We start from the raw sequence: 57,671 nt of genomic DNA, 5'->3' as shown, positions 1-57,671 counted from the left end.
TGATGGGTCAGTATAACGACGGCAGTAACTCACTGTCTGGCCGTATTTTAACCGGACAAATGAGCCAAGATCAGTCACTGGTGACCTCGGGCTACGGTTATCAACTGCCAACGGATGCTGTTGACGCCAAAGTCGATCTGCTGGGCATGAACCTCAAAGTGGTGAGCAAAGTCAGCAACTCGCTTCGCTTGAGTGGTAGTTACGATTATTACGACCGTGACAACAATACCCCAATCGAAGAGTGGACGCAGATCAGCATCAACAATGTCAGCGGTAAGGTGGCCTATAACACCCCTTACGATAACCGCACACAACGCTTTAAAGTGGCGGCGGATTATCGCATTACCCATGGCATTAAGCTCGATGGTGGTTATGACTTCAAACGTGACGAACGTGAGTATCAAGACCGTGAAAGCACGGATGAGAACACCGTTTGGGCCCGTTTGCGCGTCAATAGCTTCGACATGTGGGACATGTGGGTAAAAGGCAGTTACGGCAACCGTGACGGCTCACAATACCAAGCGTCTGAATGGACCTCTTCTGAAACCAACAGCCTGTTACGTAAGTACAATCTGGCTGACCGTGACAGAACCCAAATCGAAGCGCGCATCACCCATACGCCGCTCGACAGCCTGACCATAGACTTCGGTGCCCGTTATGCGCTGGATGATTATACCGATACTGTGATTGGCTTAACTGAGTCAAAAGACACCAGTTATGACGCCAATATCAGCTATATGATCACCGCTGACTTACTGGCAACGGCCTTCTACAACCACCAAACCATTGAGTCAGAACAAGCGGGTAGCAGCAATTACAGCACCCCAACCTGGACTGGCTTTATTGAAGACAAAGTAGATGTGGTGGGCGCAGGCATCAGCTACAACAATCTGCTGGAGAATAAGTTACGCCTAGGTCTGGATTACACTTACTCAGACTCCGACAGTAACACTCAAGTCAGACAAGGTATCACCGGCGACTATGGCGACTATTTCGCCAAAGTCCATAACATTAACTTATATGCTCAATATCAAGCGACTGAGAAACTCGCGCTACGCTTCGATTACAAAATTGAGAACTATAAGGACAATGACGCCGCCAACGATATCGCCGTTGATGGCATTTGGAACGTCGTAGGCTTTGGCAGCAATAGCCATGACTACACCGCACAAATGCTGATGCTGAGCATGAGTTACAAGCTCTAAACTGCGTTTATTGATAGTCAAAAGCCCGCATTTCTGCGGGCTTTTTTATTGGTTATGAAAACAAAAACTCATCGCGCTTTAGAAACAGGCTCTTGCTATTCCAGAAGCCAAAATCTTGAATAAGATCAGACTCTGAGGCAAAACTTGCGCCGAAAATAAGGTATTCCTTGAGTTTACTGGCACTTTAGCGGATGTTAATTCAGTGAGTTAACTATCAGTGGATCTTAGATGTCGTCCTTCACTTGCTCTTTTTGGCGTTTATCGCCTCTGCCCACCTCGATAGGCTTAAGTTTGTTCACCACCCCAGCTATGGCATTCGATTCTAGTGGTGGTACGGCGAGCTTATTTATCATCGTCGGACTGGGTGGATTTACCCTGATCAACGCATTGATGCAGGGGCTGTTCTTTTTTGCGGGTCAGTATCGTAATCCCATTTTTGCTAAACGCCATGTGCTGATCGCACTGATAGCACCACTGCTCGCCTTTGCCTTAACCCTTTATGCTCACCGTGCCTGGAGTGACTTTGCACTCAACCTCGGCATGATCATTGTCGGCGTTGGACTGATTTTATTACCGTTGCAATTACGCCAACTCAATCAGCCCAGCAACCAATATGCGAACTGGCTGCTGAGTCTTGGCGCTTTATTCGTGTTAGGCATCAGTTATCTACTACCACCCTGCGCCCTGTTTGCCATTATCTTGGGCCATATTGCTTTAGCCTCTCATGCTAAGGCTCCCACTAAAGCCTTGGGCAGCAAGTTATTGAGTTATGGTGTATTAGTAGCGTCCTATGCGCTCTTTGGCTATTGGCTCTACCATCTATTGAGCAAACTTGGGGCTTGATGATGACAGATATGTCGCGCCCAGCTAGCGAGCCAAACTGCTCAGCCGAGCTAAGTGAACTGCTCAAACAAATCCGTGCTTGCCAACTGTGTCAGGCCGAATTGCCCCTGCCAGCGAAGCCCATCTTGCAAGCCAGTAGCCAAGCACGGATCTTAATTGCTGGCCAAGCCCCCGGCGTAAAAACCCACCATAAGGGCATTCCCTTCGACGATGCCAGTGGCGAGCGGCTGCGCGCTTGGCTTAATGTCACTCGGGAACAATTTTATGACCCCGCATTGTTTGCCATAGTACCGATGGGATTTTGTTTTCCGGGAACCATTGAACGCAATGGTAAAAAGCAGGGTGATAAGCCACCCTGCCCCGAGTGCGCCGCAACTTGGCATGCGAAGTTATTGGCCTTGATGCCACAGATAGAGTTAGTGCTAGTCCTTGGCCAATATGCCATTGATTACCACCTGTCGCGCGCGCAAGCCATAGCGACAGACGGCGCGTTATACTCCCAAGCGATAGCGGTAACCACCCCACAAGCGAACAAGAAGATCACAGTGACCCAAGCCATTGAGCAATGGGTGTTATATTGGCCAAAGCTGATGGTCATGCCCCACCCAAGCCCACGCAACAATCTTTGGCTAAAACAGCATCCCGAGTTTGAGCGCGAACTGCTCCCCACTCTTCAAGCAAGGATCGCAGACTTGCTGGCAAGCACTCCCGAACCGAAATAAAACCCAGTAAACTCCCAATAAAAAGCCCCATTAAGGGGCTTCGAAATTAGAACTTGAAAACTGGAGCTTAGAAACGGTTTTAGGCTTGCAGCTTAATTGCCATCAAGGCGCTGCACTCATAACCAGATTACTGACAGCTAACCCCTACCGCTAAAAATGCCGCAGCCACATCCGCCACTGGATAACCAGAACCTTTGGCACTTGCCGCCTGCTGAACCCCACAGGCCGCTTTGTTAAAGGTCGAGGTCGGTGTCCAATAAAGCTGGTTCGCTAACACAAACACATCGAACGCCTTGCGGGTATCCCAACCATTCTTGGTCGCCAGCGTGTAAAAGGCTTTGTTAAACACCCCTGAGGAGTAATGCACATCCATGGAGCTCGTGTAGTTGGCGGCATTGTCGATTGAGCGGCCATCCTTAGGCGGATTATCCATATAACGCAGTGCACCATTACCTTTGACTATGTCGTAGCCCACTTTCCAGTCGTTACTGCCACGCATGTAGAACTCGGCCGCTTCACCAGCAATATCCGAAAACGCCTCATTGATACCGCCTGACTGGCCACTGTAATTTAAGCCTGAGTTTTGCTCGGTAAAACCGTGGCTCACTTCATGGGCGGAAACATCCAAACTTACTAGGGGATAGAAGTAACTGGCACCGTCACCGAAGGACATGGCAGAGCCATCCCAGAAGGCATTTTCATAGTTACGGCCATAATGCACCCGCATCTCTAACTGAAAGGTTAACGGCGCAGTGTTGTACCAATCCTTATACATATTAAAAATAACGCCACCGAAATAGTGCGCATCATTTAAAGGCGAATAAGCGCCATTGACCGTCTGATAAGTGTTCTCCGGACAAGTAAAAGTGAACACCGAGCCACGGCGGGTCGAGTTCGCCATGTTCACGGTTTTCACATTGGCATTGGTCATAGTGCATGTACCATTAGACTCACTCACCTTAAGAAAACCGTAATCACTGCCGTAATAGTAATCCCCGATTTTGACATTGCCGCCAGGGCCCGTTGCATCAAAGGGAGTGCTACTGCCACCTGAACCACCTCCACCACTACCGGGTTTACCCGCGTTATTCTTGGCAGTCATGATTTCATTCCAATGCTCAAGCACCTCACCGGTTTGCGCATCGACAAAGCCCGTTGGCCGAGACAGTGCATCGGTTTGGTCGCTTAAATAGGACACCCGATACACTAACCTCGGGGTATCGTCCTGCATCAGGATCACTAGCTCAACATCCTTTTTCCCTGTTGCCGCTGAACCTGGATATAACCGATTCAAAGCCGCAATCGCCTGTCCTTGAGAAATCCCTACCTCTACCGAAAAATCATCCGCAATTTGTGCCACATCCCCAATCGCACTCTGCTCGCTATCATCGTTACTCACCACCAGATGATGCCCATATACGAGTACGCCATTAAAATATTGCAACGCTTTTGTTTTGGTTTGACCTTTATTAAGCGTTACCGTTTTGACCGCTTTAAAGCTGTGTTGTTGGCTTAACCCAGCCGCTGCCGAGAGGGGTTGCCCGTGATTAACTTTGATTTCGACTGCTTGCGCCTGAAGACTCGCCGCAATACAGATCGCCACTGCTGAAGGTAAGAGATAAACTTTCATCGCGATATCCTTTGCCATAGGTCACAGAGGAACCAAGACACTTAAGGGAACAAAATTTGGCTTCAATCTGCACCCTTCTCACTTGTTAAAACAAAGTTAACGAGAGTTAGGTTCAATTCTCAGTATAGAAGATTAAAAAACACCTGCCCTTTTCTCTTATTTGCCATTACCCTAACCAGATTGCCACTTGCGCCAATCCCTTTCTCAATCGTTTGAAAACTAAGGTGAGTTATGTACGTTTTGGATCAACACATTGCCAAACAAATTGTGAGTCGCACCATGAAAATCATTGGGCACAATATCAATGTGATGAATGGTCAGGGCGTGATCTTAGGTTCGGGCGATCCCAAACGTATTGGCTCGACCCACGAGGGCGCGCTGCTTGCCATCGCCCAAAACCGCAATGTGGAACTGAGTGAAGAAGTGGCCTCAGGCTTACATGGCGTCAAACCCGGCATCAACTTACCCTTACATTATCAAGGGCAAATTATTGGGGTGATTGGTATTACTGGCGATCCGGCCGAGTTAACCCACTACGGCGAGCTGCTCAAAATGACCGCCGAGATGATTGTCGAGCAAGCCAACCAGCAGGATCAACTGCAGTGGGAAAATCGCCAGCGTGAAGAATTTATTCTGCAGTTGATTAAGGTGCAAACCGATGACGATGAACAATTACATCGCTGGGCCAAGCAACTCGACATCGATATCAGTCTGCCGCGAGTGGCCGCCATTATTGAGGTCAGTGAAAAGCAATCCGCGCCAACCCAGCACAAATCCGCTGCGTTTTCGTCATTAGTTCAGAGCGAGCAAAACGCAGACGAGCGTAATCCCAGAGTCAGCGAAATCCTCAAGCAAGTGCTGCATTTGCTGCAAAACCCCGATCGCGGTAACTTGATTGCGATGACCTCCATGTCGCAATTGGTGATCTTAAAACCGGCGTTTCTGGATGGTAAACAATGGGATCCCGGGCTTGAAAACCAGCGTATCGATAAACTGCTGCAGCGGTTACCGGCGCAGATGGATTTACATTTTAAAATCGCCCTTGGGCATTTTTTCCCTGAAAAAGGCGGCATTGCCCGCTCCTACCAAACCGCGCAGGAAACCTTAAACTTAGGCAAACAGCTCCATCCCGAGGGCACAAAATACCTGTTTGAAGACTACTCCTTGCAAGTGCTGCTATCGGGACTCAAGCATGATTGGCGTGGTCAGGCGCTGGCCAGCCCCTACCAACAGTTAGCCAAGGCCGATAAAAATGGCCAGCTACGTAAGACTTTAGCCGCCTATATCACTCACTTTGGTGATGCGCAGCAATGTGCTAATGCATTGTTTATTCATCGAAATACCCTAAGATATCGGTTAGATAAAATTCAGCAACTCACCAAGAGTGACATCCATTCCCTCCACGGACTGTTAAGTCTTTATCTTGGGCAGTTGATAGATACCTCGAATTACCGACTCGAGTAGAGCCCCATATCACCGCTAGAGTAAAACTCAGCATCAGCAAGCGTTAACTTATTGAATTGAAATTAGCGAGTAATTATCACTCACACAAACTCAGGCTTAATCCAGCAGGCGTTGCTTAATTTTGCTGCCCTCTGGTCAGATATTCACAAAATAAGTGAAAGATAATTTCGCCTCGTCCTTTCCTATAAATGCACAAGACACCCATACGGTTAAATTGCTTAAGGAAGGAAACCCCATGCAGCCATATCATGCCAAACTCAGCTCACTCGCCACTGCTTGCCTAATGGTCGGCTCAATGTTTGTCGCCCCACTTGCCAGCGCGGCGGAGCGTACCATTCCCGAATTAGTGGATGCAGTGAACGGTACGCCTGATGCGGCGAGTCGCGAGGCGGGTAAAAAAGTGAAACTGCGTAATCATACAAAAGGGTTTTGTACCTCGGGCTACTTTGCCCCAAATCCCCAATTGCACGATTCACTCAACATTCCCTTTTTTAATCAAAATCCCATTAAAGTGACCGCCCGTTTTTCCCTCGGCGGCACCAATCCTAAGCTGTCCGATAAAACCCCTGGACGCTTTATGTCATTGAAAATCGATGGAGAGCGGGAAAATCTCAACTTTGTCACCACCAATGTGCCAGTCTTCTTTGCCAGTAACCTTGAGGATTTTTACCTGTTCCAAACTAAAACCAAACAAGGCGCCGAAGGTAAGCAATGGCTTATCGATAATAAGCCCGACGCCAAAGCCTTTTTCGATTATCTAAAACAATTGCCGCCAAGTCCGAGTTTTGCCAATAGCCAGTACTTTGGGGTGAACAGTTTTCTGTTTACCGATAAGCAAAATAACAGCATTGCGGGTAAATGGATTTTTGAACCCGTAGCGGGCACGCAAGCACTCACTCCGCAAGCATTGGCACAGCTCGATGATGACTTTCTCAAGCCTGAGTTACTCAAGCGAATTCAGTCTCAACCCGCCAAGTGGGATCTGTATATTCAGTTAGCGGAGCAAGGCGATGAGATCAATAACCCGACAGTGCTCTGGCCCGAAAATCGTCAGCGCATTCTCGTCGGCCAAGTGGTGATTGATGGTAAGCGCGACAGCGATCCTCAAGTACAACAATGCGATAGAAGCATCTTTAACCCTCTGCTCCTGCCCAAAGGCATAGCAGCGTCGGATGACCCAATTCTCAATGCCCGCACCGCGGCATATGTGGAGTCCTTTATCCGTCGTCAATAAGCACGGCTCGCGGTGCAGTTCGCGTTAGCAAAACAAGATTCTTTACATTACATTCGAATTCACGGCCCTTATTTTGTGCGCACGCACAAAATAAGGGCCAATTCCGCCCGTAATTCCGTCGATTTACCCAAAGCTATTCAGTTTACAGTGTTCAATAATAGGCTGACCTTAAAGCAACCTTTATTTGACTTGGGGTTAAATAAAGACTGCGCCCTACAAAAACAGCCAAAACCACTTAAGAACTTCAGCCAAGACTGAACGGGACAACCTATGAACTTAGTGCTCATCCTCATCGGCGTGATTGCATTTATTGTTATCGCGACCTCAAAATTTAAGCTCCATCCGTTTTTAACCTTAATTCTGGCCGCCTTTATCGCCGCCTTCGCCTACGGTTTACCGAGTGGCGATATTGCCAAAACCATCACCACAGGCTTTGGTAATATCCTCGGTTATATCGGTCTGGTGATCGTATTAGGGACTATTATCGGTATCATCCTCGAAAAGAGCGGCGCCGCCATTACCATGGCGGACGTGGTGATCAAAGTGTTGGGCAAACGTTTCCCCACACTCACTATGTCCATCATCGGTTATTTAGTGTCGATTCCGGTGTTTTGTGACTCGGGTTTCGTGATCTTAAACTCGCTTAAACAATCCATGGCCAACCGCATGAAGGTCTCGAGCGTGTCCATGAGCGTAGCGTTAGCCACTGGTCTTTATGCCACTCACACCTTTGTGCCGCCCACGCCAGGCCCTATCGCCGCGGCGGGTAACTTAGGGTTAGAGTCCAACTTAGGCTTAGTGATTGGTGTCGGTTTATTGGTTGCAGCCGTTGCCGCGCTCGCGGGGATGTTCTGGGCGAACCGTTTTGCCAGTGTTGAACCCGATGGCGAAGGCGCGGAAGAACTCAAAGCCCAAGCCGCTGATTTTGAAGCCTTAAAACAAAGCTATGGCACTCTCCCTAGCCCATTAAAGGCATTTGCACCGATTTTTGTGCCTATCCTATTAATTTGCTTAGGCTCTATCGCCAACTTCCCATCGGCACCACTGGGCAAAGAAGGCCTATTCAGCCTGTTAGTCTTCCTCGGCCAACCCGTTAACGCCCTGCTTATCGGTCTGTTCCTGTCACTACTGTTACTGAAAAGCGATAACAAGATTGCCGAGTTTAGCGAGCGCATCAGCCAAGGTTTAGTTGCAGCAGCACCGATTATTTTGATCACTGGTGCCGGTGGTGCCTTCGGCGCGGTGTTAAAAGCCACACCAATTGGCGACTACCTCGGTAGCTCACTGTCGGCGCTCGGGGTGGGTATCTTTATGCCCTTTATCGTCGCCGCCGCGCTGAAATCGGCTCAAGGTTCATCCACCGTCGCCCTAGTGGCCACTTCGGCTCTAGTCGCACCTATGCTGGGCGATATTGGTCTTGGTAGCGATATGGGACGCGTGCTAACCGTGATGGCCATTGGTGCCGGCGCCATGACAGTCTCCCACGCCAACGACAGCTTCTTCTGGGTGGTCACTCAATTTAGCCGCATGAGCGTTAAACAAGCCTATAAAGCACAAACCATGGCGACCCTTATCCAAGGCGTCACCGCAATGCTGACCGTGTATGTACTAAGCTTAGTGCTGCTCTAAGCCGCACTTTTCTCATCCTTGGGCGCACCCCTGCGCCCAAAAAGCTGTAGGATTTTGAATGAAGATAGTTATCGCCCCCGATTCCTTTAAAGAAAGCTTAAGCGCACTCGATGTGGCTAATGCGATCGAACAAGGCTTAACACAAGTGATCCCAGACTGTGAGATTGTCAAAATTCCCGTCGCCGATGGCGGCGAAGGGACGGTGCAATCTATGGTCGATGCCACTGGCGGCAGCATTGTCAATTTAGAGGTCATGGGGCCACTGGGCCATAAAGTCAAAGCCCATTACGGCATTTTAGGCCAGCAAGCCAAAGGCCCGATTGCTGTGATTGAAATGGCCTCAGCCTCGGGTTTACACCATGTACCAAGGGACAAGCGTAACCCGCTGCTCACCACCAGTTATGGTACGGGCGAGCTGATTTGTGATGCGCTTAATCGCGGGATAAAGCACATTATTTTAGGCTTAGGCGGCAGTGCGACCAATGATGGCGGCGCCGGTATGGCCCAAGCGCTGGATATTTTACTGCTGGATAAACAAGGTAAAACCTTAAGTGCGGGCGGCGCGGCGCTGTCTCAGCTTGCCAGTATCGATATGAGCCACGCCCATCCGCTACTGAAAGAATGCACGTTTGAAGTGGCCTGCGATGTCGATAATCCGCTGTGTGGCGAGCGTGGCGCTTCGGCCATATTTGGCCCACAAAAAGGCGCAACACCAGAGATGGTCAGCACCTTAGACGCAGCACTGAGTCACTATGCCGATGTGATTGCCCAAAGTGGCGTCACCGATCACCGCAACCAAGCTGGCGCGGGCGCGGCGGGCGGTATGGGCCTTGGCGTAATGGCCTTTTTAGGCGCAGAGCTTAAACCCGGTGTCGAGATTGTGATGCAAACGGTGGGACTGGCAGACAAAATTCGCGGCGCGGATCTTGTTATCACGGGCGAAGGCCGAATCGATGGCCAGACCATATTTGGCAAAACCCCGATGGGCGTCTTAAAGCAAGCGCAGCTGCAAAATATTCCGACTATCGGGATTGCGGGTTGCCTTGGCGACAATGCCAATGCCGTGCTTGAGCAAGGTATGGCGGCGATTTTCCCCATCATTCCACACTTAAGTCCACTGGACGATGTGCTGGCGAATGCCAAAACCAATCTGACCAATACTGCCCGTAATATTGGCGCGGTCTTGATGCTGGGCCAGCGCTAACTTTACCTTAGTGTTGTGATAGCTAACGACATACACCCAAGGCGCTATTCATAGCGCCTTTGTTTATTCTGTAACCCAAGCACTGACTTAAGCGGTGTTTTAGTGCTTGATGCCTAAAAGGCCTTGCAGTAAAGTGAGCTCCCTTTTTGGTAATCCGTAAACGGGTTTAAGCGCCATGTATTTGGTTATACTCTTAATCACCTTTGCGGTTTCACTATAAGAATTAATAGACGGCAAGCCCCATGACCCAAAAACTCCCTCGCCAAGCCATCGCATCCGAAGACAGTTTGATGCGGATTTTCACTGTGCCCGAAGATGCGGAATCCACCTTAAGCATTATCGAGCAGAAGCTTTCCGAGGACTTAGCGGGCTTTTTGGGTGAGAGTATTGCCGCGCTGGAAAAGCCGCTCTCCGAAATCGAAACCGATTTTCAAGCCTTTGAAATTCCAAGCCAGCCGCGTTTTGTCTCCGACTACACTGACGAAATTATGCAAAATCTCGTGGCGCATTCTGTACATACAGCGGCGCCCAGTTTTATTGGCCATATGACCTCGGCACTGCCCTATTTCGTGTTACCACTGTCGAAGATGATGGTGGGGCTGAATCAAAACTTGGTTAAAATTGAAACCTCCAAAGCCTTTACGCCGCTTGAGCGTCAAGTGCTCGGCATGATGCACCATTTGATTTACGCTCAAGATGATGATTTTTATCGTAATTGGATGCACAGCGCCAACCATTCCCTCGGCGCATTTTGCTCCGGCGGCACTGTGGCTAACATCACCGCACTGTGGATTGCCCGCAACCAATTACTCAAGGCCGATGGCGACTTTAAAGGCGTGACCAGCGAAGGCTTAATCAAGGCGCTGCGCCACTATGGCTTCGATGATTTAGCGATTCTGGTCTCCGAGCGCGGCCACTACTCTTTAGGTAAGGCCGTCGATCTGCTCGGTATCGGTCGCGACAATATCATCAGTATCCCAACCGATGGCAATAATAAAGTCGACGTTGCCAAAATGCGCGAAGTTGCCGCCGAACTGGCGAATCAACGCATCAAAGTCATGGCAATTGTTGGGGTTGCAGGCACAACAGAGACAGGCAATATCGACCCACTGCGCGAACTTGCCGCCTTAGCAAGTGAGCTAAACTGCCACTTCCATGTGGATGCGGCTTGGGGCGGCGCAAGCTTATTATCGAATAAATACCGTCACTTACTCGATGGTATTGAACTGGCGGACTCAGTCACCATCGATGCCCATAAGCAAATGTATGTCCCCATGGGCGCGGGTATGGTGCTGTTTAAAAATCCTGAGTTTGCCCATGCCATTGCCCACCACGCCGAATATATCCTGCGCCGAGGCTCTAAGGATTTAGGCAGCCAAACGCTCGAAGGCTCACGCCCCGGCATGGCCATGTTAGTGCATGCCTGCTTGCAGATTATCGGCCGCGATGGTTACGAAATCCTGATCAATAACAGCCTTGAAAAAGCCCGTTATTTTGCCGAGCAAATCGACGCACACCCCGACTTTGAGCTAGTTACCGCGCCAGAGCTGTGCCTGCTCACCTATCGTTATGTGCCCGCGGAGGTGCAGGCCGCCATGCAAGTGGCGATTGAACAAGGCGATAAAGTGAAACTCGCTCGCTTTAATGAGCTGCTCGATGGCCTAACCCAATTTATTCAAAAACACCAACGCGAACAGGGCAAATCCTTTGTCTCCCGCACCCGCATTCAACCCGCCCGCTACTTTAGACAACCCACAGTGGTGTTTCGCGTCGTATTAGCTAATCCTTTGACTAGCCATGAGATCCTGAATCAAGTGCTTATCGAGCAAGGTGAAATTGCCGCATTGGATAAAGAGTTCTTACCCGCGCTATTAGCTATGGTCAATGAATAGCGAGTGATTTAGCGCAAGCTTTAAATCTCATTCAAATACAGAATGTTAATCACAAACAGCCGCAAATATTTGCGGCTGTTTTTGTTTGCAGGCTAAATTGGCAGAAAGCTTGGTGAGATAACAAAGATAAAGCTCTTCTGTTCAGTCGTAGATACGCCGAATTCCATTGCTTCCGTGACACGCCGTGAAGCCATCCATGGCGGCTCTGCGATGATATCCATATCATCGAAGGTCACGTCCGCAATCGAATTCGCCTTAGCAAATCTCGGTGTAATCTGCGGCAACGTTTGAAAAGATGGGAGTTTAGCAGTTGTACGCATGTTCTACCCTTAACCAATCAAATGGTGAACAGACATGACGCGATTAGCGGCATCGACACGCCGACAGCAATCACCAATAAAGGCAGGTATTTTTAAATATGGATTTTCCCTTGGCATACGCTACCCCACGCAGGTTAACGTGCCAACGCTTCACAGCGTTGGCTAAGTGCGCTTATAGGTATATGGGGATGTTAGGCGGGAGAAAAGCACTTCCGTTAACGGGGACGTTTATTTTTAAATTTTTACATCAAGCTAACTTTAGTCTTACAGCTAGATCTAATCCGTCAGCACTTAGCCCAACATTGCTCCCGCTATAAATACTAATTAATTCTTTGGAGGCTAATTTATTCATCGCATCATCAATAGATACCCTGTTCAAACCTATTGCGCCTAGTTTTTCATAAATTCCAAATTTACTGATGACATCGCTAGTTTCACTTTTAGCAATATTTACAATACTTTTAAAGACTTCGGTTTCAGTAACTGAATTGAATTTGTCCCATAGCTTATGACTTTCATTTTCAGATTTATCACTACTAGAGCTATCAGAATATAACCCTTCCCATCTATGGAGCTTATCAGTAAGAGCAAGCAACTCATCTTTCATATTGTTATTTTCCAATATAAGATTAGCCACCTCATCATGAAAACGTGTGATTTCATCTACATGCTTACTAACACTCTCAGTCAAGCTCCCTACTTGACCAGTTAACTCATTAATCTTAATATCTTTATCAATTAAACGAGAGTTAATTCTCTCAATTTCTTTATTTTTCTCTGCAATCTCATCATCCTTGATTTTTATAGTCTCGATAAAGCCCCGCTCTTGACCAAGGGCGAACTTTTTAATTTTTAACGACTCATCAACAGTTAATACTTCTAACTCCTCAATTGTATTTCTGGACTGTTTCAATAAGGAAAGTTGTTTAATGTGATATTTGTAAATGTATTTTGACGGGATTGGATATATAAAAATATAAGCCAAAGCGGAAAGTAATGGGTATACAAATCCATTTGACATTAAGTAACCTAACGGCTCATAAAAAGGTGTTGAGAAAAGGCTTGTACTGATAAATATATCAATTGCGTTGTATTTTTGATATGGTTCCATTGAAGAAAACAGAACAATTAATATTTTATAATTCCATAAGCACCAAGAAACTAAAAAGCTACTCGATAATGGACTTGATACTCTGTCATATAAAGTAGCTTTAATTGAATTAGTAAATTGCTCAAACATACACGTCTCAAAGTTCATCTACAATTAACACGATGATAACGTCAACATTATGTCTTTTACTAGCGATTTTATGACGAAAATGCTTTAACGAGACACCCATTGTTAAATTTCTAAAAGTGGTTGTAAGCATTACTCGATTTTCTTTGCATGACTTGCAAACAACACAAAAGCAGAAAGAGTTCACCTCCCCTCGGAGTTGCCGCAGGGCATTAGCGTTCGTTGCGTGAGCGAGGCATGGATGCAGAGATAGCGTCAGTCGAATCAGGGACGAGCGTCTGACGCGATAGCATAAGGACGCTTAATGCCCAAGGGGCTTTCAACTCCGTTGGGGCGTCTTGGAGCATCCAAGGAGGATAGGACGAGCAGTCCTCCTTGGTCGGGTGTGGGGTGAAGCCCCACGACTTTGACTTTGCTTTTAAATAATTTAACGAGCCCCCTCCTTGGTCGACTCTTGATTATAAATCAGGGGGTGAAACCCACGATGTTGTTTTAGTCTTGAATAACAAGGTAAAACAATCATCAAAAATGAGCTGATAAATAAATGTTTTCCTTCCAGATAGTCGAGGTTTGCTCGATGTTGGTTTTTGCACCACGTCAGAGTAATCTAGCCAAAATCAATATTTAGACATTTTTATAACCAATGCAAAGGAGTTGCGATGAAATACTATTTATCGATGTTGCTCACCCTCTGTTGTCTACTGAGTCCATCCGCAAACGCGAGCCAAACTTGTGATGCTGAGTGCCAATTACCGCAAATTCATGCCTACTTTAAAGCCTTAGATAAGGTCAGCCAATCGGGTTCTAGCGAACAAGATGTCGATGATTTTCTGGGATTACTGCATCCCAATGTGAATTATATCCACCTCGAATATGGCGCTAATTTTGATAGGGCCAGTTGGCGCAGTGCCTTTATCCGCAATATTGCTCGGGGCGCCTATCAACAGCCGAAGGAGCAACGGGTATTAAATTACATTGTGGGTAAAAACCATGTCGCCGTCGAATATGCCCACGGCAGCATTCAACCCGATGGACAATGGCAGCAAGAGCTGCCCCTACTCGTCTTATTTGGCTTTACCGATGGCAAAATATCCCTGGTAAAAGAGCTGTGGTAAGGCTTATTCGATAAAGAGGGTAAACCGATACAGGCTTAAAGCTATTGAGTTGAAAAGTATCAATTAAACCATTAGATATAGGCTTTAATACACCTCACAAGAAAAGGAATGGCGATGTACTTTTTTGCGGCTTTTGGCCTATTGATGCTGTGCTTTAGCCTTGTGATGGTCGTCAGGCCTGCGGCGTTCGCGGATGGCATTATCGCATTTAGCGAGCTGCCCTACTTCCATATTGTTGAAGTGGTTAGCCGAATTATTGCGGGTGTCATTTTTATCCAATATTGCGCCGATACCCGATTTCCACAGATCATTCTTGCGATAGGCATTGTCTTACTCTGTGTGGGAATAGGCTTGGCATGTACGCCGCCGAGTAAGCATCGTAAATTTGCCCTATGGTCAGCCCAAGCGTTTAAGAATCAATTCCGCTTAATCGGTGTTGTTTCCGTCCCGCTGTCTTTGCTACTGATTTATGCTGCTGGCGTTGCCTAAAGCACAGAGATATTTCACCCAGAATTCGACGACTGTAGTACCGAGTATAAAAGCGCAAGATTCGGGTCGAGTAACCTGCCCTAACCCTTCACTATGTCTCTATCGGCGCATATTGGCCGAGGCAATCAATGGAGACATATCTATGGCAGTGTTACAGGGAAAGGTCGCAATCATTACTGGGGCAAGTTCGGGGATTGGCTATGCCACCGCAAAACGCTTCGCTCGTGAAGGCGCAAAACTGGTGCTGGGCGCGCGCCGCGGCGCCATATTGGCCTCATTGGTGGATGAGATCATCAGCCAAGGCGGTGAAGCGGTTTATCTGGCGGGCGATGTGACCGACGAGGTGTATGCCAGTGACTTAGTGGCGCTTGCCGTCGAGCAGTATGGTGGATTAGATATCGCCTTTAATAATGCCGGCATTAATGGTGAGTTAGGCGTGGATTCGGATGCGCTTAGCCGTGCCGAATGGGAAAACACTCTAACAACCAACCTTACCAGTGCATTTTTAGCGGCAAAATATCAATTACCACAAATGCTTAAACGTGGCGCAGGGTCGATTATTTTTACATCTTCCTTTGTTGGCTATACCATAGGCTTTCCGCAAACGGCGGCCTATGCGGCGAGTAAAGCGGGGATGATTGGCTTAACCCAATCCTTGGCCGTTGAGTACGGTGCGCGCGGGATTAGGGTCAATGCGCTCTTGCCAGGCGGCACAGATACGCCGATGGGGCGGGAGTTTGCTAATACCCCGGAGACCATGGCCTTTGTGAAGAATCTTCATGCCCTCAAGCGCCTCGCAGAACCCGCGGAAATCGCCCAATCGGCGCTATATCTTGCCTCCGATGCGGCCAGTTTTACCACAGGGATAGCCTTATTGGTCGATGGTGGTGTGTCCATCTGTAAAACCTAAGGAATGGATAACGATGACCCAAGATTACGAGCGAATTGCGCGTGCCATTGACTTTATTCGTCAGCATGTGGGTCATCAACCCTCACTGGCCGAGATTGCGGCGCACGTCCATTTAAGTGAATACCATTTCCAGCGGCTCTTTAGTCGCTGGGCAGGGATCACTCCCAAACGTTATTTGCAGGCCTTAACCCTAGAGCGGGCAAAACAGTTATTGCAGCAGCCGTCCCACTCGACCTTGAGTGCCAGTTATGAGTTAGGCCTGAGCAGTGGCTCGCGCTTATACGATCATTTTGTGCAACTCGAGGCGGTCACCCCCTTCGAATATCGCCAGCAGGGTTTAGGGATCAGCATTGCCTATGGCTATCATTCCACCCCCTTCGGGTTGGCCTTTATCGCCCAAACGGCACGGGGCATTTGCCAGTTTGATTTTGTCGATATGCAGCAAATTCAATCACCATTAGAACGTCTAAAGCAAAGCTGGAGTCAGGCCACCATTTATGAGGACACGGCGCAAACGGCAAGCTTAATTGATCACCTCTTTAGCCAGTACTTTGCTGACTCGAGTGCCGCAGCGCTGAATTTAACAGCACCTAATACTCAGACTATTCACCAAGCCGAGCCAGCCCCGTTATCGCTCTGGGTAAAAGGCACTAATTTTCAGCTCAATGTGTGGCGCGCCCTACTGAATTTACCTAAGGGAGAGGTCGCCTCCTACGGTGATATTGCTAAGGCCATTGGTAAGCCTAAGGCCTCACGCGCCGTCGGTACGGCGATTGGCGCTAATCCGGTGGCATTACTTATCCCCTGCCATCGAGTGCTACGTCAAAGTGGTGAACTTGGCGGTTATCGCTGGGGTGAAACCCGTAAACATGCCATATTGGCAAGGGAAGCGGCCTATTGTGAGTAAAAGATCCACCAGCGGGTTTAACTGGGCTTTTCTGTTATTAACTGTGCGCAACTCTATAACGGCGCTTGACTCTAAACTTAGCTCTACTTTTAACTGCGCGACGACCCAATTCTTAGCCATTGAATAATCAGGGAGGCAAACATGCCGACGCATTCCCCATCTCAACTGGGACCTAACCCGAATGACAAATCCCCCTTAAAAGGATTCCCTCAGGTGGGATTTCTGAAGAACTTTATTAGCCGCGACAACATTATCGTCGGCGATTACACCTATTATGATGACCCAGCTGGGCCAGAGCGTTTCGAGTCAAACGTGCTTTATCACTTTGACTTTATTGGCGATAAGCTGATTATTGGTAAATTTTGTGCCATTGCACGGGATGTTAAGTTCATTATGAATGGCGCCAATCATCAGGTGTCGGGCTTTTCCACTTATCCCTTTTATATCTTCGGCAATGGTTGGGAAAAGGCGGCACCTAAGCCCGAGGATTTACCCTTTAAGGGCGACACCCATATATGCCATGATGTGTGGATAGGTTATAACGCCACCATTATGCCCGGCGTCAACGTCGGCCACGGTGCCATTATTGCCAGCCAAGCCGTGGTCACTAAGGATGTGCCGCCCTATGCGATTGTCGGCGGCAACCCCGCGACTGTAATTAAGTTGCGATTTGCTCCCGAAGTAATAGACACATTACTCGCCATTGCGTGGTGGGACTGGCCAATTGAGAAAATCAGCGAGCATTTACCTGCCATTGTGGGCGCCGATCTTAGCCAATTAGCCCGCTTGGCCGATGAGATACACACGCGGCCCTAAGCGTTGGCGGCAGAAAACAACGCACAGAACTTCCCCAAAAACACGGCAAAGCGCAATTTTGTACAAAAGTGTCGAGGCGTTCTGGGTTACTATCTGGCAAAACAAGCGTTAAACGCCTTGGTCTTGATAAACCAACTTGCCCATTCATCCAGTCGATAAAGGAGGTCGAATGAACACTGAACATGCGGCCTACCACATCGCCAATGAACTGGGTGGCCTTGAGCTACTTAATGCCCACTACCATAAGCAAAATTTTAGTCGCCACACCCACGAAGGTTACACGGTTGGCGTAATTGAAACAGGCGCCCAGCGCTTTTATCGTACCGGTGGCAACCATGTGGCGCCAAAGCACAGCATTATTCTTGTCAATGCCGACGAAGTGCATAATGGCTGTAGCGCCACCGAAGACGGCTGGTCCTATCGTGCTATGTATCCCGTCCCTGCTCAATTTGCCAATATGACTCAGGAGTTCATTTCAAGTCGCGGCGCGCCCTATTTCCCGCAACCCGTAGTGCAGGATCCTGAGCTTGCCGAATTGCTGCGCCTCACCTTTAGCACCTTAGATACCTCGGACAATCGTCTACTGCGCGAAAGTCTGGTCTATTCGAGCCTGACGCAACTTATGGCGCGCCATGGCCGAAATTATCCTTGTGAACACTTGGGGGCAAACGCTAAACCCGCATTAGCCTTGGTGAAATCCTTTATTGACGATCATCCCGCGGCCGATATATCCCTCGAAGAGTTGGCCACACTCGCGGGATTAAGCCCCTATTATTTGCTCAGACAATTTCAACGTTGTTATGGTCTGCCGCCCCACGCCTATCAAACTCAGGCCAGAGTCAGACTGGCAAAACAGAAAATAGGCCAAGGGATCAAGCTGCTAGATGTTGCCATGGAATGCGGTTTTCATGATCAAAGCCATTTAAACCGCCATTTTAAAAAGACTGTCGGGATCACCCCTGGGCAATTTGCTAAGGGGATTGGCCGCAATATTATCCAAGCTTAAACCCTGATTTTACGTTAGCCTTAACCCCTTATATTCTTTTTATCCCAGCCGTAGTGAGGAGTCAGAGTGTCAGAACCGTATATTATCCACACCCAAACATCCAGTAAAACCAAGGCGTTTTTCAAAGGCACACTCGCCATGTTGCCACTCACCATTGCCGTGGTGCCTTGGGGGATCCTCGCAGGTTCATTCGCGATTGAGGTCGGACTGACACCAATAGAAAGTCAGGCCATGTCGGCGATTATTTTTGCGGGCGCTGCACAATTGGTCGCACTCGGCATGGTTAAGGCGGGGATTGGTCTGTGGAGCATTTTAATCACGACTTTGCTGATCACTTCGCGTCACTTGCTGTATGCCATGGCGATGCGCAGCCAAATCAGCCCCTTACCACTCAAATGGCGCCTCACTCTGGGCTTTTTATTGACCGATGAACTCTTTGCCATTGCCAACCAAGGCAAGCTGCACAAATTCGATCCTTGGTACGCGTTGGGCGGCGGCCTGAGTTTTTACCTCGGCTGGAACCTCGCCACCCTGCTCGGCATTATCGCTGGCAATGCTATCGATAACTTAGGCGAATTAGGACTCGACTTTGCCATTGCCGCGACCTTTATTGCCCTCGTGGTCCCCACAGTGAAAAAGCCGTCAATCCTAGTCTGTGTGCTGGTTTCGCTCACCTTAGCTGTGGTATGCGCCGTACTGGATATTCAGGCGGGACTGTTAATTGCCGCCCTATCGGGAATGAGCGCTGGCGTGCTCTATGCCAAAGTCACGGGCGAGGATAAGCCAGCCCCCAAAACCGACACGACCGCCACCCAAGCTGAGGAAACACTATGATCTGGTTAATGATTTTTTCAATGGCGGCGGTGGTGTTTATCAGTCGGCATTTACTGCTCGAGCCAAAACTGCCACTAAGGCTGAGTAAAAATACCCAGACCTTTTTGAGTTATTCGGCGCCCGCGGTACTCACGGCCATCTTTGCACCTATCGTATTCGTGCAGGAGGGAAAACTCGATTTAAGCTTAGATAACAGCTACTTGATATGCGCTGTGGTCGCAACGGTATTAGCATTTGTCACGCGCAATACCCTATTGACCACAGTGCTGAGCATGGGACTTTTCTTTGCTATTCATTAACCATAGCAGTGCTTGAGGCCACTTTGGCCGTTAACTTATGGCCCCAAATGGCGTAGTAAAATATCAAGCCGTAGCAAGGTAACAGTAAGAAGTACGCCATTTGGCTGTCACCTTGGCTATGGGCGATGTAGCCATAGAGCAGTGGCAGAATCGCACCGCCTGCAATCCCCATGATCAGTAGCGCCGATGCCGTGGCCGTTAAGCGCCCGAGCCCTTCAAGGGCTAATGGCCACACCGCAGGCCATACCAAGGCGTTTGCTAACCCAAGCAGGGCTAAGTAAAGCACGGGATCGGGCACGGGTAACACGCCTAACCAACCGAGTAACAGCTCAGATAAAGCTTGGCTTTGACTGTCGCTGAGCAAGACCCCGAGGGTAAATAACAAGCCCGCGATAGCCGAGCCCACTAATGCTGTTTGCTGGCTGATCCATCTTGGGATCAGCAGGATTCCGAGCACATAGCCAAGTACCATAAATCCCATGGTGTAGGAGGTCATCATGCCAAAGTGCGCAACACCTAGCCCCTGACTGAATAGACCAATACTATCGCCAGCAATCACCTCGGCGCCCACATAACAGAAGAGTGTCAGTGCCCCTAATATCACCTGCGGATATTGTAGAATCGCCTTCCAATCGGCTTGAGTTCGCTCGACTCGCTCTCCTAATTCGGGCTCTGGCAGCGGTGAAAACCACACAAAGGCCATCAACCCCAAAAGTACAAACATCATCATTAAATAGGGTTGTACTAAACGATTGGCTAATTCCGTTAACGCCAATTGGCGCTGCGCCTCGGACAGGCTGGCCAATGCCGTTTCACTGTAAGGTTCCATACCCGTTAAAATCCAGGCCGTGAAGATTATTGGCACAATAAAGCCCGCGCCCTTATTCACTATCCCCATTAAACTTATCCGCATTGCCGCACTTTCCCGTGGGCCAATACAGACAATGTAAGGATTGGCCGCCGTTTGCAGCAAGGTTAAGCCTGTACCCAACACAAATAACGCCAAGAGGAAGGTCGCAAAATGGCCTACCAAAGCCGCCACAATAAACAAGCCAGCGCCTGCCGCCATAATCCCTAAACCTAAGGTCATGCCCATCTTATAGCCAAGACGCGTGAGGATGGATGAGGTCGGCAGCGCCATCACAAAATAAGCAATGTAAAACACAAAGGTGACTAAATAGGCTTCAAACTCATTCAACTGACAGGCGATTTTTAAAAATGGGATCAAGGCTCCATTGAGCCAAGTCACAAAGCCAAACACAAAAAATAAAATCCCTATCAATAACATAGGAATAAAACTGCCCTGCGGCGAGGCCGTGGCTTGGGTACTGTCGGACGTGAATTTCATCGTTTCACCTTTTGTTATTGGTTTATTGTTATTTTGCTTGTTGAATGGGCCATGGGTTGAGTACTTAGCTCACCCAAATAAATGCCGCTTTAGTTATTGTTTTAATTGATATATCGATAACTTATGCAAACCGTGCCTGCTCGGCTTGATACAACAACTCCCCTGCAATCCAGACAGCTAAAACTCTCTGCTCGTCATCCAGCCAGACCCAATCCGCCTGTTTACCTTCGGCAATATCCCCCAATTGCGGCCGCTGAATAAACTCGGCTGGCGTGCGTGTCGCCATCTGTACTGCGTTGCTAAGGCCAAGATTGAGTTCGGTGACGGCATAACGCACAGCGCTTGCCATATCCAGCACTGAGCCCGCTAAGGAACCATGCTGGTCCCTCAGCGTCATCCCTTCGCGAACCACTTTGCCATCGAAGAACTGAAATTCCGTTTGATCGCTCCCTAAGGGCGACATGGCATCGGTGACTAACATCAGATGCTCAGCACCCTTTGCTCGCCACGCCGCCAATGCCGAAATGGGGTGCACATGTTGACCATCGAGAATAATTCCGCAGTAGGTGTTTTCACTGGCAAATGCCGCACCCACCATGCCCGGCTCGCGGGACGTCAGTGCCGACATGCCGTTGTAGAGGTGTGTAAAACCCGATGCGCCAGCCTCAATGGCCTTAAGCACTGTCTCACCATCGGCATTCGAATGCCCAAGGCTGACAATGGCGCCGGAGGCCACGAGGCGTTTGATTTGTTCTGGAGTGGCAGATTCTGGCGCTAGGGTGATGAGCCTGACACCGAGATCTTGCCTTAAGTACAGCTGCCACTCGCGTTCAGTGATGCCGCGTAAATGTGCGGGAGGGTGACAACCGCGTTTTGCGAGCGACAAATGCGGGCCTTCAAAGTGGATACCGATAATCCCTGGAACTTGGCAATCTATCGCCTCGGCCACCGCATCGGCCGCCGCCTGCATCACCTCAATATCGTCGGTGATCACCGTCGGTAGCATGGCCGTGGTCCCAAACTGGCGATGGGCCTGCATCATCAACCTTAAGGTTTCCAACGTCGGTACATGATTGAACATCACGCCCCCACCACCATTGACTTGGGTATCGATAAATCCCGCTACCAGCGTGCCAGAGGTCAATCGGTAATGTGGTTTATCCGCTGTACACTCTGTCGGTATTGTGGATTTAAGGCCGCAAATAATGCCATTCGACACCTCAATCGCGCAGTGCTCTGTGAGATTGCCTTGAGTTAGCACCTTAGCGCCGTCGGCTATCAGCATAAAATCCGTATTAGGCTTCATAGCTTATCCCCGCATCGAGCCCGTGGCCGAGCAAGGCCGCGCCGCGCACGCCACTGGCCGAACCGAAGTCGGCCAATTTAAATTGCGGCAACGTTACGCCATCAAATAGATGGGCCTTAGTCGCTTGGGGTAAGAAAGCGAGAATTTCTTTCACCTCGGATAATCCGCCGCCCAACACGATAATATCCGGGTCCATCGCCAGCACTAATGAAGCCATTAAGCTGCCGAGAATATCCATATAAGTTTCAAAGGTTTTGATGGCGAGCGGGTCGTTGCGGCGCAGTGCACTCAGCCATGCAAAGGTATCGGCCGTTTGCCCCGCGATATCTTGGTAGAGTCTGCCAAGTCCAGTGCCTGACACATAGGTTTCGGCGCAGCCCTCAAGCCCACAGCCACAGGCATAGAGCGGCAGTTGATGTCGACGGGCAACATTGGCGCTCACGCCTTGATGACCAAACTCTCCGGCGAGTCGGTTTGCGCCGAGATATAACTTGCCATCGATACATAACCCCCCGCCAGTGCCGGTGCCGAGAATCATCCCCAGTACGCGGGAGTATCCCCTGCCTACCCCGAGTACCGCTTCGGAGAGGGCAAAACAGCGGCAATCGTTACCAATTGCCACGGTCCGATTGAGCAACTGAGCAAGATCATGGGCAACACGGCGTTGATTAAGGCAAGGCACATTACTCGAAATCACAGTCCCATCGGCTTTCACTACCCCGGGGAGCGCAATCCCAACGGTACCGCGCTCACCACATTGCTGATCCGCCTTTTCGATTTGCTCGGCCAGCGTTGCCATAAAGGCACAGTAGTCCTGCCTAGGAGTACTTAAACGCCACTTGTCCTGTAGCGCTAATTGAGTATCAAAAATCGCTAACTCAATCTTTGTTCCACCTATATCTAAACCGTAATACATGCCCTTGCCCTTATTTATATTTATTTTACAAAGGGATATACATTGACACCCTGCACAACTCGATTGACTTGCCCCGTAGGACAAGGATTATCCGGCGATACTTTTAGTTGAATCGCTTTATAGATGGCTAGGATTTGACACCACAAAATAAAGGGTAATCCCAACCAGACTTCGTTAAGGCCACTGCTGCCAGTTAACAATTCTTCGGAGAGCGTCAATACAGATAATGCTTGATTATCTCGCTTAAGCTCTTGAATTAAATCGTTATCATATTGACGAGCATAGGGATCCGACGACACCATCACTAGCACTTGCGTATGACTATCGACTAAAGATTTTGGCCCATGGCGAAACCCGAGTGGGCTCTCAAAGGCACTCACCACTTGCCCAGCGGTGAGTTCAAGGTACTTAAGCGCCGCCTCTTGGGCGATGGCCTTAAGTGGCCCGCCCCCGAGGAACACCACCCGCTTGCTGGGCTGCTCGGATTGCAGACGGATGTCAGCTAACCGCTCAGTTAAGATGTGCTCGGCCATCTCGATGCATTGCGTCAACACCTGAGAATTTGGCGCAAAAATCAACAAGGTTGCCAAGTACATACAGGTAAAACTGCTGGTCATGGCAAAACTCACGTCGTGGGTTTCATCGGGCAACTTATACAAGTAGCAGTGGGATTTGTCGGCGCAATAGCTGGCGAGCTTTCCCTGACCATTACAGGTGATCGCCAGATGGTAACAATCATCGACCAATTGCTCCGCCAGTTCGACCGCCGCCATACTCTCGGGGCTGTTTCCCGAGCGGCCATAGGAAATCAACAGTGTAGGAATATTGCCCCGCAGATACAGCTCTGGATGACTCACAATATCCGTGGTGCTGATGGCTTCAACTTGTTGGGTTGCCAAAGGTAAATGCTGCTGAATATGGGCCGCGAGCACATCTCCTATATAGGCCGACGTCCCTGCCCCAGTGAGGATAATCCTTAACTGCGGCTTTGCCAGAATCGGCGTCAACCAAGCTGCAATAGTGCGATTATCACTGTGCTGCTCGCTCACTTTGCGCCACATTTTCGGCTGCTGGCTGATTTCCTTCGCCGTCCAAAAGGCGCCATATTGGGTTAATTGCTCTGCACTCAATAACAGGTTGCTATCTTCATGTTCGAATGGAGAAAGAGGACTGGTTAACATCAAAATATCATCCCTTTAAAGGTGATTGCATCACAGGAAGCTGGCAGGCATTGGCGTAATCGGCCAATACTTCGGTAATTTTATGCAGCACGAGTTCACGGGCCGTGGGCTTAAGTTCCCCCGCCAACACCGCCGTATACTGGTTAGGTAGATACTGACTGATCAGCGGTAGAGGAATGCTCTGGGCTAAGTTGTTCAATAGCTGCTCGACCTTGTTTTGCAGACTCGGCCAGTAGTAACGCACTCGGTCACTAAAGCTAAAGCCCAGTTGCCACTTTAATGCCTCGTTGTCGGCATAAAACCCTTGCCAATACTTAGGGTTATCTCGCATCAATTCAAAACAGCTTTGACGCAAATCCGAGCATTGTTCAGGCTGGCACAGCACATTTTCGATATGGGACAGGGCAAACAAGGCCTCACGCAGAGCAAAGGTAAGCTGTGGGCCCACTTTTAAAATCGCGAAATGCTGCTGCACTAAGGCTTGATACCCCATGCTGAGCTGATAATCGGTCGAATGCGCCTCAAACACTAATCTGGGATAACCGCGAATGAACTCACTTTGGGCATGGGTTGCCTCGGGTTCAAACAAATGCACTTGGCTGTTATCAAACTCCACCCCAGGCTGAACGACGACCGCAATCACCTTTTGCCAAACCTCCTCACCCAGCCCTGCCGCAGCAAAGGCATCGCGGTGACAATTTAAGGTATGTTCAATGGCACTGACGGGCGTGACTGCAAGTTCGGCCTCCATCTCACTCACACCGCCGGGCGCCGGCACTTCAGTGCCTATCACATAACAGAGTGCTTGCTCGGGTGCACGGTGGGCTTCGGCCACAGCACAGAGCCGCGCCGCACGTGCAGCTATGAGTTCATCCGCTAAGGGAAGCACATCACCGCCGCAGGCCATACTGGTGTCGAGGTGGATTTTGGTAAATCCCGCCTTAACATATTCGGCGATAAGGTTTTCCGCCAATTGCATCGCCTCTTCGGCTGCTTGCTGGCACCAAACGACGGGGCCCAAGTGGTCGCCACCAAAGAGTAACTGCGACGGATTAAGGCCAAGTTCGACGGCCATTTGAGTGACGAAGTCGATGAAATCCTGTGGTTTCATCCCGGTATAACCGCCAAACTGATTCACTTGGTTGGCGGTCGCCTCGATAAGTAGGGGCGTGCCATTCGCCTTTGCCTGCAAGAGCGCCGCCTGTAACACCAAGGGCTGGGCCGAGCAGACGGCAAAAATGCCCGCCTGCTGACCTGCTTTATTGGCGTCAATGATAGTTTGAATCACTGACATAGCGCTTACCCCACAATGCCGAGGGGTTTCGCGGTTTGCCACACGCCACGGGTAAAGTCTGGGAAGTCCTTGGAGTTACCACGGTCACCGACTGAGGCCACCGACAAGGGGAATACCGCCGACCATGCCGCGCCGTCGTACACATCCTGATCCAGTGCCTCGCCATTACGCAGGCAGTAAATCATCCGCCAGCACATCAAGAAGTCCATGCCACCGTGGCCGCCATTTTCCTCCGCCTCTTTGCCCATTCGGGTCCACAGAGGATGGTCATATTTGGCGTACCATGAGTCCATGTTTTCATCCCACTCGTGATAACTACTAGAGCCACCGTTTTCCAAGGCGATACGATTAGGGAAACCTGCAAACACACCATTTGTCCCTTGGATCAAGTTGTGGCGGCTGTAAGGACGAGGCGTGGTCGTATCATGCTGCACCATGATGCTGCGACCTTTTACCGTCTTAATCAGACTGGTGTTCATGTCGCCACCAATGTACTTGAGTTGGTTACGTTGATGATCCGCAGGGAACTCACGTTTGGCATACGCTGCGCGACCTAATGAAGGAGAGCTCACAGAGGTTAAATAGTCTAAACGGTCACCGCGGTTGATATTCATATACTGGGCGACGGGGCCTAAACCATGGGTGGGATAGAGGTTACCATTGTATTTTGCATGGTAAGCCGTACGCCAAGAGCCTGTTTTACGGTCGATTTCCTTCATCTGCCAGCGCAGTTCGTGAATATAGGCCGCCTCACCGTGGAGCAGTTCACCGAATAGCCCTTGGCGCACCATGTTCAGCACCATCAGCTCATCACGGCCGTAACAGACGTTTTCCATCATCATGCAGTTGCGTTGGGTCAGCTCGGCGGTATCCACTAGATCCCACAGCTCTTCAATCGTGCCCGCCATCGGGACTTCGACGAAGGCATGCTTGCCCGCTAACATGGCTTCTTTCGCCATGGGGTGATGCCAGGCCCATGGTGTGGCAATCACGACGATATCCACATCATCACGGCTTAACAGATCGCGGTACGCATGGTCGCCCTTGCTAAAATAAGCAGGTTTATCACGTCCATATTCGTTAATAGCTTTTTCAGCGCGGGCCAGCACTAAGGTATCGGTATCACAGATGGCGGTAATGCGGGCACCTTCGATACGGCTGAAATGATGCACAAACCCGATGCCGCGCTCACCCACCCCGATTAACCCCACTCGAACCTCATCCATTTTGGGCACGACCAGCCCCATCACAGATTTACCCGCAGCCTTAGGTGTTGTGCCTGTAGCACGTTCACTGCTGGCACAGGCCGCCAGAGCCGTTGCCGCAGCGGTTACCATAGAAGCCTTTAAAAACGAACGACGATCAAAACCCGACATAGTAATTCCCCGTTATAAATTAGCTTTCTCAATGAGGTGTAGTTGCACACCTTGTTTAGTTAATTCATCAACATAGCGCTCTGGGATCCCGGTATCTGTCACTAGGCGCGTAATACGGCGACTGCTGCAAATAACGTGGAATGCTTGTTGATCAAACTTTGATGAGTCAGTCACAACGATAATTTCACTCGCTATCTCACACATCATTCGGTTGAGGCTGGCCTCTTTTTCAAAGTGAGTGGTTAATCCCACCCGCAAATCGAAACCATCTACCCCTAAAATCAACTTGTTAAAGTTGTAATCCCGCAGGCTGTTCTCGGCGATATTGCCGTAGAACGACAACGATTTTTTACGTAACAGTCCGCCGGTTAACATCACCTCCACTTCATCGGCCTTAGCCAATTCAGTGGCGATATTCAGGCCATTGGTCATCACGATCAGATCCTTATGCTCCATCAGGTTCGCCGCCACCTGTTGGGTGGTCGTCCCCGAGTCGAGCAATAAGCGATCGCCGTTTTGCACCAAGGCCGCTGCCGCCTTACCTAACTCTTGCTTTAAGGCCGAATGGCAACTGCCCTTCTCCTTGAGTGATAACTCCCGGATCAACTCACTGTTGACCATAGCGCCGCCGCGGGAGCGCACCAGTAACTGCTTCTGATCCAACATGGCTAAATCACTGCGGATCGTGACTTCAGATACCCCAAAGTGTTCTGCGAGTTCGGCAACAGAGACCTTTCCCTGTAACTGTGTCATTCGCACAATTTCCTGCTGCCTTTCTATCGTGTTCAAAGTACTCACAAGCTTCTCCATTCTTTCGATTAACTATCGACTGAAAGGTAACATGCCAAGAACAACTTTCAAACACTTTCGAAATTATTTTTCACCACTGCAAAAATAAATAACAAAATTAACAATAACTTACGCATCTTTAGCTCAAGTTTTTGCCATAAGTTGATTTTCATCATGCATGAATGTGAAACTTTTTGAAAGTATTTTTACATTTTTTTATTGATCGATCACAGAATTTAACTCTATAAATAAGACTTCGAAAGGTTTGCGCAGTTTCTTTCGCTTTCGAAATTGTGTTAAAAGACACGGCAACGACCGTGCATCACACTCATGCGGGGATACTATGAAACTCTTAACCACCAAGCCTGCCGCGATTGCCCTAGCTATCGCAGCGGCTCTGACAGCAACTCACAGCGCTGCCAATGAAATACCAGCAGAGCAACAAACCGAAACGAAAGAGCAAGTTCAAGCGAAGGATACTGCGCAAGCCCAGGATGCCGAGGTCGAACGCATTCAGGTAACAGGGATCAGAAACAGTATTAAGGAAGGGATGTTCCTAAAGCAGAATGCCGTGAGCGTGGTCGACCTTGTGGTCGCCGATGACATTGGTAAATTTCCAGATGAAAACTTAGCCGAGGCGCTACAGCGCATTCCTGGGGTAACCATTACCCGTAACGGCGGCGAAGGACAAAATATTCTGGTTCGTGGCCTTGGCGATGGTTATAACGTCACCACCCTCAATGGCCGTAAACTAGCCTCAGAAAATGCGGGCCGAGACTTTAACTTCGACACCATCGCCTCGGAGCTGGTGAACGTGCTGGCAGTGTATAAGTCACCCGAAGCCAGACTGACCGAAGGTGGCATTGGTGCTATCGTCGATATCCAAACCCGTAAACCGCTGGATTTAGAAGGCCGTACCATTCAAGCCTCCGCTAAGGGTATTTACGAATCCCGTACCGAGGACATTCATCCCCACGCCTCACTGATCATCGGTGATAAGACGGATGACGATAGTTTTGGCGCGCTGATCTCGGCGGTATATTCCCGTAAAACCCTGCGGGCAGATACCTATTCGGCCGAGGGTTTCTTCGATGAAGATGAAGGCTGGGGCGTCGACAGTGCCGGGGTGCCAGTCGATACCAATAATAATGGCGTGATCGATCCAGGTGAGATTTATGCCTCTAAGATCCCAAGCTATATGTATTTTGCAAACGCCCAAGACGTGCGTGAACGCGTAGGTGGCACACTCGCCCTACAATGGCGCCCATTGGATAATCTCGACATCAACTTCGACGGCCTCTATTCGCGCTACAATACCGATGGCCATAAATACCAAATCGGCTTCGTGAACTACGACGAAGAATGGACGCCGGGCACTCCGCTATTTACCGACGCCATATTTGACGATCAGGGCCGTGTGGTGAGCATGAACCAAACGGGCGATAACACTATGGTTGAATTGCTCAACCTCAGTACCCCAAGAAAAACCGATACCTACCAAATGGGCCTTAAAGCCGACTGGTATGTCATGCCCAATTGGTCAATTACCGCCGATGTCGCCTACTCCGCCGCGCAAAATGCCAATAATGGCGATAACCGCTTCGTGGTGGCCCGTGGCTTTGTCGACGGCATCGACATCGATTACACCCGTGGCAATATGTTGCCCGATGTAGTGATAAGCCCAGGCCTGAGCGCCGATCAAAAATACGGTGCCCACTACAGCCGTAACAGTGGTGTCGATGTGGACGATAAAATTACCGACATTAAACTTACCAGCCAATACATCCCCGATGAAGGCATCATCAGCAAGGTCGATTTTGGCGTCAATTATGTCAAGCAAATGAAGAAGCAGACCGAATTTGCTTCCGCTAACTCCAGCCAATTCAGCCGTGGTGGCTATTACCTCACCCGCGACGGTTATACCTTCGATAACAGCACTGTCTTTACCCAGGGTGAATTTGAACTGTTCCAAATTCCTTCGAGCGTATTTGTGCCCGCCAACTTCGATAACTTCCTCGATGGTGAAAACAGTATCTCCCCAGAGCCATGGCCAAGCTTCGACTACGACAAACTGCTTGAATACTACCGCAGCATTAACCAAGAAGCGGCGGATAAGAGCATTGTCGCTAGCCTCAATAAGGCTGGAAGCTATGAAGTCACAGAAGCAGTGACCTCCGCCTATGTGCAGGTGAATATCGAAGAGGAAATTTTCGATCTGCCTTATATGTTGAACTTAGGCCTCAGAGCCAGCCAGACTAAAGTCACCTCCGACGGTTATGCCTATGATTTAGCTAAGGTTGAATTAGACAGTGCCGGCCAACCCACCAACAACGATTGGAAAAACGTCGTCCAAGCTAGTTACGACGATAGCTATACCAATGTGTTGCCGAGCATGAACTTTAAGCTCAATTTGCAGGATGACTTGCTGCTACGTGTCTCCGCCGCCGAAGTGTTAAGCCGTCCGTCACTGTATGCGCTGCGTGTCTGGGCTGCACCGAGTTTCACGACCCGTGAGAATGGTTTACCGACACTGACACGCGGTAATCCAAGTGTCGCCCCCGAAAAGGCGCGCCAAGGGGATATCTCCCTCGAATGGTATTTCCACGAGAGTAGCTCACTGAGCGGTGCCATCTTTATCAAAGACATTGAATCCTTTATCACCGACGAAAAAGGGCCTCAAATGGTTGAAGGGACTGAATATTATGTCACTCAACCCGTGTCGGGTAAGTACGGTGCCAAAGTGCAAGGGGTGGAAGCCGCATGGCAGCAATCCCTCGACGAATACCTGCCAGAGCCCTTTAATGGTCTAGGTTTCCAGCTGAACTACACCTATGTGGACAGCAGCTATGATGATCCCGAAATCGATGCGAAAGGCTTACCCTTTAAGGGCATGTCGAAAAACTCTTACAACGCCGTTCTTTACTATGAGCAATACGGTCTGCAGGCCAGGGTTGCCTATAACTGGCGCAGTAAGTTTTTGGTCGATCCCGAAGCTTGGGGTGGTCCAGCTTGGATCCAAGACTACGGCCAGCTCGATGCTAGCGCGAGTTATGATATTTTCGAAAATGTGTCGATTTTCGCCGAGGCTTCTAACCTGACCAATAACCGTTATTCGGGTTATGTGAAGTATGAAGACCAAGTGAATTATCTAGAGCGTTTTGGTACCCAAATCGCCCTCGGGATCCGCGGCAGTTTCTAACCGAAATCAATAAAGTTAATCAACATAAAGCCACTCATTGAGTGGCTTTATTTTTCGGCTTCACGCTCGCGCATCTGAGCATCCATCAGGCAAATATAATCCTCTAATTCCTGCCCGGGCGTCGGGTCAAAATGGCGGTTAAGCCTTAATAATCCAGTGATACGATCGACCCGAAAGTTACGAAAATCTTGGCGTAATTCACACCAGGTTAGCAAGGTCCAAGTGCCACGCCAAAAATAGATGGCGAGCGGTCGCACTTCGCGCTCGGTCAGGGCTTTATTCACATCTTGATAGAAGAGTTTGACGTATTCACGGCGCTGTGCCGCATTACGCAGCGGATCGAGAAACTGAAACTCGTTGGAATCTAAATAAAAATCCGGCGAAAACATCAAGGATTGATAGGCTTGCAAACGCTTAGGTAGCACGGCTTCCACTTTTATCATCGCCTGACGCGCCGCACTGCCAAGCTCTTTGCCGCCCCATGTTTGCACCATACGCATGCCGACTTGAATCGCTTCTAATTCGGCCTCGTTAAACATCAGTGGCGGCACATTCACTTCGTGGCGTAATAGATAGCCCACGCCCGCCTCCCCTTCAATGGGAATGCCGCTCAAACACAAATCCTGCACATCGCGGTACACTGTGCGGGTCGAGACTTCTAAACGATCCGCCAACTCTTGGGCGGTCGTCAGTCGTCGATGTTTAAGAATTTGCACTATTTGAAATAGGCGGTCGGCACGGCGCATGGACAGTAATCACACCTCAAATTAGCTTGGCTGCGAAAGTTAAGGGATCTTACCCGCTAAAGTGGGCTAGCCCAAGCGATAGTGTATTGGCACAGTGTTATGGATTCGGCCTACACGATCCCGATATAAATCTCGACCTTATCGGCACTTCGATACACTTCAAAATCCGTTTGATAATCACGCTGATGCGAACAATCAGGCGCACTAAAGTAGCGCCAAATCTGTCCCCAAAGATCAACCACACAGTGGGGCATTTCCCCTTGCGCACTGAACTTAAGGTAGTTTCCTTCCCGCAGCTGCAACGCCGTAAAAGGGCCGTTCTCGCTGACAGATTCAACACTTTTACCCACTAAAACGGAATAGTCTCCTGTCATATCGGATTCATAGTCGTAGTAGACCCCATACATGGGAGAGTCGAGCATCGCCGTGAGTTGTGATGATTCAAAGAATGTCTGCCAAAGCGCTGCAATCTTGCCGCCCTCAGCCGCCATTTCGGTGTTATTATTGGTGCGCGTACTCAACCCAAGCATAGGTTGAGCCGCCATAAAAACCTGTTCCATTATCCTTTACCTTCATCACTGAAATATGCTGTTGCTTGTTTAAGGCTATCGCGAGACGTTATTGCACGCCGCTATTATCCGCAGAACTGACTGTATCCACTCAAATTAAGGATCGGCATAAAAATCAGTACAAAGAGCCGTGCCAAGGCACGACTCTTTAGGATATTCATTACTGATTTTGCGACCAGAGACCGACCTTATTGCCTTCGCTATCCACGAACAGGGCGATATAACCACAACCGCCATCCTTGATAGGCGTCACAGGCAATAGCATAGTCACATTGGCGGCCACGAGTTTATCCACTAAAGGTTGCAATTGCGCGCTAAAATGCAGGTATACAGTGCTACCGTCCATCGACGGTTTGCTCATGCTACATTTAACCAGACCAATGCTGGCGGCGCCTTCTTCCTCTGTTACGAGCGTCGCGTATTGCATGTCTTCCATATCGTCACGCTTAAATTCAACGCCGAAATGTTGTTGATAAAAAGCGATGGCACGATCCATATCACTGACAGGAATTTCACCCCAGACTAACGGTGCAATTGATAACATTTTCACTTTCTCCTTGTTGAAAAATGCCGATGATTCATCATGTTATAAATGTGATTCACCAGCGGACGACAACAAGAATAAAACAAGGCTACTGACAACATCATGTCAGTAGCCTTTGAGTGAAGCTGATTTTATTGAGTGCACTAAAAGCGCTTATTTAGGTAGGCTCGCCTGATGAGCTGAAATAAACGCCTCCATCGCCTGAGTTGCCCGTGCTTGGGCGCTGGCTAAGGTGTCTTGCGCCGTCATAGGCTCGACCACCTCGTAATAACACTTGATTTTAGGCTCAGTGCCTGACGGCCGTACTATCACCCGCGCGCCATTGGCTAAGCGGTAGGTTAATACATCACTGGCGGGCAGATTGATTTTCTCGACCTTGCCATCGGCAAAGCGACGCTCTAACGCCTTGAGATCATCGGTCGACACTACGGCATGTTCACCAATTGCCAACGGCGGATGTTCACGCAGATAGGCGCCGATATTAGGCGTGTCGGGTTTTAAGGCAATGCTGACTTGGGCATTGAGATGGAAACCCTGTTCACGGTAAATCTGCTCAAGTCGATCCCAAATGCTTTGCCCTTTAGCGGCGAGCTCGGCGGTTAATTGGGCAAAGGCGACGAGAGCTGACAGGCCGTCCTTATCCCACACCATGTTACCGACGGTGTAACCCAGCGCCTCTTCGTAGGCAAACAGGAATTGATTATCAGGCTGACTCTGCGCAATCCCCACATTCATCAGCCATTTAAAACCAGTGAGCGTGGTATAACTTTCAACCCCAAAGCCTTTGGCGATTTTAGATAATAGACTGGAGGACACAATAGTAGTGCCCACCAGTCGTTGGTCTTTCGCGGCATGGCTTAACAGATAATGGCCAAAGAGCACACCCACTTGGTCGCCCGTTAGCATTTGATACTCGCCATCATCCTTACGTACAGCAACCGCAAATCTGTCGGCATCGGGGTCATTGGCGCAGGCGAGCATGGCACCATGCTTTTTCGCTTCGGCTATGACTAAGTCCATCGCACCCTTTTCTTCCGGATTCGGGAAATTAACCGTTGGGAAATCCCCATCGGGTTCGCGCTGCGCCGCCACCGAATACACTTGGGTAAAACCCGCATCCTTGAGCACGGTTTCAGCCATTTCAGCACCCACTCCGTGCATCGCGGTATAGGCAAGACTGACTTTTTCGGGCGCGGTGTTATTTTGCAGCACATTGGCATGCATCACACCGCGGCGATAGGTTTCGTAATAATCGTCCTGCAACCAGATAAGCTTGCCCTGTTTGGTCGCCTCCACCTGATCCATAAACGGAATAGCTTGAGTTGCCGCCAGCTCAATTTGAGCGGCGATACCTGAGTCATGGGGCGGGATAATCTGCGCGCCGTTTTCCCAATACACTTTGTAGCCATTGTATTGTGGCGGGTTATGGCTGGCGGTCACCACAATACCGGCGGCGGCATTAAAATGCTTAACCCCAAAGGCCACCAACGGCGTTGGCGCCACTTTGGCGGTGAGGCGCACCTTAATGCCCATCGCGGTGAGCACACTGGCGGTATCATGGGCGAAAGTGCGTGAATCGTGGCGGCCATCGTAACCAATCACGACTCCGCGCTCGGCAGCATCTTTAATTTGTTCGAGTAAATAGGCACCAAGCCCAGCAGACGTTTGGCGGATCACTAGGCGATTCATGCCCATAGGACCTGCGCCCACCACACCGCGTAATCCGGCGGTTCCAAATTCTAAACGTCCCGCAAAACGTGCTTCGAGTTCGGCGTCATTTCCTGCGTCGATTAAGGCTTGCAGTTGTGCCTGAGTGCGGGGATCTGGGTCATTTTCGAGCCAATGCTTAACCTGTAATTGCAAATGGGTATTCATAGGGGGCCTCAGTGAAAATCATTTTCAATCACCTTAGGAAAATCCATGCCGAAGAACAAGCGAATTTGCACTTTTCGCAACGGATTTAAGTGTAAAGAGGGAGAGTGTAACGAACTTAGGAGAAGTGAAGTCACGCAAAAATGCGATTTATTAACCCTGTTAATCCTTATGCAACAGAGGCTGTCTAACTTGCGCAGCCGCGCGCTGTGGTGCTGCGAAAGCACTCACCACCTCAAGCAAAATTGCACAGATAAATGCCACGAATTGCCGTCTTAACGCAGTAAATTAATCGACACTACGTTAGAAAACAGCTCCTTTTCAGAGTCCTGCTCCAATTGATTGCGCCAAGGTTTATCGAAAACCCGCACAAGATAGTAAGTATCGCGCCCAGTGTCTGTCACAAAGGCGATGCCGAAACGCATCAACTCGTAGTGAATATCATGGACAAACACCAATGAAAAATTTTGGCGCCCGGTCAGCTGATTGATATCTTCTCGGGTTAAACTCACGCCCTTTTCAACACCCTCGAAGCGATTCTTTAGCCAATGGGCGAATTCTTTCGCACTCACCATAGACATGATCTTTCTCCTCGTACGACCCTAGGCAATAACGGCCTGGCTCGCTGTCATTTGTTCGATTATTTGTAATGATGGCGTGGCGTAATGCTCAACATCTTAGAATGAGCCAAACTGTCGCCCCATTCCGGCAGATTATGAGCTAAACCACAAATTTGATGGTGCTAATAATTTATTGTTATTAGTACAAAAGTGATGAAAACAGACTCTTTATATTTGGCTCAGTGCGCTGTTATGCGAACGATTACTCAGGTAGAAAGGAAGCCTGAACCAAACGTCTGTCTATACGAAAAATAGAACAGTTTGCGCACTTTTACCAAACCTAAAAACCGCAAATAGAAATTATTTCATCGGCCAATAACCTAGGCAATTCACAATCCATCTTTGGGATGACCGAATAAAAACTGGCGCACTATGGCGCCAGTTTTAGATAGAAAAACATTAACTTACTTCTGCTCGCGCGTCTTCCACAGGGAGAATAATACCCCCGCCAGCAAGAGGCCGAAGGTGACGCCAAGGGATAAGGCTGTTGGGATTTTAAAGTCCACAATGCCTTCGTGATTAAAGTATACCAGTCCGACTTTTACGCCGATAAATACCAACACCACCGACAACGCATACTTGAGGTACTCGAAACGATGCACCATAGCCGCGAGGGCGAAATACAATGCCCGCAGACCTAAAATAGCAAAGATATTAGAGGTATAGACGATAAAGGGATCTTGGGTAATCGCAAAAATTGCCGGGATACTGTCCACCGCAAACACCAGATCCGCGGTTTCGACTAATATCAACGCCAAGAATAGAGGCGTTGCCCACCAGCCTTTGCTGAGTTGATGCTCCTCTCCCCTTACCCAAAACTTCTCTTGATGAAGGCTTGGCGTAAAACGCATTTTGGAGCGTAACCATTTGTAAAACTTATTATCTTGGATATCTCCATGCTCATCATCGGAAAAGAGCATCTTAATACCAGTGAAAATCAAGAACAGGCCGAATAACACCAACACGCCTTGGTATTGCGCTACCAGCGCCGCGCCTAGACCAATCATAATGGCACGTAGCACGATAACGCCCATGATCCCCCAGAATAACACTCGGTGTTGATACAAACGGGGAATGCCTAAGCTACTGAAAATAAGCGCGATAACGAAGACGTTATCCATAGATAAGGATTTTTCGATAAGGTAACCCGTGAGGTATTCCATCCCCGCAGTCGAGCCCTTATACCACCATAACCAAGCGCCGAACAACAGACCCATACAAATATAAAAGGCCGATAATTTAAGGCTCTCTGCCACGGTAATTTCGTGCTGCTCTTTGTGTAGCACACCTAAGTCGAAGGCTAACAATGCCAACACAAAGCCAAAAAACATTAACCAAACCCATATCGGGTAACCCACAAATAGCGTGGTTAAAAACTCCATAACACTCCCTAAAACCTAAAAAAATACCGAGTTTTCTCGGCTCCATCGCCATATTCGATCTTAGTACTTGGCGATACCAAAAACAGTGAAACAGGGTAAAAACCTTAAAATGTCAGATTAAAATTTGTTTAAATCCATACTTATCAGCCAAAAAAACTCGTTACACGAACCCTTATCATCAGAGTATTTATGGTACTCAGTTCAGATTTAAGCCTAGCCCTAACACTCACGGGATCACGGAGTAAAATAATCGCGTGAGCTCATCACTCATCACGCCTCAGCACCAATCGACAGTATTTTTCGCTAAGACGATAAAAAGCGAGCTGTTTCAGCGCACTGTGTAACACTTGAGCATTAAGCGAAAATGAAAAAGTTCGCGGGCAAGCATGGCCGTTTGAAATAGTGTAAATGGCGAGTGTGACCGCTCACCACAAAGGATAAAAAGGAGATTCGATGGGAAGTGAAAAACTACTCACGCCCGAGCAGACGGCGCGCGACTAATACCACAAGATGCAGTAACAACAGGCCACTAAAGGCTAAGCAGAAAAACAGTAAGGCGATGGAGTTGACCTCTCGAGGAGCGTCACTGTAGAGATACCACCACAAAGGCCAACCGATAAGCGATAGCAGCGTCAACTGCCACATGCAGCGTTTACAGCGACCTATTTTTTGCCTAAAAATTGACGTTTTACATTCACCACAACTCATAATATTCCCTAACTATAGAGTGAATTCCTGTAATGCAACTGAAAAAGTAAATATACACAAAACACTTATCAAATACACAATGCATGTATCATCTCAAACAATGATACAGTAGAAATATTTTGAAAGAGGTAAATAGTCATTGATTAATAATCAAACGACACTAAATAACTGACCATATATGTTTAGAATAATCGTTTGCTGCACTCGTGCTGTTTCTAAGAGTAGTATTGAGTTCACATCCTAGTCTGAGCCTTGCCACGTCTGACTCTGCCACCAAATTGTGGTAACGCTTGACACTGCAAGATTTTCGGCATGATATATCGCACAATTAGGATCAGTTATTATCTGAATTCTGAGTTTAACTTTTCTAACACTGAACCATACCAAAATTTTCCCAACAAAACATAAAACTATGTACAATTAAGCAGAAAAATAGTATAAAAATTTATCAAATATGCCTACCTTACAAAAATCACTAAAATAGGGAAACTTAATGAATTTTTCAAATGACATAATTCTTACTATAGATTTAATATTTATCGAAGCTAAATTAGATAACGAATCTTTTTCATACTTGAGCACGTTAAAATCGGCTTATGAACAGATTGATGAGTACAATAAAGAACAAGTGATACAACACTATCTTACAAATCAACCACCGATAGACAACTTAAATGCCTTGTACTTCTTTTTATTTGACTTAACAAAAAACTCTAGATTTTTAGAAAAAATTATCAATTCATGCCCACCAAACATGTCACCTCAAAGCTTTTACGAGATATATTGGAATATTGGAAATCGTTTATTTACAAACTCAACCCCGGTTAATACAACATCATTAAGAAATATCTTTAAAAATTTATCTAATGACATGAATAATTGGTTAAAACTATATAAATATAAAAACAAAAAAAATGTTAATCAGGTTAAAAACATTGTCATATTAAGTCCACAAATTCTTGGAATGAGACATTCCCCAACCAGAGAATCTTTCAACATTGCATGCCACTTAGAAACTTATCATAATTGTAATGTAACAATCATTAATTCAAATGGATTCAACTATCACAATACTCTTGGATTAATAAACCCCACAGGATTTAATGTCAATAAAGATTTAAATGGAACATCAGAGCTAAATATTAACTATATGCAATTTAAAGATAAGAAAATTAAAATAATATCTATTGAGAAACAGATGATGTCATCAAGAAAGGTATTAGATATTTTAGACACTCTTAAATCATTAGATACAGATGCAGTTATTTCACATGGTGAAAATCTTTTAGTTCAGGAGGCTATATTTGGAATTTACCCATCGATATTTGCAACCACTGGTGGTGTAGTCCCATTTGCACACTGCGATAGCTATTTTGTTCCTGGGAGCCTTTTCGATGATAACCATAGAGAGCTAGCATCTAAATATGAACATAATGACTTTATGCTCGAGAATATGTTGGTCACTCCAGAGGGAAAGGCTGACATTCCCGCCTCAAAAGAAAAATTGGGTCTGGATAATAATTCTTTCATTTATTTAGTAGTAAGCACTAGGATGGATAGAGAAGTAACCCCTGAGTTTATCGAAATTTGCAACGGTCTTATTAAAAGCAACGAAAATGCACATATTATTTTCTCTGGTACAGACAGTTTTAGTCTTTCAAGTAATTTTGACGCTGAATTAATTGATAGAAAAAAAGTGATAAACATTGGATTTCAAGATGACTTAGCATCTGTTTGTTTGATGGCTGATGTTTATTTGAATCCTAAAAGAATTGGTGGAGGCACAAGCTCTCAAACAGCAATAATAAATGGCTTACCCGTAGTGACATTAAACTATGGGCATATAAGTAACATAGTCCCAGAGGAACGTAGATTTAGCAATTGGAAAGAATATATGCAGTATGCACTTGAACTACAGAATGATAATTTCTTACAATCTGAAACTAATTTATTCTCCTCTCATTTCCATACAAACATGAATAGTCAATTACAAATTGAAAAAATATATAACAAACTGTGTGACATTGCGATAAGAAAATACTCTTAGTCAGTAAATGGAATGCGTTTAATCAATCAAATTTAAACGCATTCATTTTTACATTTCTATTTAATAATCAAACATCTATAACGAAGCTTTTAATCGACATATACCTTGGTCTATTGTCACCAGTGTACGATAACCTAAATCTCGTTTTGCCGCGCTGATATCGAAATAATGGCTACAGGAAAGCTGTTTAGCGACAAAGCGCGTCATGATCGGCTCTTCTTGCTTATTCAGCAGTCGATACGCCGTTTCTAACACAGCGCCCACCACATAGGCTAGGGTCTGTGGCACGCGCGCGGTCACAGGCGGCAACCCATCGCAGGCTAGGATGAGGTTCAGCATCTTGGCCATAGTCACAGGCTCGTCGTTACTGACAAAATAGGCTTTGCCTTGGCACTTAGGCGAGACTTGGCAAAGCTCCACGGCCGCCAGAATATGGGCATAGGCGGCATTATCGATATAAATGGTATCGACCAGTTTATCCTCACGCCCCACCAGCTTGAGCTTACCTAAACGACCGCGGGCGAGCACCCGAGGTACAAGGTGCGGATCATTAGGCCCCCAAATCAAATGCGGCCGCAGGGCGACGGTCTTTAACGCATACGCCGACGCGGTTATCGATGCTTGATTGGCATCGAGCATCATCTTCTCGGCAATCGCCTTGGAGTGAGCATAATAATTTAAAAAGCGGCTGGCGTAGGGCGTCGATTCATCGATTCCCGATTCATCCTCGCCCGCAAAGGTCACGCTAGGAGTGCTGGTATAGACTAATTTACTGATTTTAAGCGCTTTACAAGCGGCAATCACATTAGCGGCACCCTTCACATTGGGGCAAAAATAACTATCCCTGTCGCCCCAGACACCCGCTTTTGAGGCCACATGGAACACGATATCGCAGCCCTGCATCGCCTGTTTGACTTGCTCAGGATTGGCTAAATCCCCCTGCACCATAGTCACACCAAGAGCTTCAAGCTCAGGATAATGGCCACGGGCAAACCCAGTGACCTTAATCCCAGCCGCGACCAAACGTAGGCAAATGGCCTTACCCAAAAATCCGCCCGCGCCGGTCACAAAGGCATGGCTGACCTTAGCCGCCAAGGCATGAAGCGCGGCTTGCTCACGCGGGTCAAAGCCTGCTTGAGCCAGGTTATCGCCACGGCCAGTTTGTGTCGCATCGGCTTGGAGAACAGCTGGATTGTCAGTCATATCGCATTCCGTGACAGTGAGTGTCATCTTAGTATTCAATTCAGTGATTAAGTGCAACAAGGCACCACTCGCGGCAAAACGTGCCACGAACAAACGGTCGAAAGTTCGACCCTATTTAAGTTAAAAATGAGCTAAATTGAAATCAGCCTTTGGTTTGCGATTGCGCCCAAACGGCTAATTTTTCTCTAAATATTTTGGCATTGTGGCGCACATCCACGGGGAAATCGGGATGAATGAGAAAACGCCGAATCCCCTGAGTTTGGCTATACTGCTCGGCAATCGCCATCAACTCTTGATAAAGCTGTGCGCTCTTATTGCACACCAAGGATTGGTCCAGCTCAATGCAGATGAGAGGTTCAATCTCACTTGCGCCACCTTGGCGCTTCACCTTGATCCCCACTAACGCCGAACGCTTCACATTCGGATGGGTATTAAAAATACGCTCACTCGGAATGGAATAGTAACGTTTAATACACTGCCCACCTTGGGTGGCATCGACTCTATGGGCTTTGCGGCCACACATCCACAACAGGCCGCTGTCGTCCAGATAGCCAAGATCGCCCATTCTATGCCTGAAAGTTTGCTGCTCACGGTCCCATATTTTGGCCGCCGTCGTTGCCGTTTCGCGGCGATAATAGGACTGGCTCACCATAGGGCCTGTTACCACTATTTCGCCAATGTCCCCCGCGTTAAGGCGCAGGCCATTATCCCACTCAGGAATATCAGCTTCAGTGATGGCAATAATCTCGATACTGACGCCATCGATGGCGCGGCCGACACAAATCCCACCGCCATTGTCCGTGGTTTGAGTCGTGGTAAATAGCTCATCGCTGGCGATCATGCTGATAGGTAAGGATTCTGTAGCGCCGTAGGAATTGAGTACAGGCACGCCGTCGCTGAGCATTTTGCTAAAACGGGCAATCGAGGCAATGGTCGCGGGCGCCCCTGCGGAAATCACGCGTTTCACACTGCTGAGTTTGTGCTGCTTTTTCGATTCAGTTTGCTCACCGGCGCGGCCTAAACGCTCCAGCAAAGCTGGATTAACAAAGATATTGCTGCATTGGTATTTCTCAATGGCGGCAAATAAAAATTCAGGATTGGCCGTGATAGGTTTGCTGGCATCCATTTCAGGCACAATCGATGCCATACCGAGCGCCGGACCAAAGAGGGAAAATAGCGGGAATGTCGCTAAATCACGCTCGCCATGTGCAATGCCATAATCCTGCTTTAGTGCCTGAATTTGCGCCTCGAACATGCCGTGACTATAGACAACCCCCTTCGGCGTACCCGTGCTACCGCTGGTAAAGAGAATCGCCGCCATCTCGTCATGCTCGAGCAGCGCCATCGGGTACTCGCCCTGTTCCGGCAATTTCGCCGCAAATGACTGAGTTGTGGATGCCTTAGCTGTTGATAAGAGCATCGACGCTAAACTTGGCGCCCCCGTGAGTAAGCGCGATAACATGCCAGCAAGCCCGCTGGGATTACCATCCACATTGATAAGATGCTTAACGCTGCCCTTGCCCCAGCCTAATAAGCGTCTAGCGATATGGGCTTTAGGGATACCGATAAAGGCATCGGGCGCGGCTTCAATAAAACATTGCTTAAGGTTTTTAATCCCCATGCCCGGGTCAACCAGTACGGGAATAATCCCCGCCTTGAACAAGGCGAAAGTTAACGCAAAAAAATCCAGACTCGGGGTGACCATCAGCACCGCCTTCATCCCCCGCGTCAGCCCATGGGCATTGAGTGCGAAGGCGATGGCATCGCTTTGTTTATCGAGGCTAATAAAGTCGAGTTCTTGGTAAGTCAGATTGGCAAGGGATTTACCCTTGCCCTGCTGCACCGCAACCGCGAGATGATGGGGAATGTGATGGGCGGCCTGCTTTAAATGCCGACAGATATTGGCATCGCTTGCTTGCTCGACGCTAGATATCCCATGGCCGAGCTGCGCATCCTCCACCCTAGCCATTAATGTGCGGCCTGTGGTGCTTGAGTCTCAGCCTCAGGCTCTGTGACCCGCACCGTTTCAACGGACTGCACTTCTGGCTCAGGCGTTTGCGCCTCAGCCATAAAGTGTTTGATATGGGTAATCACCTCATCGCTCGCATCTTCGAGGATATAGTGACCACAATCGGCAAATTCATGCACTTGTGCATGGGGCATATGTTCGCGCCATTTGGCTAAAAAGTGCTTATCGAACACAAAGTCCTGTAATCCCCAGCAAATCAGTGTCGGCACCTTGGCAAACTTTGGCAGACTCGCGGCAATATCCGACACCAGTTGATAGTTTCTGTCACCCGGTTTTAGCGGAATATCCTGCACAAAACGCAGGGTCGAAATGCGATTTGCCCATGAGTTAAACGGCGCGACATAGGCCTCACGGATGTACTTGGACATCGGCTGACGCTTTACCCCAACGTAGGAGGCAATCGATGAAAAGGCATTAAAACCACGCACTAATACGGTGCCGAGTAGCGTATTGCGGCAGATCCACAGCGCCAGCGGTAAAGGCTTAGTCTCGGGTAAATGGAAGGCGCCAGTATTTAAAATCACCAGACGTTTAATTCGCTCAGGGTAACGCGCCGCGTAGCCCATGCCTATCATGCCGCCCCAGTCGTGGACGACTAAGGTAATGTTTTCGTTTACCTTTAGGCTATCGAGCAGCGCCTCTAAATCATCAATACGATTCTTAAGGGTGTAATCGTAACCGCTGTCATCCGGCTTATCCGACAGGCCACAACCAATATGGTCTGGCACGATACACTGGTGAGTATCCTTAAGGGCACTCACGAGATTACGGTAATAAAAACTCCAACTTGGATTACCGTGCACCATGACGACAGGCTCACCTTGGCCTTCATTGATGTAATGCAGCTTGTTGCCATTACGGCTAAGAAAATGACGTTTAAACGGCAACAGAGTGTCTAACATGACGCTTCCTATCTTTTGTTCTAATTGTTTTTGTATTGGTAGCCTGTGCAGGTAAATTCGCCTTTACCTCTGCTCATCGCTAATGCCCATCGCTAAACCAATAAGCATAAAAATGCCCTAGCAAACCTTGCTCTCAAGCGTCGGCTAAGGCAGATAACAATCTTGGAAAACTACCACTTAATACCCAGCATCATGCAGTTCAAACCACTGCCAATGCCTAAAAAGCTCACCTGATCCCCTGGGCGTAAAAAGCCTTGATCGTGTGCCATGGCCGCCGTGACGGGTAAAGAGACTGTGCCCATATTGCCAAGCAGTTGATATGTTGGGAATTCTTTTTCAGGCGGAATATTTAACGCACTCAAGACCTGTTTACGGTTTGAGGCGCCGACCTGATGACAGATCACTTTATCGACCTGCTCGACCAACCAATTTCGCTGAGCAAGGAAATGCTCCCACGTGTGTTTTGCCAGCTCGACCCCTTCTTTGAGCAAGGTCACCGCATCGGTACGCATAAACTCACGGTAAATATTGTGCCCTACTTCCTGCAAGCCCCACTGACACAGTTGGTGATGCTGCGGCGCAGATAAATGGGAGGCGCCAAGCAGCTGATGCTTACGCACATTCGTCAGCGGTAAACTGCCATCGGTGAGGATCACCGCCACCGCGCCAGAGCCGCCAGTTAAGGTCGCCAGCGACTGAGCAAAATTCTGCATGGTCGGGTCGGCCAGCATATTATCAATGGTCACATCGACAATATCCCGCGCCGATTCGCAGGACACCACCATGCCCGCCTTAATTTGGCCAAGCTCAATGCGGTTGGCAATGTCTAAAATGCCCGATAACACCCCAAGACAGGCGTTGCTGATATCGTAAATCGCCGTGTCCTTCGACACACCTAAGGCCGCCGCAATCCGGCAGGCGGTGGCGGGTTCGTGCTGATCACGGCACACGCCGGTGTACACCACTGCGCCCAGTTCGGCGACTTCTATTCCCGTTTCTGCTATCGCCTTGTGCGCCGCTTTAATCGCTCCATCGGATAATTGATGCCCTTTAGGCCACCAACGGCGTTCGGTAATGCCCGTTAACGCCGCAAGTTGCCCCATAGGAATGCGAAATTTTTGATATAGAGGCGCGAGGCGAGATTCTAGCTCGCTACTGGAAACCACCACAGGTGCCAGTTCATAGGCAAGGCTATTAATAAATACGCGGGAATATTTCATGAAACTGTTTTATTCGCTCACTAAGATCACTGATCTTTTAGGTCAGTTTTTAGTTGTTATTTGTCATTAAGGCGACATTTGAACAAGAAAAGCCCGATGATTCAATAAAAAACCATCTTTCGTCTTAAACTTGTCTCACAGAGCTTATAAGCCCTTGTGCTGATCATGCCGCCTGTCCGTTAATTCAAAATGAACTAATAAAGAAATACTTCATAAAAAACAGGCAAGTATGGCCTCATTATTCAGATTATTTTTCAATCGCTCGATTTTTGCGCCAAAATCAGCGCATTTCGCGGCGTCACGCTAGTTGCACAAAATTCCCTCAGGCTTACCCGATAGCCACTTTCCTGCAAAAAACAGCAGCGATCGAGAATTAACCATAGCTCCAGCGGACGGCGGAATAAATGCGCGGCCAAATCGATGCGCCGGGTTAATCTTTGTCGCTGTTTGCCTATCTCGAGCCAAGCGTCAAAATCACAATCCGCGGCTAAGGTAACCGTCTTTTGCGCCGCCGCCCAATGGCAAAACTCGGCAAACTCGCCACTCAACTGGCTTTGCTTTATTGCGGGCAAGGGTAGATAAGCATCTATACCACGGCAACTTCGCTGCAGCGCATCAAACCCCAGCCGCCAGGCGATTTCCTGATGTCGCAGCGCCTGCTGCTTGGGATTGGCGATCACGCTCTGTTGTAAAGGCAATTGCAAGTCATGGCGAGTTAAATGCAGGGCGCTGTCTTTGGCGAGTGTCGATAGGCCTTGATATTGATTAGCTTGAATTAAATGGTAGCAGCAAGGTGAAATCGCCAGTGCCTGAGTGCCCGCCGCTGCGGCCAATTTCAGTAATCGCACATGCAAATCGCCACAGGCATGCAGCGCCACCGCCTGTTGCTGGGCGCAAAAAGGATTGGTTTGATGAGCGGTATTTTCGTGGGCATTATCTTCGATAGCAAAGGCATCGGCGCAGATAAAGCGCTGTGATAACTGCCATTTATCGGCAAAGACTTGGCCCTCTTCACAGAGCATCGCCTGCCACTCGAGGCTTAACACATCTACACCACGTGCCTTGGCAATCAAACGGCCCAAGTGCCCTTTACCCGCACACCACTCGAGCACGGGCAATCCCGCATCGGGCAAATGCTGCACAAAGGCAGTGATCTGCTCCCACTTACGGCCTTTTATATGGGCGCTAAAGTGGGCCATTTCAGTAAGAGCAATACGAGGTGAAGTAGCAGTTTCATTATCGTCAGAGCCAATATCTGAACCACTATCTGAACCTATATCTGAATCAATATCTGAGCCCTGCGAAAGTTCAGCAAAGGATAATGTGAGTAAAGACAGATCCCAGTCTAAGCCTAACGCGGCAAGATCCTGCGTGAGTGCGGGCGATAAGGCATCGACTAACGCCGATTGCTCGGCATCCAAAGTATCGAGTACGGCATCATCAAGCGCCCAAAGGGTATTTGCTAGCCTTGGGAATTGCGCCGCCCAAGGCAGTGCTTTTGCCTCGAAGGCGCGCACTTGCCAGAGGGCACAGCTCTGCTCAAGTAGGTTATCTAATTGGATAAAGTGCGCCTCGAGTGTGTTCTGACTGTCACTATTACAGTTGCCGAGCTTATGATTATCGCGCTTAATTGCCATGCTAAATTTGCTTTACTCTGATGTGTTCCATTTGACTATTTTATTGGGCTTAGCCGTCAAGCCTTCGATTCGTCGAACTTTCACTACCGTGATGTTGTAAACGGTGCTGTTTTGTTTAAAAGCACTATTCTGAAAATAGTGCCGTTATTTAGCCTTTACGAATATTAAGGTGCATTTCACTTAATATCGCTGCCCAAATGGCGCCTAAAGCTGCTAGTATCGCCACAATTTTTGTCAGCCTGTTTTACTCGCTGGCAAGCATGGGAAATACGCCTTAACGCAGCAGCCTTAACGCTGCGACTTCACCCATTGAACCCGATAACGAAAACGAGTTAAGAGGAAAACTATGCTCTCCCCCTGCGTCGCCCGCTGCGGCTTAAATGATGAAGATTATTGCATGGGCTGTTTTCGCCATATCGATGAGATTGTTGCTTGGCGCGACGCCAGCGATGCAGAACACGCCGCGATTATCGCGCAACTTCCCGCCCGCAAAGCCCATTTCGAAGGCGGCGAAAATCAACAGGTGCTAAGCCGCGCCAAATGGCAGGAAGCCGAGGCACGACTTGCGAAAAAAGCCTGAAAATTTCAGGCCTTTTACTGTTATCGCTACTTTTTCATCATCGCCTTTAAATCGGCAAAGGGATTATAGGTCGCCGCCGCTTGCTTGGTTTCGGTGGTGCTACCGTAGCGGATCAGTTCTTCGAAGCGTGAATGCTCATTATCGTGGCAATACAGGCACAATAATTCCCAATTCGAGCCGTCGGATGGATTGTTATCGTGGTTGTGATCTCTGTGGTGAACCGTCAACTCGCTTAAGTTTTTTGAGGTAAATTCGCGGGTACAGCGGCCACAGATCCAAGGATACAATTTGAGCGCCTGCTCGCGGTAACCGCCCTCACGTTTGGCACGGTATTCGCGCTCTTGGGCTAAGACTTGATCTAACTTACTCTGGCCTGGATTTGCTGACATGCTCACACCTAACTGATGACCCCTAAAAAAGTGCCCCAAGGATAATCCGAGTTATTCCTTGGGGCAATATTTCTGACACGCAAAGCGTTTAGGCGACATGTCCTTGGTCGGCATTGGACAAGTGCAAATAATGCAGGTATTTCTCGTATTGGGTGACCACATCCGCCAATAGCTGCTCTTCGGTATAGCCCATCACGTCATAGTGCTGGCCGCCCTGCTCTAAGTACACTTCGGCGCGATAATACCAATTGTTGCCCTGCTCTAACTCTTCACCGACCGGATTGACGATTTCAAAGCAGCGCATTCGCACACCGTATACGAAGGGTTGATAGGCTTCGTTGCTGATCACCAATCGCACTTTGCCGTCGAGATACTCAAGATCCGCCGTAAGTCCCTTGCTCATAAATTGCTGACACACCTTAGATAACGCCGGTGTCGCGACATTATTGAGGAAGATACGCGCCTCATCTTCGGTGGGATGCGAGACTAAGACTTCGATACGCTCCTCCCAACTGATATTGGTCTTAGCATATTGCACACTGGTGGTATGGAGCTGCACGCTGTTGATCTTAAGCCAATCGTCCTTCAGCGCCTTATACAGCCCTAAACACATCAGCAGCATCACACATAAAAATGGCATCGCACTGGCAATAGCGGCGGTTTGGAGCGCCTGTAAACCACCCGCAAGCAGCAGTACCGAGGCCACCACGCCCTGCAGCAATGCCCAAAACACCCGTTGCCAGACGGGCGCATTGTTATCGCCCCCCGAGGTCAGGTTGTCGATTACTAAGGATCCCGAGTCTGATGAGGTCACAAAAAAGGTCACCACTAAACAAATCCCAATGCCCGATAACAGATGCGGGAATGGCATATGTTCAAAAAACACAAACAGAGCCACGGGCACATTGGTATTCACCGCTTCGCTCAGGTAGGTCGCGCCTTGGTTCATAATGGCGTCGATGGCCGAGTTACCAAATACCGTCATCCATAAAAAGGTCAGCGCCGAAGGCACAAATAAAATGCCGACTAAGAACTCACGTATGGTACGGCCGCGACTCACCCGCGCAATAAAGGTGCCGACAAAAGGTGACCAGGAGATCCACCAGCCCCAGTAGAGTAGCGTCCAACCGCCAAGCCAATCCTCCTTATGCTGATAGGCGTACAAATTAAAGGTTTTATTAACGATATCACTCAGATAACTACCGGTATTTTGCACAAAGGCCTGCAACAACATCACCGTTGGGCCAAGGATTAACACAATCAACAGCAGAATAAGGGCCAAGCCTAAGTTAAGCTCACTTAAGCGCTTCACCCCTTTATCGAGCCCCGAAAATACCGACAGAGTAGCGAGTAAGGTAATGCCAATAATCAGCGACACTTGCACCGTGGTGTTATTAGGCAATTGCTCGAATAAATAGCTTAGCCCCGAGTTAACCTGCAACACCCCAAACCCTAGGGAAGTCGCGACCCCAAACATTGTCCCCAATACAGCAAAGGTATCGACGCAGTGGCCAATCGGACCATGAATACGCTCACCGATTAAGGGATAGAGTGCGCTGCGGGGTAACAGTGGCAACTTATGGCGATAGGCAAAATAGGCCAAACTCAGGGCAACCACCCCGTAAATCGCCCACGCATGTATGCCCCAATGGAAGAAAGTAATCTTCATCGCTTCTTTGGCGGCGGCCAAACTCTCAGGCGTTGCATCGGGCGGCGCCAAGTAATGCATCACGGGTTCGGCAACGCCGAAAAACATCAGTCCAATCCCCATCCCCGCCGAAAACAGCATGGCAATCCAGCTCTTATAGCTATAATCGGGCACAGCATGGTCGGGGCCGAGCTTAATATCGCCAAAGCGACTGACCATGACAAAGATGATAAAAATCAGAAAAATCGCCACGCCAAGGATATATAACCAGCCCGCTTTGGCTTCTAGCCACGACTGCATGGATTTGAAAAAGTGATTGGCCTCGGTGGGCCAAATGGCGCAGATCATCACCATTAAGGTGATAAAAAAGACCGACGAATAAAAAACCGGTGGATTAATACTCGACTTGATAGACATAAAACTCCCTTGTTCTAGCCAGTTCCCTATTAAAATCCCTTCGATTTTGAAGAGATAGCTCAATAATAGATAACTCTAGCCTCAGCAGTATGTGATCAGGATGAAATATGCACAAATAATCCATGACAAGGGCTCGCGGTCGGCAATTCCTTGTGATGTCATACTCATGTTGAAAACGCTTCCCCAGTTCCCCGTTTGCTCGACGCTTTTGCTGAATAGCAAAGGCGGTAAACGGTTGGCTCGATAAACAGCTAAACCGCTGCTGTGCAATGCGCTTTAAGAAACTATCAGACTCTCAAAGACAGTGAGCATCGACACCATGCGAGCGAATCGCAGGGTTCAACCTCAATGGCGACATAATGCATATAAGCGGTTCGATATTCGTGATATCGAGAGTGAGGAATGCAAAGCGCGATTAGCGGCTAACGGTTAACCAGTAGCAAATATCGACTCGGCCTTGCTTAAGCTCTACTGGATTGTCTTCGAACAGAGACCACATGCTGTCGAAAACTGACTCAATAGAGACACAGATAATGCTAAACAGCTACCGCTGAATTAGCATAAAAAATGGCGACCTATTAAGTCGCCACCGGATTGTATCACAAAAATGTATCTATTTGACGCAAAAAACTAACGCAAAAACCAAAACCCACTTATTCGGCTTTAGTTTTTACCGTTGCCGCGCCCGGCGTTTGCGAGATCCCCGCCGTTAAATTGAAGCGCATCGCCTCTTCAAAAGACCAATCCACTAAAATCAAATCTTCACGTTTGACGAGACTCGTCACCCCCGCCATTTGGTAACTGAGTTGGAATAACACTGGCACCCAATCCCCTTCGGGTAAGGCATCGAGCAATGGCTGTGGCGGCGTATCCGTCATAATAAAGCCCACCACAAACCCGCCATTAGCCTGTTTAACCAACACGGTTTGCTGAGTATTGGGTTTTCCCTCACGGTTCATTAAAGAAGCGATATCACGGATACTGCCATAGACAGATTTAAACAGCGGAAAACGCATCAGCTGACGTTCAATCCAGCCATAGAGCCACACAATAGGACTCACCGAAAACAACAGCCCCACGGCAAACACTATGGCCACGACTAAGATAAAGCCCGCGCCGACAAAATGTTGGTTAATCCCTACCAACTCTAAAATAAAAATCCCTAAACCATCTAACGATACAAACAATGACCAAAACAACCACAGGCTTAACGCCATCGGCAGCAGGTTCATCAAACCACGGGCTAAGGTTTTCTTCATTACAATCTCATCAAATCCAATGGGATAAAAAAAGGCATAAATTATTTACGCTAAAAAGCGCGTTAAATGCTACCACAGAGTCACTTTTGCACCAGCACTTGATGTAAGGTAAGGCGCAGAGAACACCAAACCGCTACAGCATCGAGGGAAAGAAAATGCGCGTGACCCGCCTAGACCATTTAGTGTTAACCGTGAAAGATATCGAGGCCAGCGTCGACTTTTATCAACGCGTGTTAGGGATGAAAAAGTCCATCTTTGGTCAGGGCCGTATCGCCTTAAGCTTTGGCGATCAAAAAATCAATCTGCACCAAGCAGGCGCTGAATTTGAACCTAAAGCAAACCTTGCCACGCCCGGCAGTGCCGATCTCTGCTTTGTGGTCAGCCACAATATCGAAGAAGTGATCAACCACTTAAACAGCCTTGAAGTTGCAATTATTGAAGGCCCAGTACTGCGCACTGGCGCTACAGGCCGGATTAACTCCGTATATATCCGCGATCCCGATTTGAATCTATTAGAACTATCCGAATATCTGCCCGCCTGCGCGCTATAAACCCAACGCGCTCAAATGTCGGTGCACCTTGGCAGGCGGGATAACGCGAGCCCTAGTTAAAGTGCAATTTCACAAACTCGATAAACAACCGCACCCGCATGGGGAGATGGTCGCGGTCCCGATATAACATGGACAAGGTTCGGGCTTTGCTACTCCAGTCAGGGAGGACATGATTTACTTCCCCCTGCGCTATCATAGGTAGCGCAAAATAATCCGGCACGTACCCGATACCTATTCCTGTTTTGATAGCGTGGGTCAGTAGCATCAGTTCATCTACCTCCAGCCTGACGCCCTTGTTCGGGTGATAATCAAACTCTTCGCCAGTGGTTTTGTGCACCAATTGCCAAGGTATCATAGGGCGGCAAATGATGGTTGGGTGACCGCATAACTTGTCTGGCGTAGTGATGCTCGAAATGTCGTAGTCAGGGTGAGAGCACAAAATAAAGTGAATCTGTTTTAACGGTCTAGCAATCCAGTTTTCCACCACTGGATTGCCCACTCTAAACGCCACATCCATGCCTTCCGCTTCAATATCGATAAGCGAGTTTGAAAAGCTCAAATCCAACTGAATATCGGGATATTGCAGCAAAAAATCATAGAAAATCGACCGCAGGAAATGAGTGCCAGAATTGATGGGCGCGGAAATACGGATTTTCCCCTGTGGCTGATATTTATCCCGATGCAAGTCTTCATCAATATTATTGAGTTCATCAAACAAGGCTACTGAGCGCTCAAAATACTGCTCACCAATGCTGGTTAAGATAACGCGGTGAGCGTCTCGATTGAGCAATCTTAGTTGCAAATCGGTCTCTAGCTGGCGGATACGACGACTCAAGGTGGAGAGCGGCATACCTAAGGATTGGGCGGCCTCCTTAAAGCTTCCTGAGCGAGCCACAGCACAAAAACAGCGCAGATCGTCCAACGAATAGTTAGGTTTCATTATTGGCATTTACCGTCTTACTTTTGCTTGTTTATCCAATTATTGAAATCAATACACTAAGGCTCAGTATTTGACAAGTCATCTGGAGTGGCGATGAAATCTGATCCAACGATAAAAGCAGTGATCCTGCTGATTATCTGCACCTTCTTTTGGGGAAGTTGCTTTCCCATCGGTAAACAAGTGTTAAGCGAAGTGCATGCCTTGACCTTAGTGTTTTGGCGCTTTGTGATTGCCGCGGCCTGTCTCGCTATCTACCTCAAACTCGTCCGTATGCCGAAATTGCACTTAAGCATCAATCAATGGTTGTGGATTATTCTGGTCAGCGCGGTAGGAATAGGCGGACTTAACCTTGGCCTGTTTACGGGATTGGCGTCAACTAATGCGACGAACGGCTCATTAATCATGGCCCTTAGCCCGCTGATCACATCATTGATCGCCTGTGTTGCCCTGCGTACGCTGCCATCGTTTGCCCAGTGTTTTAGTCTGCTGGTGAGTCTAACTGGCGTGCTGATGGTGATCACCAATGGGCACCTTGAAACCCTCTTCTCGATGCAGATAAACCACGGAGATAAATTGATATTTGGCGGCATGCTGGCCTGGAGTTTTTACACCTATTTCAGCCAAGGTATCAGCCGCTGGATGCCAGTCATCCCTTATACCTTTATCGGCATGTTAAGTGGCGCCGCCGTGATTGGCGCTTTATGTTTGGCTTCGCCAGAGGTGCATCCCTTCGCAGAGTTATTCAATAGTACAGCGCTAGGCATGGCAGAAGTCGTCTACATCGGCGTATTTGGTACAGTGGCGGGCTATTTGTTGTGGTTAAATGGCGTGCGTCAGTTAGGTTCAGCCAACGCATCACTGTTTTTTAACTTTGTCCCCATCTTCTCCGTATTAACCTCGTTTATGCTCGGCCAAGCCGTTACCAAGTTGCAACTGTTAGGGATTATCTTGGTTATCGCAGGCTTACTACTACCACGAATTGTACGGTTTAAGCGCGAGCCCAAAGTGTGCCCTGAATCCTAGCCAAACCTCGAATAACATAATAAAGGCGGGAAGTTTCCCGCCTTTATTATTGGCCTTAGCGCCTAGGATAAGTCATTTCAGTTATTGGGCTGTTTTGCTCCCCAAAAAAAGAGTTTCAACTAGCGATTTTATTCAAATGAGTCCACTCAAATTACCCTAGAAATTCTCAATGATAATCCTGTTTTAATCTTACCTTGTATGCGGCTAACCATGTATGACTATGGTTTTTCACTGTTATAGGTGATTTTAAGGTTGAACAATGCACATTAACTCCGCACAAATAAAGCAAAGTATATTAAATTCAATGAATTACACAAAAAATGGCATATTAATCGTTCTGATAAACACACATGTTCTTTTTTCAATATGGTACATTTAATGAAAAGCTGATAAGTTCTTTGCATACAAATAGTTAATTGTGCATATTTTCACAATTCTAACGTGATTAACGCACATACACACTAGTAAAATGTTAACACTACACCTCAAGAGTGCTTATGAACTTAAGAATAATATTTTCAATTCTAATCTCTTTATTTATTTGCGGCTGCGCAATGACCGGAAGACCTAATCTTCCGGTAGATATATCTTCAAATGATTTAAATAGAGATGGGTATGCTCTGATTGTGGGTTCGTTGTCTAGGCGTAATGCAGCGGCTATATATGATCGTTGGGGAATAAACATTAGAAAAGTGGATTCTGAAAATTTTTTTGAATTTAATATTGAAGGTAAAGCGTCTACTACAGCACCGTTTATAGCGTATGATTTCGACTATCGAGAGAGTAAATATTCTGGAAATATATTCGCCTATCTTGTTCCTGTGGGGACGTATGAAATCTACAACTACACGCTATTTCAGACGCGAGGCGAATTCTATCGACATTGGAGTCCAGAAGATAATTTGTCGATTACTTTTTCAGTAAAAGAAAACTCAATAAACTATATAGGTGAATTCGCTGCCACAGAAAATTATGACTGGAACATTTTTGAAAACAAAAATAGAGATATTCCTATGCTTATGAAAAAATATCCAAATTTGGATTGGTCAGATGTGGTTACCAGAATACCTGACAAAAGAAACTTTTGATTAAATTATAAAACTGGACACCCAGCGTTAATAACAAGGAGGTTTATATGCCGCGCGCTCACCGCCCTCTGATAAGTTTTGAACAGCTCACGTTATATCCGAACCTAGCGATGAGGCTCAAGTGATGACTAGCATTGCGCTGGCGAATCTTCTGTCCAATGACTCAAATAATCATCGGCGTGATAAAGAAACAATACTTGCTGTTTCATCCTCTGTATAAAACTATGCGAATAGATAACCGCTCAGCACACTATTATCGTTAACTCGCTAATGTCTCCATCCTCGCATGCATTTTTTGTGCTGCTACATTTTGTGCCGCGAGATAATCCAGTTTTAGCTGCTTGATAATGCTAGTGATGAGGACCAGCTCCTGCTGTAATAATGGGATCTTTGACATATCATGTGTGGGCAAGTTGATGTCCACATTATCAAATAAATTACCAAAATAGCTCGCCATAATAAGCACTGTATTGTTTTTAAACTCGATGCTTATCCCTGAACCTCGTGCGGTTTTCCGGAATAACTGCTCCAACTCAACCAATCGTTCCATCACTGCGGGTGACAATAAATATCGCGCATAATGTTGATCGTGTGAATACACTTCAAACATGGCCTCAAAGGTGACACTTTCAAGTTTAACTCTGGGTTGCTTGATGCCTGAAATGGCATTCCCCAGGGAACCATAGTCTTGGCTAACAATGGTGTGAGATTCAAAATGAAAGGGCATAGAGATAATCACCACCCCACCCTTAAATTGGATTTTATCTGACTTGCTTCCACGGGATTTTAAGGTTAACTCGCAAAACTCGAAGCTAACATCTTCTACCTTGCCGCGAATATGGTCTTCAGCTTCTTTCTTGCTAAAACTGGGCATGAGTTCAAAATCAGCCACGGCATCCAGATTGACACAGGAATCGGGGCTATATTGGTAATCCCCTAATTTATCGAGTAAAACAGGTAAAATTTTATTCTTATAATGGCGCTTAAATTGTATTTCAGGCAACTGAACCCACATCAAGATGCCTGCGAGAACAATCAAGCTCAGAATGCTTGGGTCACTATTTGAGGCTAACGACATCAAATCAACAACCAGCGCAGGCAAGCACAGGAGCCAGCCTAACCGCTTGGCCCATTTCTTCCGAGAAAGTTTCGTTTCAAGTTTTTCAATTCGATAAGCTTCTAGCGGCTCGAGTAGTTGCAACAGTGCCGCTTTCGCCTCTTCTGATATCGGCGGTAATTCGGGTCGAGGGAAATCTGCGGGTAAATTCGCTTCCACTATATGATTGCGAATACTTTTCAGGGCTTCGACCCCCTGCTTTAAAGAATACAACAATTGGCTCATCTACTTATCCCTGTAATCGCCGATACAGCGCCCATTCCATTGTGCTGTTTCTACTCTCGAGTGTCGGTTAACTTCGTGATTAACCTATAGCGAGTGTCAGATTAAACAAAGGGTTATTTATTGTAAATAACAAATTTCAAACAACGATTTATATCAAAAACATTGGCGTGTTTTTGATACCACCTCTTATACCTCAGAGGCGTAAACCAAACTTATTGACTGACTTACAGTTCACTTTATCCCCTAAAGAAACACAAAACAAAAACGCTCTGCGGTTAGGCAGAGCGTTTGTTGGTAAAACCATGTGACAAAAGGTGTTTAGTCCTTTAAATCCTTTTCCATATCTTCGTAGGAAGTATGGCGAACGTCTTTACCTTTCACGTAGTAAATAATGTATTCGCAGATATTTTTACAACGGTCGCCGACACGCTCAACCGCACGGGCAGCCCAGAGTACGTCTAATACATCGGGGATTGAGCGTGGATCTTCCATCATGTAGGTCATTAATTGGCGGATAATGCCTTCATATTCACGGTCGAGCTTGGCATCTTCTTTATGAAGTTCCAGCGCCGAATCAGCATCCATACGGGCTAAGGCATCGAGCGTTGCGTGCAGCATACGAATCGCATGGCGGCCCATGTTTTCAATGCTGACTAATAACGGTTGCTGATTATTCAAACGCTTATCTAATGCGGCCTTGGCAATACGCACGCAGGCATCACCGATACGCTCAAGATCGGCAATCGATTTTGAAATCGCGATGATCAGACGTAAGTCGCTCGCCGCTGGTTGGCGTTTAGCGATAATGCGAGTGCATTCTTCGTCAATAGAGACTTCCATGCCATTCACTTTGTGATCGCCAGTGATCACCTTTTGCGCTAATTCAGCATCTAAGGTACTTAAGGCGTCGATGGCTTGCTCTAACTGACGCTCAACCAAGCCACCCATGGCGAGTACACGGTTACGGATATCATCTAACTCGGCGTTAAATTGCCCAGAGATATGTTTGTTTAAATTCATATTTTCCATTTGGCCAACCTTTTACTCAACTGTATCAACGCCTAGATGGAGTTTGCAATGTTTAACTCTGTTCTAGGCGGTGGCTTATTTCGTTTATCGCTTATCACTCACATCACCACTGCTAAAGGCAAGGTGATTAACCGTAACGGCCGGTAATATAATCTTCGGTCTTACGTTTTTTCGGTGTGGTGAAAATGGTGTTGGTATCGGCGTATTCCACCAATTCGCCCATATACATAAAGGCCGTTTGATCCGACACCCGCGCCGCCTGTTGCATGTTGTGGGTCACGATAACCACTGTGTACTTAGTCTTAAGTTCAGTGATCAGCTCTTCGATGGTTAAGGTTGAAATCGGGTCGAGAGCCGAAGTCGGTTCGTCGAGCAGTAATACTTCTGGCTCGATGGCAATCGCACGGGCAATCACCAGACGTTGCTGCTGACCACCGGATAAGCCAAAGGCGTTATCGTGCAGACGGTCTTTCACTTCATCCCAAATCGCCGCGCCGCGTAGCGAACGCTCGGCCGCTTCGTCGAGTTCGCGGCGGTTGTTAATGCCCTGCAGACGCAGACCATAAACCACGTTTTCGTAAATCGACTTAGGGAATGGGTTAGGACGCTGGAACACCATACCTACGTTGCGGCGCAGGGCGGCTACGTCGATTTTTTTGTCATAAATATTTTGACCGTGCAGCAGAATTTCGCCGTCGATATGGCAGTTGTCGACCAGATCGTTCATGCGGTTAATGCAGCGCAATAAGGTGGATTTACCA

The 57,671-nt window shown here is 48.1% G+C and carries 51 protein-coding genes (2 of these 51 only partly in view); 22 read left to right on the top strand and 29 right to left on the bottom strand.

Features of this window, described 5'->3' with window-relative positions; translation table 11 throughout:
* The 3 genes from M0415_RS02380 to M0415_RS02370 form a co-directional block, all read left to right on the top strand.
* A protein-coding gene (locus tag M0415_RS02380) for an MtrB/PioB family decaheme-associated outer membrane protein (RefSeq protein WP_088210728.1) crosses the window boundary here: on the top strand, positions 1-1,205 show its 3' portion. The gene continues 883 nt to the left of window position 1, outside the view; only the last 1,205 of its 2,088 coding nucleotides appear in the window; the start codon falls outside the window, past its left edge; its stop codon occupies positions 1,203-1,205.
* Positions 1,206-1,433: 228 nt separating this feature from the next.
* On the top strand, positions 1,434-2,048 hold the full coding sequence (locus M0415_RS02375; RefSeq protein ID WP_249555803.1) for a hypothetical protein: 615 nt from the start codon (positions 1,434-1,436) through the stop codon (positions 2,046-2,048).
* A complete protein-coding gene (locus M0415_RS02370) occupies positions 2,048-2,770 on the top strand; it encodes a uracil-DNA glycosylase family protein (RefSeq protein ID WP_249555804.1) in 723 nt (240 codons plus the stop codon). Before M0415_RS02375 ends, M0415_RS02370 begins: the two co-directional genes overlap by 1 nt.
* A gap of 127 nt (positions 2,771-2,897) precedes the next feature.
* Here the strand turns inward: M0415_RS02370 and M0415_RS02365 are convergent, their stop codons facing one another.
* Positions 2,898-4,400 carry a M4 family metallopeptidase gene (locus M0415_RS02365; RefSeq protein ID WP_249555805.1) on the bottom strand — a complete coding sequence of 501 codons (1,503 nt, stop codon included), beginning with the start codon at positions 4,398-4,400 and terminating at the stop codon, positions 2,898-2,900.
* Between the two features lie 231 nt (positions 4,401-4,631).
* Here M0415_RS02365 and M0415_RS02360 point away from each other — a divergent pair, with 231 nt between their 5' ends.
* The 5 genes from M0415_RS02360 to panP all read left to right on the top strand — a co-directional run bounded on the left by M0415_RS02360 (position 4,632) and on the right by panP (position 11,823).
* Positions 4,632-5,864: a sugar diacid recognition domain-containing protein gene (locus M0415_RS02360; RefSeq protein ID WP_249555806.1), complete on the top strand. Its 1,233-nt coding sequence runs from the start codon at positions 4,632-4,634 to the stop codon at positions 5,862-5,864.
* 235 nt (positions 5,865-6,099) lie between these two features.
* Positions 6,100-7,098, top strand: a complete 999-nt coding sequence (locus M0415_RS02355; RefSeq protein ID WP_249555807.1) for a catalase family peroxidase — start codon at positions 6,100-6,102, stop codon at positions 7,096-7,098.
* 270 nt (positions 7,099-7,368) lie between these two features.
* Positions 7,369-8,727 carry a GntP family permease gene (locus M0415_RS02350; RefSeq protein WP_220053407.1) on the top strand — a complete coding sequence of 453 codons (1,359 nt, stop codon included), beginning with the start codon at positions 7,369-7,371 and terminating at the stop codon, positions 8,725-8,727.
* Positions 8,728-8,785: 58 nt separating this feature from the next.
* Complete coding sequence (locus M0415_RS02345) at positions 8,786-9,931, top strand: glycerate kinase (protein ID WP_249555808.1); 1,146 nt, start codon at positions 8,786-8,788, stop codon at positions 9,929-9,931.
* A gap of 242 nt (positions 9,932-10,173) precedes the next feature.
* The gene (gene panP, locus M0415_RS02340) at positions 10,174-11,823 is read left to right on the top strand and encodes a pyridoxal-dependent aspartate 1-decarboxylase PanP (protein ID WP_249555809.1); all 1,650 of its coding nucleotides are present in this window, start codon (positions 10,174-10,176) and stop codon (positions 11,821-11,823) included.
* Between the two features lie 92 nt (positions 11,824-11,915).
* On the opposite strand, the gene M0415_RS02335 is transcribed toward panP, so the two are convergent.
* Positions 11,916-12,143, bottom strand: coding sequence for a hypothetical protein (locus M0415_RS02335; RefSeq protein WP_249555810.1), 228 nt, complete (start codon positions 12,141-12,143; stop codon positions 11,916-11,918).
* 247 nt (positions 12,144-12,390) lie between these two features.
* On the bottom strand, positions 12,391-13,383 hold the full coding sequence (locus M0415_RS02330; RefSeq protein ID WP_249555811.1) for a hypothetical protein: 993 nt from the start codon (positions 13,381-13,383) through the stop codon (positions 12,391-12,393).
* A gap of 656 nt (positions 13,384-14,039) precedes the next feature.
* Here M0415_RS02330 and M0415_RS02325 point away from each other — a divergent pair.
* The 8 genes from M0415_RS02325 (at position 14,040) to M0415_RS02290 (ending at position 19,756) form a co-directional block, all read left to right on the top strand.
* Complete coding sequence (locus M0415_RS02325; protein ID WP_249555812.1) at positions 14,040-14,495, top strand: nuclear transport factor 2 family protein; 456 nt, start codon at positions 14,040-14,042, stop codon at positions 14,493-14,495.
* A 114-nt stretch (positions 14,496-14,609) separates the two neighbouring features.
* Positions 14,610-14,984 carry a hypothetical protein gene (locus M0415_RS02320; protein ID WP_249555813.1) on the top strand — a complete coding sequence of 125 codons (375 nt, stop codon included), beginning with the start codon at positions 14,610-14,612 and terminating at the stop codon, positions 14,982-14,984.
* A 142-nt stretch (positions 14,985-15,126) separates the two neighbouring features.
* Positions 15,127-15,894, top strand: a complete 768-nt coding sequence (locus M0415_RS02315; protein WP_249555814.1) for an SDR family oxidoreductase — start codon at positions 15,127-15,129, stop codon at positions 15,892-15,894.
* Positions 15,895-15,907: 13 nt separating this feature from the next.
* Positions 15,908-16,801: a bifunctional transcriptional activator/DNA repair enzyme AdaA gene (locus tag M0415_RS02310; RefSeq protein ID WP_249555815.1), complete on the top strand. Its 894-nt coding sequence runs from the start codon at positions 15,908-15,910 to the stop codon at positions 16,799-16,801.
* Positions 16,802-16,942: 141 nt separating this feature from the next.
* Positions 16,943-17,617 (top strand): Vat family streptogramin A O-acetyltransferase, encoded by a 675-nt coding sequence (locus tag M0415_RS02305; RefSeq protein WP_249555816.1) that lies wholly within the window; start codon positions 16,943-16,945, stop codon positions 17,615-17,617.
* A 169-nt stretch (positions 17,618-17,786) separates the two neighbouring features.
* Positions 17,787-18,623 (top strand): AraC family transcriptional regulator, encoded by an 837-nt coding sequence (locus M0415_RS02300; protein WP_249555817.1) that lies wholly within the window; start codon positions 17,787-17,789, stop codon positions 18,621-18,623.
* A 138-nt stretch (positions 18,624-18,761) separates the two neighbouring features.
* Positions 18,762-19,457: an AzlC family ABC transporter permease gene (locus tag M0415_RS02295; RefSeq protein ID WP_244096623.1), complete on the top strand. Its 696-nt coding sequence runs from the start codon at positions 18,762-18,764 to the stop codon at positions 19,455-19,457.
* On the top strand, positions 19,454-19,756 hold the full coding sequence (locus M0415_RS02290; protein ID WP_011623281.1) for an AzlD domain-containing protein: 303 nt from the start codon (positions 19,454-19,456) through the stop codon (positions 19,754-19,756). Before M0415_RS02295 ends, M0415_RS02290 begins: the two co-directional genes overlap by 4 nt.
* Here M0415_RS02290 and M0415_RS02285 read toward each other — a convergent pair.
* The 7 genes from M0415_RS02285 to agaR all read right to left on the bottom strand — a co-directional run bounded on the left by M0415_RS02285 (position 19,746) and on the right by agaR (position 27,975).
* The gene (locus M0415_RS02285; protein WP_249555818.1) at positions 19,746-21,104 is read right to left on the bottom strand and encodes a sugar MFS transporter; all 1,359 of its coding nucleotides are present in this window, start codon (positions 21,102-21,104) and stop codon (positions 19,746-19,748) included. The genes M0415_RS02290 and M0415_RS02285 overlap by 11 nt on opposite strands.
* Positions 21,105-21,225: 121 nt before the next feature.
* On the bottom strand, positions 21,226-22,410 hold the full coding sequence (gene agaAII, locus M0415_RS02280; RefSeq protein ID WP_249555819.1) for an N-acetylgalactosamine-6-phosphate deacetylase AgaAII: 1,185 nt from the start codon (positions 22,408-22,410) through the stop codon (positions 21,226-21,228).
* Entirely contained in the window at positions 22,400-23,326 is a 927-nt protein-coding gene (gene agaK / locus M0415_RS02275) for an N-acetylgalactosamine kinase AgaK (protein ID WP_249555820.1), read from the bottom strand. Before agaK ends, agaAII begins: the two co-directional genes overlap by 11 nt.
* A 20-nt stretch (positions 23,327-23,346) precedes the next feature.
* Positions 23,347-24,507, bottom strand: a complete 1,161-nt coding sequence (gene agaS / locus M0415_RS02270) for a D-galactosamine-6-phosphate deaminase AgaS (protein ID WP_249555821.1) — start codon at positions 24,505-24,507, stop codon at positions 23,347-23,349.
* Positions 24,508-24,514: 7 nt separating this feature from the next.
* Entirely contained in the window at positions 24,515-25,801 is a 1,287-nt protein-coding gene (locus M0415_RS02265) for a class II D-tagatose-bisphosphate aldolase, non-catalytic subunit (RefSeq protein ID WP_249555822.1), read from the bottom strand.
* 5 nt (positions 25,802-25,806) lie between these two features.
* Positions 25,807-27,177, bottom strand: a complete 1,371-nt coding sequence (locus M0415_RS02260) for a Gfo/Idh/MocA family protein (protein ID WP_249555823.1) — start codon at positions 27,175-27,177, stop codon at positions 25,807-25,809.
* Positions 27,178-27,189: 12 nt separating this feature from the next.
* Positions 27,190-27,975: a transcriptional repressor AgaR gene (agaR, locus tag M0415_RS02255; protein WP_011623288.1), complete on the bottom strand. Its 786-nt coding sequence runs from the start codon at positions 27,973-27,975 to the stop codon at positions 27,190-27,192.
* Between the two features lie 334 nt (positions 27,976-28,309).
* On the opposite strand from agaR, the gene M0415_RS02250 reads away from it, so the two are divergent.
* Positions 28,310-31,165 carry a TonB-dependent receptor gene (locus M0415_RS02250; RefSeq protein WP_249555825.1) on the top strand — a complete coding sequence of 952 codons (2,856 nt, stop codon included), beginning with the start codon at positions 28,310-28,312 and terminating at the stop codon, positions 31,163-31,165.
* A gap of 47 nt (positions 31,166-31,212) precedes the next feature.
* On the opposite strand, the gene M0415_RS02245 is transcribed toward M0415_RS02250, so the two are convergent.
* From M0415_RS02245 to M0415_RS02215, 7 genes are all read right to left on the bottom strand, one after another.
* Complete coding sequence (locus tag M0415_RS02245; protein ID WP_011717588.1) at positions 31,213-31,911, bottom strand: helix-turn-helix transcriptional regulator; 699 nt, start codon at positions 31,909-31,911, stop codon at positions 31,213-31,215.
* Positions 31,912-32,021: 110 nt separating this feature from the next.
* On the bottom strand, positions 32,022-32,471 hold the full coding sequence (locus tag M0415_RS02240) for a GyrI-like domain-containing protein (protein ID WP_249555826.1): 450 nt from the start codon (positions 32,469-32,471) through the stop codon (positions 32,022-32,024).
* A 169-nt stretch (positions 32,472-32,640) separates the two neighbouring features.
* Positions 32,641-33,024 carry a VOC family protein gene (locus M0415_RS02235; protein WP_109285291.1) on the bottom strand — a complete coding sequence of 128 codons (384 nt, stop codon included), beginning with the start codon at positions 33,022-33,024 and terminating at the stop codon, positions 32,641-32,643.
* 153 nt (positions 33,025-33,177) lie between these two features.
* The gene (locus tag M0415_RS02230) at positions 33,178-34,899 is read right to left on the bottom strand and encodes a phospho-sugar mutase (protein ID WP_249555827.1); all 1,722 of its coding nucleotides are present in this window, start codon (positions 34,897-34,899) and stop codon (positions 33,178-33,180) included.
* 272 nt (positions 34,900-35,171) lie between these two features.
* The gene (locus tag M0415_RS02225) at positions 35,172-35,477 is read right to left on the bottom strand and encodes a hypothetical protein (protein ID WP_011717591.1); all 306 of its coding nucleotides are present in this window, start codon (positions 35,475-35,477) and stop codon (positions 35,172-35,174) included.
* A 443-nt stretch (positions 35,478-35,920) separates the two neighbouring features.
* Positions 35,921-36,898, bottom strand: a complete 978-nt coding sequence (locus M0415_RS02220; protein WP_011717593.1) for a TerC family protein — start codon at positions 36,896-36,898, stop codon at positions 35,921-35,923.
* Positions 36,899-37,366: 468 nt separating this feature from the next.
* Positions 37,367-37,606 carry a DUF3624 domain-containing protein gene (locus M0415_RS02215; protein ID WP_069454657.1) on the bottom strand — a complete coding sequence of 80 codons (240 nt, stop codon included), beginning with the start codon at positions 37,604-37,606 and terminating at the stop codon, positions 37,367-37,369.
* 493 nt (positions 37,607-38,099) lie between these two features.
* Between M0415_RS02215 and M0415_RS02210 the strand changes: the two genes are divergently transcribed.
* Entirely contained in the window at positions 38,100-39,653 is a 1,554-nt protein-coding gene (locus M0415_RS02210) for a glycosyltransferase family protein (protein ID WP_249555828.1), read from the top strand.
* Positions 39,654-39,728: 75 nt separating this feature from the next.
* Here M0415_RS02210 and oleD read toward each other — a convergent pair whose 3' ends face one another.
* The 5 genes from oleD to M0415_RS02185 form a co-directional block, all read right to left on the bottom strand.
* Positions 39,729-40,856, bottom strand: a complete 1,128-nt coding sequence (gene oleD / locus M0415_RS02205) for a 2-alkyl-3-oxoalkanoate reductase (RefSeq protein WP_249555829.1) — start codon at positions 40,854-40,856, stop codon at positions 39,729-39,731.
* A 142-nt stretch (positions 40,857-40,998) separates the two neighbouring features.
* Positions 40,999-42,825: an olefin beta-lactone synthetase gene (gene oleC, locus M0415_RS02200; RefSeq protein ID WP_249555830.1), complete on the bottom strand. Its 1,827-nt coding sequence runs from the start codon at positions 42,823-42,825 to the stop codon at positions 40,999-41,001.
* Complete coding sequence (locus M0415_RS02195) at positions 42,825-43,787, bottom strand: alpha/beta fold hydrolase (protein WP_249555831.1); 963 nt, start codon at positions 43,785-43,787, stop codon at positions 42,825-42,827. The genes oleC and M0415_RS02195 overlap by 1 nt, the downstream gene beginning before the upstream one ends.
* A gap of 170 nt (positions 43,788-43,957) precedes the next feature.
* A complete protein-coding gene (locus M0415_RS02190; protein ID WP_011717598.1) occupies positions 43,958-45,007 on the bottom strand; it encodes a 3-oxoacyl-ACP synthase III in 1,050 nt (349 codons plus the stop codon).
* Between the two features lie 254 nt (positions 45,008-45,261).
* Positions 45,262-46,644 (bottom strand): methyltransferase, encoded by a 1,383-nt coding sequence (locus M0415_RS02185; RefSeq protein ID WP_249555832.1) that lies wholly within the window; start codon positions 46,642-46,644, stop codon positions 45,262-45,264.
* A 346-nt stretch (positions 46,645-46,990) separates the two neighbouring features.
* Between M0415_RS02185 and M0415_RS02180 the strand changes: the two genes are divergently transcribed.
* Positions 46,991-47,224 (top strand): DUF1289 domain-containing protein, encoded by a 234-nt coding sequence (locus tag M0415_RS02180; protein ID WP_249555833.1) that lies wholly within the window; start codon positions 46,991-46,993, stop codon positions 47,222-47,224.
* A gap of 26 nt (positions 47,225-47,250) precedes the next feature.
* Here the strand turns inward: M0415_RS02180 and M0415_RS02175 are convergent, their stop codons facing one another.
* The 3 genes from M0415_RS02175 to M0415_RS02165 all read right to left on the bottom strand — a co-directional run bounded on the left by M0415_RS02175 (position 47,251) and on the right by M0415_RS02165 (position 50,937).
* Positions 47,251-47,613 (bottom strand): YajD family HNH nuclease, encoded by a 363-nt coding sequence (locus M0415_RS02175; protein WP_011717601.1) that lies wholly within the window; start codon positions 47,611-47,613, stop codon positions 47,251-47,253.
* Between the two features lie 88 nt (positions 47,614-47,701).
* Positions 47,702-49,678 carry a BCCT family transporter gene (locus tag M0415_RS02170; protein WP_011717602.1) on the bottom strand — a complete coding sequence of 659 codons (1,977 nt, stop codon included), beginning with the start codon at positions 49,676-49,678 and terminating at the stop codon, positions 47,702-47,704.
* Between the two features lie 653 nt (positions 49,679-50,331).
* A complete protein-coding gene (locus M0415_RS02165; protein ID WP_011717603.1) occupies positions 50,332-50,937 on the bottom strand; it encodes a DUF502 domain-containing protein in 606 nt (201 codons plus the stop codon).
* A 155-nt stretch (positions 50,938-51,092) separates the two neighbouring features.
* On the opposite strand from M0415_RS02165, the gene M0415_RS02160 reads away from it, so the two are divergent.
* Positions 51,093-51,488 (top strand): VOC family protein, encoded by a 396-nt coding sequence (locus M0415_RS02160; RefSeq protein WP_086904539.1) that lies wholly within the window; start codon positions 51,093-51,095, stop codon positions 51,486-51,488.
* A gap of 52 nt (positions 51,489-51,540) precedes the next feature.
* Here the strand turns inward: M0415_RS02160 and M0415_RS02155 are convergent, their stop codons facing one another.
* A complete protein-coding gene (locus tag M0415_RS02155; protein WP_249555834.1) occupies positions 51,541-52,437 on the bottom strand; it encodes a LysR family transcriptional regulator in 897 nt (298 codons plus the stop codon).
* 84 nt (positions 52,438-52,521) lie between these two features.
* Here M0415_RS02155 and M0415_RS02150 point away from each other — a divergent pair, with 84 nt between their 5' ends.
* Positions 52,522-53,451, top strand: a complete 930-nt coding sequence (locus tag M0415_RS02150; protein ID WP_249555835.1) for a DMT family transporter — start codon at positions 52,522-52,524, stop codon at positions 53,449-53,451.
* A 497-nt stretch (positions 53,452-53,948) separates the two neighbouring features.
* The gene (locus M0415_RS02145; protein ID WP_249555836.1) at positions 53,949-54,539 is read left to right on the top strand and encodes a hypothetical protein; all 591 of its coding nucleotides are present in this window, start codon (positions 53,949-53,951) and stop codon (positions 54,537-54,539) included.
* 259 nt (positions 54,540-54,798) lie between these two features.
* On the opposite strand, the gene M0415_RS02140 is transcribed toward M0415_RS02145, so the two are convergent.
* The 3 genes from M0415_RS02140 to pstB form a co-directional block, all read right to left on the bottom strand.
* Entirely contained in the window at positions 54,799-55,881 is a 1,083-nt protein-coding gene (locus tag M0415_RS02140) for a DUF3137 domain-containing protein (RefSeq protein ID WP_249555837.1), read from the bottom strand.
* 318 nt (positions 55,882-56,199) lie between these two features.
* The gene (gene phoU, locus M0415_RS02135; RefSeq protein ID WP_011623309.1) at positions 56,200-56,910 is read right to left on the bottom strand and encodes a phosphate signaling complex protein PhoU; all 711 of its coding nucleotides are present in this window, start codon (positions 56,908-56,910) and stop codon (positions 56,200-56,202) included.
* A 127-nt stretch (positions 56,911-57,037) separates the two neighbouring features.
* Positions 57,038-57,671, bottom strand: partial view of a phosphate ABC transporter ATP-binding protein PstB gene (pstB, locus tag M0415_RS02130; protein WP_011623310.1) — the 3' portion only. 185 nt of this gene lie beyond the right edge of the window; 634 of the gene's 819 nt are visible here — the last part of the coding sequence; the start codon falls outside the window, past its right edge; its stop codon occupies positions 57,038-57,040.

Source organism: Shewanella sp. 10B, assembly GCF_023475885.1.
GTDB classification, from domain to species: domain Bacteria; phylum Pseudomonadota; class Gammaproteobacteria; order Enterobacterales; family Shewanellaceae; genus Shewanella; species Shewanella mangrovisoli.
Note: the sequence above shows the minus strand (reverse complement) of the source record. Positions and strands in the feature narration are given on the sequence as shown.

What these genes read in the sequence shown, in the direction of transcription:
- agaAII (WP_249555819.1), bottom strand. Translation starts at nt 22,410, where the DNA reads ATGAAGCCTAATACGGATTTTATGCTGATAGCCGACGGCGCTAAGGTG.
- M0415_RS02370 (WP_249555804.1), top strand. Translation starts at nt 2,048, where the DNA reads ATGATGACAGATATGTCGCGCCCAGCTAGCGAGCCAAACTGCTCAGCC.
- M0415_RS02310 (WP_249555815.1), top strand. Translation starts at nt 15,908, where the DNA reads ATGACCCAAGATTACGAGCGAATTGCGCGTGCCATTGACTTTATTCGT.
- M0415_RS02145 (WP_249555836.1), top strand. Translation starts at nt 53,949, where the DNA reads ATGAACTTAAGAATAATATTTTCAATTCTAATCTCTTTATTTATTTGC.
- M0415_RS02350 (WP_220053407.1), top strand. Translation starts at nt 7,369, where the DNA reads ATGAACTTAGTGCTCATCCTCATCGGCGTGATTGCATTTATTGTTATC.
- M0415_RS02345 (WP_249555808.1), top strand. Translation starts at nt 8,786, where the DNA reads ATGAAGATAGTTATCGCCCCCGATTCCTTTAAAGAAAGCTTAAGCGCA.
- M0415_RS02285 (WP_249555818.1), bottom strand. Translation starts at nt 21,104, where the DNA reads ATGAAATTCACGTCCGACAGTACCCAAGCCACGGCCTCGCCGCAGGGC.
- M0415_RS02170 (WP_011717602.1), bottom strand. Translation starts at nt 49,678, where the DNA reads ATGTCTATCAAGTCGAGTATTAATCCACCGGTTTTTTATTCGTCGGTC.
- M0415_RS02315 (WP_249555814.1), top strand. Translation starts at nt 15,127, where the DNA reads ATGGCAGTGTTACAGGGAAAGGTCGCAATCATTACTGGGGCAAGTTCG.
- M0415_RS02140 (WP_249555837.1), bottom strand. Translation starts at nt 55,881, where the DNA reads ATGAGCCAATTGTTGTATTCTTTAAAGCAGGGGGTCGAAGCCCTGAAA.
- agaK (WP_249555820.1), bottom strand. Translation starts at nt 23,326, where the DNA reads ATGTATTACGGTTTAGATATAGGTGGAACAAAGATTGAGTTAGCGATT.
- M0415_RS02195 (WP_249555831.1), bottom strand. Translation starts at nt 43,787, where the DNA reads ATGTTAGACACTCTGTTGCCGTTTAAACGTCATTTTCTTAGCCGTAAT.
- M0415_RS02175 (WP_011717601.1), bottom strand. Translation starts at nt 47,613, where the DNA reads ATGTCAGCAAATCCAGGCCAGAGTAAGTTAGATCAAGTCTTAGCCCAA.
- M0415_RS02150 (WP_249555835.1), top strand. Translation starts at nt 52,522, where the DNA reads ATGAAATCTGATCCAACGATAAAAGCAGTGATCCTGCTGATTATCTGC.
- oleC (WP_249555830.1), bottom strand. Translation starts at nt 42,825, where the DNA reads ATGGCTAGGGTGGAGGATGCGCAGCTCGGCCATGGGATATCTAGCGTC.
- M0415_RS02325 (WP_249555812.1), top strand. Translation starts at nt 14,040, where the DNA reads ATGAAATACTATTTATCGATGTTGCTCACCCTCTGTTGTCTACTGAGT.
- M0415_RS02155 (WP_249555834.1), bottom strand. Translation starts at nt 52,437, where the DNA reads ATGCCAATAATGAAACCTAACTATTCGTTGGACGATCTGCGCTGTTTT.
- M0415_RS02295 (WP_244096623.1), top strand. Translation starts at nt 18,762, where the DNA reads ATGTTGCCACTCACCATTGCCGTGGTGCCTTGGGGGATCCTCGCAGGT.
- M0415_RS02250 (WP_249555825.1), top strand. Translation starts at nt 28,310, where the DNA reads ATGAAACTCTTAACCACCAAGCCTGCCGCGATTGCCCTAGCTATCGCA.
- M0415_RS02230 (WP_249555827.1), bottom strand. Translation starts at nt 34,899, where the DNA reads ATGAATACCCATTTGCAATTACAGGTTAAGCATTGGCTCGAAAATGAC.
- M0415_RS02365 (WP_249555805.1), bottom strand. Translation starts at nt 4,400, where the DNA reads ATGAAAGTTTATCTCTTACCTTCAGCAGTGGCGATCTGTATTGCGGCG.
- M0415_RS02320 (WP_249555813.1), top strand. Translation starts at nt 14,610, where the DNA reads ATGTACTTTTTTGCGGCTTTTGGCCTATTGATGCTGTGCTTTAGCCTT.
- M0415_RS02160 (WP_086904539.1), top strand. Translation starts at nt 51,093, where the DNA reads ATGCGCGTGACCCGCCTAGACCATTTAGTGTTAACCGTGAAAGATATC.
- M0415_RS02220 (WP_011717593.1), bottom strand. Translation starts at nt 36,898, where the DNA reads ATGGAGTTTTTAACCACGCTATTTGTGGGTTACCCGATATGGGTTTGG.
- M0415_RS02210 (WP_249555828.1), top strand. Translation starts at nt 38,100, where the DNA reads ATGAATTTTTCAAATGACATAATTCTTACTATAGATTTAATATTTATC.
- M0415_RS02180 (WP_249555833.1), top strand. Translation starts at nt 46,991, where the DNA reads ATGCTCTCCCCCTGCGTCGCCCGCTGCGGCTTAAATGATGAAGATTAT.
- M0415_RS02305 (WP_249555816.1), top strand. Translation starts at nt 16,943, where the DNA reads ATGCCGACGCATTCCCCATCTCAACTGGGACCTAACCCGAATGACAAA.
- agaS (WP_249555821.1), bottom strand. Translation starts at nt 24,507, where the DNA reads ATGTTAACCAGTCCTCTTTCTCCATTCGAACATGAAGATAGCAACCTG.
- M0415_RS02360 (WP_249555806.1), top strand. Translation starts at nt 4,632, where the DNA reads ATGTACGTTTTGGATCAACACATTGCCAAACAAATTGTGAGTCGCACC.
- M0415_RS02265 (WP_249555822.1), bottom strand. Translation starts at nt 25,801, where the DNA reads ATGTCAGTGATTCAAACTATCATTGACGCCAATAAAGCAGGTCAGCAG.
- M0415_RS02215 (WP_069454657.1), bottom strand. Translation starts at nt 37,606, where the DNA reads ATGAGTTGTGGTGAATGTAAAACGTCAATTTTTAGGCAAAAAATAGGT.
- M0415_RS02185 (WP_249555832.1), bottom strand. Translation starts at nt 46,644, where the DNA reads ATGGCAATTAAGCGCGATAATCATAAGCTCGGCAACTGTAATAGTGAC.
- M0415_RS02375 (WP_249555803.1), top strand. Translation starts at nt 1,434, where the DNA reads ATGTCGTCCTTCACTTGCTCTTTTTGGCGTTTATCGCCTCTGCCCACC.
- M0415_RS02165 (WP_011717603.1), bottom strand. Translation starts at nt 50,937, where the DNA reads ATGAAGAAAACCTTAGCCCGTGGTTTGATGAACCTGCTGCCGATGGCG.
- oleD (WP_249555829.1), bottom strand. Translation starts at nt 40,856, where the DNA reads ATGACTGACAATCCAGCTGTTCTCCAAGCCGATGCGACACAAACTGGC.
- M0415_RS02335 (WP_249555810.1), bottom strand. Translation starts at nt 12,143, where the DNA reads ATGCGTACAACTGCTAAACTCCCATCTTTTCAAACGTTGCCGCAGATT.
- phoU (WP_011623309.1), bottom strand. Translation starts at nt 56,910, where the DNA reads ATGGAAAATATGAATTTAAACAAACATATCTCTGGGCAATTTAACGCC.
- M0415_RS02240 (WP_249555826.1), bottom strand. Translation starts at nt 32,471, where the DNA reads ATGGAACAGGTTTTTATGGCGGCTCAACCTATGCTTGGGTTGAGTACG.
- M0415_RS02190 (WP_011717598.1), bottom strand. Translation starts at nt 45,007, where the DNA reads ATGAAATATTCCCGCGTATTTATTAATAGCCTTGCCTATGAACTGGCA.
- panP (WP_249555809.1), top strand. Translation starts at nt 10,174, where the DNA reads ATGACCCAAAAACTCCCTCGCCAAGCCATCGCATCCGAAGACAGTTTG.
- M0415_RS02235 (WP_109285291.1), bottom strand. Translation starts at nt 33,024, where the DNA reads ATGTTATCAATTGCACCGTTAGTCTGGGGTGAAATTCCTGTCAGTGAT.
- M0415_RS02300 (WP_249555817.1), top strand. Translation starts at nt 17,787, where the DNA reads ATGAACACTGAACATGCGGCCTACCACATCGCCAATGAACTGGGTGGC.
- M0415_RS02355 (WP_249555807.1), top strand. Translation starts at nt 6,100, where the DNA reads ATGCAGCCATATCATGCCAAACTCAGCTCACTCGCCACTGCTTGCCTA.
- M0415_RS02290 (WP_011623281.1), top strand. Translation starts at nt 19,454, where the DNA reads ATGATCTGGTTAATGATTTTTTCAATGGCGGCGGTGGTGTTTATCAGT.
- M0415_RS02260 (WP_249555823.1), bottom strand. Translation starts at nt 27,177, where the DNA reads ATGTCGGGTTTTGATCGTCGTTCGTTTTTAAAGGCTTCTATGGTAACC.
- M0415_RS02330 (WP_249555811.1), bottom strand. Translation starts at nt 13,383, where the DNA reads ATGTTTGAGCAATTTACTAATTCAATTAAAGCTACTTTATATGACAGA.
- M0415_RS02245 (WP_011717588.1), bottom strand. Translation starts at nt 31,911, where the DNA reads ATGCGCCGTGCCGACCGCCTATTTCAAATAGTGCAAATTCTTAAACAT.
- M0415_RS02225 (WP_011717591.1), bottom strand. Translation starts at nt 35,477, where the DNA reads ATGTCTATGGTGAGTGCGAAAGAATTCGCCCATTGGCTAAAGAATCGC.